The organism is Patescibacteria group bacterium (assembly GCA_028707495.1).
Lineage (GTDB): Bacteria > Patescibacteriota > Patescibacteriia > UBA2591 > JAQWAS01 > JAQWAS01.
In genome coordinates, this window is sequence record JAQWAS010000005.1 from 1 (window position 1) to 57671 (window position 57671).

Below are 57671 nucleotides of genomic sequence, written 5' to 3' on the forward strand. Positions count from 1 at the left end.
AACTCAAGGGGACGTTGCACTTTCGCTCCCGATGGTCGCTCACCCTCGCCTAACAGCGGATATGAGGTTCGGCTCTTGCAGAGCCTCTACCCAAATTGCTTCGCAACAACTCATATCCGCAAACGTTAGCTGAAATATTCCTTTTCTTTTCTGGGCTATCGCCCAATTGTTTTAAAAAATTTTTCAAATTTCTTTTTCTTTAATTATAGAGGGGATATAAGGTGCGTTTTCTCCGCTCCACTACGAAAACGATTTATTTATAAGGGGAAATAAAATATAATAAAAATATTAAGTAACTTGGAATAAATTTATGAATCAAATTGTTTATATTTTAAAAAATGAATCAATGCCAGAGTATGTAAAAATTGGTTTTACCCATGGCGATGTTGAAGAAAGACTTAAACAATTAGACCGTACGGGTGTGCCACTTCCGTTTGAGGTTTATTATGCAGCAACAGTAACAAATGCTGAAAAAGAGGAAAAATGGCTACATTCCATTTTTGCCGATCGTCGAGCACGAGACAGTCGTGAGTTTTTTAAGATGAACCCGGAATATGCGGCGCTTGCATTAAAACGAGTAGAAATTAGAGAAACCAAAATTGATAGCGGATTAACCCCAGAGCAAGAAAAAGAAGTTGATGAAGTAAAAGAAAGACGCTCAAGATTTCATTTTGCAAAATATAAAATACCTGTCGGATCAAAGCTAACTTTCACAAGAGATTCAAATATAGTTGCCGAAGTAGTAGATAACGACAAAATAAAAATCGACGGCAAGGTGAACAGTTTGTCTGGTTTTGCTATGGAATTGTTGGGTTATCAAAGACGACCACAAGGGACTCTATATTTTGAGTTTGAAGACGAAATTTTAGATGACAGACGAAGAAGATTGGACGAGGGAGAACCAACAGAACAAGAGATTGAAGCGGCTGGAGATGCATGGATGCAACAGCAAGCTGATTTAGAAAGAGGAAAATAAAATTATGACAGCAAAATCTTTAAATAAAAATTTGCGCAATGCAAGTAAAGCCAAAAAAGACGAGTTTTATACTCAAATTGTTGATATTGAAAAAGAACTCAAGCACTACAAGAAACAATTTCGAGGCAAGATTGTTTATTGTAATTGTGATGATCCATACGAGAGCAACTTTTTTAAATACTTCGCATCCAACTTTAATGCCCTTGGATTAAAAAAGATTATCGCCACGAGTTACAGTGGTTCACCGATTATTGGAGGCCAATTACCTCTATTTCAAATGGCTGGCTCAAAGGGCAAACAACCGCTCAAAATTGAGATTAAAGAAGTGCCAGACATAGATAAAGATGGGGCAATAAACCTTGACGATGTTAAGTATTTGCTCAAACATGATAAAAACACCGCCACCCCATTAAAAAGTAGCGGCGATTTTCGAAGTGATGAGTGTATAAAACTACTAAAGCAAGCCGATATAGTCGTAACCAATCCGCCGTTTTCTTTGTTCCGTGAATACTTGGCTCAACTGATGGAATACAATAAGAAATTTTTAATTCTCGGCGATCAAAATAACATAACTAAAAAAGACATTTTTAAATTTATAAAGGAAAATAAAGTATGGCTTGGTTACGATAATGGTGGCACAAAGTGGTTCCAGGTGCCAGATGATTATGATATTGCAACCGAGTCAAGAAAAAAAATTGTAAATGGAATCAAGTACTTCAGTATGGGGAGAATTTTGTGGTTTACTAATCTTGAAACTACCAAGCGGCACGAGAATATTGTGTTGTATAAAAAATATGTACCTGAAGAATTTCCTAAGTATGACAACTACAATGCCATTAACATTGACAAGGTTTCCGACATTCCAAAGAATTATAATAGAGTAATGGGTGTTCCGATAACATTTATTGATAAATATAATCCCGAACAGTTTGAACTATTGGGAATTATGAATACAGGCGAAAAAAATATAGGCATAAGATACAAAGGGACACCACACGGAAGACCGCTTGTGAACGGGGTTGAAAAGTATCTTCGTATTTTAATAAAAATAAAAAAACTAAAAAAATAATATGAAAATCGATCTACATAAAATCACAATTCGTAAAGTTATAGCTGGCTATAAAGATAGCGCCGAAGAAGGCGTAACGGCGTACGATGACAAATTAAATATTCGTCCAAAATATCAACGTGAGTTTGTATACAAGGAAAAACAACGCAATGCAGTAATAGAAACTATCAAAAATAGCTTTCCGCTAAATGTGATGTATTGGATGATTAGAGAAGATGGCGGTTACGAAGTATTGGACGGACAACAGCGCACAATCAGTATTGGGCAGTATGTTACTGGCGATTTTTCACTGAACGACCGCTTTTTTCATAATTTAACCAAAGAGGAGCAGGAGAAAATTTTAGATTATGAATTGATGATTTATTTTTGCGAAGGCACGGACAAAGAACGACTGGATTGGTTTAGGATTATCAATATTGCCGGTGAAAAACTGACTGATCAGGAGATCCGCAATGCGGTTTATACTGGCCCATGGCTCTCGGACGCCAAATTAAAATTCAGCAAATCAAATTGTGTGGCGTACTTATTGGCAAATGACGGTGGCTCGCTTGTTAGTGGCTCACCAATACGACAAGAATATTTAGAAACAGCACTTTCTTGGATAAATGATGGCAAAATCGAAGATTACATGGCTAAACACCAGCACGATAAAAGTGCCGATGAGCTATGGGATTATTTTCAAAATGTAATTGCGTGGGCACGAGAGGCTTTTACTAATTATCGCCGAGAAATGAGCAATGTGCCTTGGGGCGTGCTATACAACCAATTCAATAGTAAAAAAATTGATTCAAAGAAACTGGAAAAGGAAATAGCAAAGTTGATGCAGGACGAAGATGTGACTAAAAAATCCGGCATTTATGAATATGTTTTAACTAGAAATGAAAAGTTTTTGAATATACGAGCTTTCACCGAAAAAATGAAGCGTGAAGCATATGAGAGACAAAAAGGAATTTGTCCGCATTGTAAAGGCAAGAATAAAAAAAAGAAATGGGAAATTGAAGAAATGGAAGCCGACCATATAAAGCCTTGGCACGAAGGCGGAAAAACAACTGCAGTAAATTGCCAAATGTTATGCAAACAAGACAATAGAACTAAATCAGGAAAATAAAGACAATATATTACACCGAATGGAAGAATAAGGTATTTTATCATCCTACTTAAAAAAATTATTATTAAAAACAATGTCAATAATAGCAGACATAATAGATTGGTCTGGTGGTAAACCAATATTTCTCCAGGAGGCCATTGGACGAATTATCCAAAAAAACGTCTTATCAGATGATGATATTTTAGAATTAACATTAATTTGCAAATCGGAGCAAGGACTAACAAAATATCAAGGAAATTTAATAGATCTAAAAAAAGTAAAAGAATCTTTAAAAGAGTCCGATGTATCTAACGCTGTTTCTGTGATAAAAATTTTTTCGACGGAAAATATAAATGCTTTACAAAACAATTCTGAAATAGATATTGAAGAAAAAGGATTAACGGTTATATATGGTGACAATGGATCGGGAAAATCTAGTTATGTCAGTATATTGAAACAAGTTTGCAACACGAGAGGAAGTATTCCCACAATTAATAAAAACCTTTTTATTGGATCTGCCGCGCAACAAAATCAAAAAGCCAAAATACAGTACAAAACAGGAGAAAATGTGGCTTCGGTTACTTGGGAAAACAACAATTCAGACAGTAACATATTGAAGGCAGTGCACATATACGACACAAAAAGTGCAAGTTCTTATATTGAAGATGAAGATGAAATCGCTTTTATCCCTTCGGGTTTATTAATCGTAGAACAACTCGCCAATGTATGTAATAGGATTGAAGAAAATCTCAGAAAAGAAATAGGACAAATAGAATCAAGAAAACTTGATTATTCATTTTTAATTAATGAAGAAGGTAATGGAATTCAAACTTTTTTAAAAAACCTTAGTGCAAGAAGTGATCTAAAAACATTAGACAATATCTCAAATTTTACGACTGACGATGAAAAGTTGCTAAAAGCAACAGAACAAGAAATCGCAAAATTAAAAACACTAGATCCTGCTCAAAAAATATCTGAAAATAATAAAATTATATCTCGTTTTAACTCTCTAAAAGCAAGGTACGAGCAGATACTATCTAAATTATCTATTGAAAAAATTGAAGAAATAAAAAAAGACGTTCTAAAGAGCACTGAACTTCAAAGCGCAAGCAAAGCTCTCACCGAACAAACCTTTTCGGATTTACCACTGAAAAGTATTGGGTCTCAACCATGGAAAGTATTATGGGAAAGCGCAAAGAGATTTTATCAATATTCTGAATCAAAAAATTTTCCTGACCACGACGAAAGCTCAGTGTGCCCTCTTTGTTTACAAAATTTAAGTGATGAGGCAAAAGAAAGATTTAAAAATCTCGAGGCATTCGTACAGTCAGATATACAAAATCAAATAAACGCCATTGGGATTAAATTGCGTCAGTCAAGTCAAGAAATTTCGAGTATTAATTTGAATTTTTCGGAAATTGAAACCACCCTTAATGAACTCGATGAAATATCTAGTAATTTTAAGCAACGGCACGCAAATCAAATAGATACAATTAATAAGTACGTAATTTCTGTAATGAACTTACTTGCAGGACGAGAAAGCCCTGGGTCATTTAATGCGCAAGAGCTATCTATAGATCTGATTGAAGTAATAAAGAAAATTGTAGAAAAAATTGAGGAAGAAAATAAGACGCTGTTACAAAAATCATATCAAAAAGACCTTGAAGCACAAGCAAAGACTCTTTCATTGCTAAAATCTAAAAAAGATTTATCTGAAAATAAAGAAAAAATAAAAGACGAGATAAAAAGACAACGTTTTGTAGATGGTCTATTTTTATGTATACGAACTTGCAACACGAGACATATTTCAATTTTAAGCAACACATTATCAGAACAGTACATCACAGAAACGCTCAAAAATAACTTTACAGATGAACTAAAAAGACTTGGTTTTACTGGAGTAGAAATAGTTACATCAACTCGAAGTAGAAGCGGAAAACAATATCATTTTCTTGAATTAGATTCATCATATGGAAGTAACGCGAACTTGAAGGAAATACTAAGCGAGGGAGAACACAGATGTATTTCTTTGGCTACGTTTTTGTCGGAACTTTCCATTTCAGGACATAAATCTTCAATTATATTTGATGATCCGGTCTCTTCTCTAGATCATAAATGGCGAAAAAAAATTGCTAAAAGAATTGTAGAAGAATCACAGGAAAGACAGGTTATTGTTTTTACACATGACATTACTTTTTTAATGAACCTTCAAGAGTTTGATGACGAAATAAAAATCCAAAGCTTGACTAGAAAAAAATTTGAAACTGGCATATCCTCAAAAAATCCACCATGGGATGCATTATCTACAAAAAATAGAATCAAAATATTAAAGGAATACTTACAGCAATTAGAAGAGGCCAAAAATACTGAAACAGAAGAAATTTATAAAGAAAAATCTAAAGTATTTTATGGACAACTTCGTGAAGCATGGGAAAGATGTATTGAGGAGGTTGTTTTGAATGAATCTGTACAAAGATTTGGTCGTTCTATACAAACTAAACGACTAGAAAAAGTTGTTGATTTAACGGAGGAAGACTATAAAATTATTGAAGATAATATGGAAGAATGTTCAACTTATCTTACGGGCCATGATAGTGCAGGAGAATTAATTGAAGAGGCGCCCACAATTGAAGAAACAAAAAATGACTTAGCCGCTTTAGAAATTTTTACAAAAACCATACACAAGAGAAGACAATAAGGAGTTTTGGGCTACGGGCATTCACCCCTTTAATTCCCCTCTGCCCTTCGCCCAAAACGGAAAAAGAAATTTTAAAATTTTTTAAAACAATTCCGACTGCTGTCGGATAAAAGAAAAGGAATACATCAGCTAACACGGCATATCTGGTTACGGTTCGCCTCCGGCGAGCCTCCACCCATATTTTACTTCGCTTCGCTCTGTAAAACATCAGATATGCCGAAACGTTATACGAAATTCACTCCGCCCCACCTCAAAGACAAACTTTTATAAAATAGCTTAAATCTATCTAAAATATGGATCAAAAATTTCAAAAAATCAAAGAAGCTGTAGAAAAGGAACTTTCCTGTTCTGCTCACAATATGGATCATGTAATGAGAGTTTATAATCTTTCTTTGCATCTTGCTGAAAATAAAGATATTGATTTAGATGTTCTCAAAGCATCTGCTTTATTACATGATATCGCAAGAGTCAAAGAAGATAATGATCATACTGGAAAAACCGATCATGCAATCTTAAGCTCTGAAATGGCAGTGCCAATTTTAAAAGAACTTGATTTTTCAGAAGAACAAATTAAGCACATTCAAGATTGCATAATCTCACACAGATACAGAACAGGAAATGAAGCTAAAACCAAAGAAGCTCAAATTCTATTTGACGCAGATAAATTAGACACTCTTGGTGCAATCGGAATTGCAAGAAGTTTTGTCTGGGTTGGAAGAAATAACGCCAAAATTTATACAGATACCAATATTGAAAAATATATAGATGAAAATTTAGGCGGAAAAATAAACGGAAGAATCCAAGACAAAACTAAACATAGTCCGCAAATAGAATTTGAAACGAAATTGAAATTTTTGATCACTAAGTTGCATACTGATAAAGCTAAAGAAGTATGCAAAGAAAGAATTGAATTTTATAAAAGTTTTTTAGATAGATTAAAAAGCGAAATTAATGGTGAACTATAAAACGGTGGGGCTCCGTGAACTCAAGGGGACGCTGCGCTTTCACTCCACTTCGTTTCGTTCACCCTCGTATAACAAGGGATAAAAGGAAAATTGCTCGGCTCGCAATTTTCCCAAATTTTTCTTTCACTCCGTTCCAGAAAAACTTCTTTTATCCCCGATGTTATACGAAATAATTAAATTCTTTTGGCTATCGCCAAAAATTATTGGGGCAAATTTTTATTTTATTTTTTAGAACATGAACAAAAACCAAATCATAACATTATCAGGATATAGTATCATCCATGGGATTATAGACCTATGCTGTGCAGTGGTTGTTTTTAGTACATTACTATATCATGGTTATGATGCAAAAGATGTCTTTATTTTTGTCGTGGCTTACAATGTAATAGCTTTTGGACTACAAGCACCTTTTGGATTTTTAGTGGATAGATATCAAGTCCCCAAAGAAAGCGCTTTAATTGGTTGTATTTTAGTTTTATCTTCTTTTTTTATATTTAGTATACCTGCTTTGGTTATAATATTATCAGGATTAGGAAATGCTTTTTTTCATGTTGGCGGAGGAAGTATCAGTTTAAATTTTAATCCAACCAAAGCAACTGCACCGGGGATTTTTGTTGCGCCGGGCGCGCTAGGGCTAACAATCGGAATCATGGTTGGTAAAAGCGGATCATTTATTTCTTGGCCTTTTGTTTTATTGCTTATTGCTTCATGTCTATTTATTATCTCTAGAAAAATCCCAGAAATTAACTATCAAAAAATATCGGCCAAACCAAAAATTAAGTACTTTGAATTAATTATCATATTGCTTTTACTTTCTGTCGCAATAAGGGCTCTTTATGGCTTAGCCGCCGCTTGGAAAACTGACTTTAACTTATTATTGATTTTGACCTTTGCAATAGTCGCTGGCAAGGCATTAGGTGGAATTTTTGCTGATAAGTTTGGATGGATAAAAACCGCAATTTTTGCGTTGGTAGTTTCAGCTCCCTTGCTTGCTTTTTTCCAAAGTTCACCAATACTAGCTATAACTGGTGCATTTTTATTTCAAATGACCATGCCAATAACATTAACTGCTCTATCGAACATGCTTCCAGGCAGATCAGCCACTGCTTTTGGTTTAACGGTTTTAGCTTTGATTATAGGCGTTATTCCTACTTACATTGGAGCCAAGCCATTTTTAAACAATCAATGGATAACTCTTGCAATTGTAGCCATATCTGCAAGTTCGCTACTAATTAGTTTCAAATTTTTGTATAATTATTTCAAAGGTCAACTTAAAATTAATTTATAATTTAATCAAAATAGCTTATGAAAAAAATCAAAACAGTCTTAATAACCCTTTCCTTCTTCGCAGTTTCATCGCTAATGTTTGCACAAAATGCGCTAGCGGATTTACTGCCTCCTCCTGATGGCGGATGGGACACTCCAAGCAGACCAAACATCAATCCAGAACCAAAAACTTTTATTGATTTAATTGAACCACAACATATTGTTATTGGCGGAGCAGTTTTGGCTGTAGTAATAATATCTTTTGTAGTGCTCTTTAAAATGAGAAAAAAATGAGATTAGAATACTATTTTCTAGCTCTAATTTTAACTCTAATAATTGAGCTATCCATAGCTTATGTTTTTGGATTTAGGAGTAAAAAAAACATTGTTACGATTATTTTTGCTAATTTCATAACACACCCCTTGCTTTGTTATTTTTTATGGATGAATTCAGTTATCTTTGTTATTCCAATTAATTACATTTCAATTATTGTTTTAGAGGTATTGGTTGCATTATTAGAATCAGCTCTATTATTTTTAGCACTAAAACAAAAATACTTAGATATGTTAAAATTATCATTTGGTATAAACATAGTATCTTTTCTTGTTGGTTTATTAATATTCAAAAATAATTTTTAAATAAGGAAAAATAAAATAAAAATTTGCCCCAATAATAACTCGCTATCGCTCGTTGAATTTAATTACATCATATAACAGCGTGTATGAGGCTACGGCTTTTTACAAAAGCCTTCGCCCAAATTGCTTCGCAACTTCTCATACGCGCGAACGTTATACGTCGTAATAAAAATCCTCCTTATATTTTTTAATAATTTTGGTAACTTATAAAATTATGAAAACACTAGAACAAAGAGAACCGCAATCAACACCAAATCAAGAATTAGACAATCTTAAAAAAGAATTGGAAGAAAAAGGATATGTCGTGACAGAAACATCCCAACGTGGACAAAAGACTGATGTTACTATAAAAAATGATCTTGGTCAGGAAGGTAGTGGTGAAGGATATACATACGAAACAGCGCTTAAAAAAGCAATAACAGCTTTAGATTACATTATAAAAAATAAACTATAAAAAAAGGAATCGACTTTTTATTACGACGTATAACACCGCATATCCAACATACTTTTTCACTCCATTCAAAAGTACGTCGGATCATGCAGAAACGTTGTGCGACATACATTTTTTATCTCTTCTACAATTGAAAGTCAGAATTGAAATCAGGAAACAAAACAAGATTTTTGATTTTTAAGGAGGGGAATAAGGAACTTTTTTATCTAAATTAATGAAAAAAATTAATGAAAAAAAATTTAGGAGTTATAAAAAACGGTTTATTCACAGGGTTTGTAATTCAATTGGCAATTGGACCAATCTTCTTTTTTGTGATTAATCTTACTCTTCAGAAAACCATTCTTGATGGGCTAATGGGAGTTTTTGCGGCGACAATTGTTGGATACATTTACATTGCTCTTTCTGCTTTTGGTATCGGAAAATTGCTCGAAAATAAAAAAACAAGTAAAATATTTGCAGCAATTAGTTCAATTGTTCTAATAATTTTTGGAGGAATAATTATAAAAGGAGCTTTAAGTAGCGGAGTTTCTGATAGTGTGATCAATACATCAAGTCTTTTTTCTAGCTTTACATCCGTTTTTTTACTTGCGATTTCTAATCCATTGAGCATTGTCTTTTTTACAAGTCTGTTTTCAACAAAAGCAATTGAATATAATTATACGAAAAAAGAACTGTATTTTTTTGGTCTAGGGACTGGATTATCAACTTTGATATTTATGGGTGGTGCTGTTTTGATTTTTTCTTTACTCAAAGGCACAATACCAACAATTGTTATGCAAATACTGAACATAATTGTAGGAATTCTAATAATCGGATATGGTACAATGAGATTGGTAAAACTTTTGAAAGAAAATAGGTTGGCTCGCAAAATTCACCCCTAACCCCTCTTTTGCTCGCCAAATGGAAAAAATCTTGTTTTGTTTGGCTTGAAAAATAAGGTCTAGATTGTAATTCACGAGATAAAAAATGTACTAAACCCTACGGGGTCGCACAACTGCCACTATCCGACATCCTCCGCTATCGCTACGGACGATCGGATCAGTGGCATACGTTATTAAATTTTTATCTATCAATATAATTCTTAAAATCCGCACTATTTTTCCATTGCTGGTAGGAAAGACTTGGATGCACTGTTTTACCACCAAAACGCACAGCCTGTTCAATGGCTTTAATTGGATAACCACGATTCTGGTAGGCATCAGTTAACGTCTGAAAATTAGCATTATTCAAATTCACGCTCCCAAATTTGCGTTGTAAAATATCTCTTAATTCAGCTTCTGATGAACGGTTCATCACAGTTTGATAATCTAAACTATGTTGCCAAGTTTGCCAGCTAATGGCTGGATGTACAGTCTTACCACCAAAACGCAGAGCTTTAACTATCGCTTCGATAGGATAACCACCATACATATAAGCACGTAGCAAAACTTGATAATTATTGTCTGTTAAATTATATTCACCTATATTTTGATTTAATAAATATTCCAATTCATCTTTTTTATTATCAATCGTAGCCTGAGCGTAGGTTGGTTTAAAATAATTTTGCGCTTGAAGTTTGTCTGGACCTTTGGGACTATAGCCATATTTAATTTCATGACCGTCTGGATAGCCATCTCTATCTGTATCTGCGTTGTTGGGATCGGTACCAATTTCAATTTCATAACTATCAATTAAACCATCGCCATCTGTATCAACTAATTGACTAGTTGGCTGAGCCGTGACTGGATTAACTGGTGTCGGCTTGGTGGTAAATGACATTTCGTCGGTAGTTAATTTACGACCGTATAAAGCATCATAAATGTTGATTTTATAATAATATTTAGTGTCCGGCTCTAAATCAATCAAAGTAATAGCATGTTCTAATTCTTGACTATCCTTGACCACATCCAAAGTCTGACCATTCTTACCCGGCTGTGTCCCATAAGAAATTTTACTTTTACTAATTAAATTGGTTCGCCAATCCAACGTGGCTTTAGTGTTAGTAATTTTAGTCCCATCGGGATCTAGGGGTGTTAAATCTTTAATTTGTAAAATAGAATAGTCCACTGTACTAATTTGTGTTCGACAGCGTAAAACATGAAAACTTTTATTGCCCGCTTCATCAAGCGCTTCAATTTTAACTCGATAGGCCTGATTGCGTCCAAGTTTATAAATAAATAAAACGTGCTCTTGATGGTATTTATTATAACCAGTTTTTTTATAGTTGATTTCAGTCGCTAAACTATCAACATTATCAATGCCATAATAAATTGTAGCTTTGGTTGGTTCATTGGTTTTCCAATATAAAGCGATGGCATCGTTGGTTGTTTGTAAAACTTCGGCTTTTTCAATTTTAGGATCAATCGTGTCAATCATATCTTTAGTTGAAAAAGCTTGAATAAAAGATTCGGTTTGTTCTTGCAAACGATTGAAAGCTAAAATTTTAAAATAATAAGTCTGATTTTTTTCTAAACCAGTCATCACTGATTCGTGTCGTATTTCATACAAACTATAGCCAACCCATTTATCTAAGTGCTCACGATTTAAACCATAATAAACAATCCCACGCGTCGGATTGCTTAAAGTTGACCACTTGATTCTAGCCGTGCCGTCTTTTAAATCATAAATTTCAATCTGGCTAATATCAACCTCTTGCGCTTGAACAATTCTGAGTGGCGCAATTAAACTTAAAACTATAATTAAAATTAAACTTATTTTGAATCTATTTCGCATATATTTAATTAATTTTAGACTACTTATATCTTAGCATAAATTTAATTTCTTGTCAAGAAAAATAAATAACCGCCGAGACGGTTATTAATTTTAAGGTTTTATTTACTTTTAAATCTCTTGTGCTTTTTCGACCCGAATTTTACCTCCGGGTTCTAAAATAGCTAAATCGCGCCGTTGTAATTTTCCCTCTAAAATATATTTAGCTAAATTATTTTGAACTTTTTCTTGAATAACTCGACGAAGTGGGCGAGCGCCGAATTTTGGATCAAAACCTTCTCGAGCCAATTCTTCTAAAGTTGCTTGTGTAATTTTTAAATTAATGCCTTTTTCGGCTAATTGTTTTTCAACGCCTTTTAACATTAATTTGGCGATTTGCTGAATTTCTTCCTGTTTTAAAGTTCGAAAAAGAATAATATCGTCAAAACGATTTAAAAATTCTGGACGGAAAGATGATCTTAATTCTTCAGCAATTAGCTTTTCTTTAACTTGATTTAAATCGATATTTTGTTTAACAGCATCTTGAATATAAAAAGCACCAGCATTGGAAGTGGCAATTAAAATAACATTGGTAAAATCAATTGTCTGACCGGTAGTGTCAGTCAAACGCCCGTCTTCCATAACTTGTAAAAATAAATTTAAAATGTCTGGATGAGCCTTTTCAATTTCATCTAACAAAAGCAAAGAAAAAGGATTATTTTTGATGGCTTCGGTTAAAACCCCACCCTGACCTGAGGCCGGCGCACCTATCATGCGTTTAACTGAATCTTTTTCTTGATATTCTGACATATCCAAGCGCACCATGTTTTTTTCTGAGTTAAAATAAATTTCAGCTACAATTTTAGCTAATTCAGTTTTACCAACACCAGTTGGACCCAAGAAGAGGAGATTGGCGACCGTTCTTTTTTGATCTCGCAACTCTGCCCTCGCCCGACGCAAAGCATTGGCAACTGCTTCGACCGCTTGAGTTTGGTTGATTAAACGTTGATGAATCTGTTTTTCTAAATTTAATAATTTTTGCGTTTCCTGTTGACTAATATCAGTTAAAGGAATCTTAGTTTTTTGCGAAACTAGTTGCGCAATATCTTCACCAGTCACCAAAGCTTTTTTGCCTTTAATATTTCTAACATACAAAGCGGCTTCTTCTAAAAGTAAAACTCCCTTTTCTGGCAAAAAGCGGTCATGAATATACCGACTCGATAAAGCTACGGCTTGATCAATAGCATCATAAGAAAAGAAAACATTATAACGTGCTTCCAAGAAGCTAGCTTCGGCTTCTAAAATTTGGATAGCCTTATCACCCTGCGGTTCGTCAATAGAAATTTTTTCTAACACATTTGCTAAGGCCTTATTTTCCATATAGCGTTGAAAATTAACTGGATCGGTATCAGCAATTAAAATAAATTTTTTCTGAGCTAATTCTTCGGCTAGCATTTCTGAAATATCTAATTCGCCGCTAGTACTACTCACGCCAATCGCATTATGAATATCACTAATAAAAACAACAATATTGCCAGCGCGTTCAATCTCATAAATTATCCGTCGCAAACGTTCTTCGACTGCGCCGACACCAGCGCCACCCGAAATTAAAGCTGATAAACTTAGACTTACTAATCTTTTATCTTGTAAAATTGGAGGCACATCTTCAGTCACCATTAAGCGCGCGATGCCTTCAATAATGGTTGTTTTGCCCGTACCCGGATTACCAACCAAAACCACGCTGTCACCGCCACTTTGAATGGCTTGAAAAATTCTATTTAATTCATCGTTTCTCCCAACACAATATCCCAACAAATCTGCTCGTGCTAAAGCAGTTAAATCCTGACTAAACTGGTCTAAGTAAGGCGTGATAACTGCCGTCATAGCCTTATTCATGCCCTTTTTGGATTTTAATTTTTTGCGAGCCTGAAAACGTTGGCTTCGATTTTTTAAATTATTTTTAACTTCTATCCAAACACCAACATTTTTAATTTTGTGTTTATCAACCTCTAGATCGGTTAAAATTTCATGAGCCAAACTTGGCACATCTAAAAGACCAATCATTAAATCAATTAATTCAATTTGTGGAGCTCGTCTTTCAGCTGCTAAAAAATAACTTTTTAATAACGCCACTTTTAAATTTAAATGCATTGATAATGGCTCTTTATCGCGTTCGCTTAAACGACCCAAATTATAAACTACCTGATCTTTAACTTTTTTAGGATTAATGCCGAGATGAGTAAAAATGCTTTGAATGTCGTCAAAAGTTAATAAGCTCGCCAATAAATGTAAAGGCAAAATCTGTTGATGATCTAATTTAAAAGCCATGTCTCGAGCTTTTAAAACTGCTTTAAAAGCTGTAATTGACAAAGAGTCTGAAATTTCAATTTGATTTTTTTCATCGATTTTTAAATAATCCTCCCAAATGGGCAGAGTAGCGGTTTCTTTAAAATCTATTTTTTTAACTTTATTTTTTAAAATTAATTCTTGTCTGTGTTGGCGATGATAAAAAAAATATAAACACACTAAAAAAGCTAGCCAAACCGCTACAGGTAAATTATTGTTTAATTCTGTTTGCGTTTGTTGTTGAAAAAATTCTTGACCAGTCATAGCCATATCTGTCTGGCCCAATAATCTTAAAATTAAAATCAACCCACCCCAAGCGACTATTAAAATTAAAATAATTTTAACGAGATTTTTTAAAATATTTAAAAATTTATCTACAAAAATTTGATCACCGGAAATCTTGCGTTGCCAATAAAAAAGGTATGGTGCAATTAAAACATGAACTCCCTTGCCTTGACAAAAGGGACAAGTACCACCTTTAACTTTACCACTGCCCTGACACTGTGGACAAAAAATAAATCTATTTTCTGGTACAGCTAAACTCATATTAATAAATTATTTTATAAATAATTAAGATCGGCAAACCTAACCATACTCCTAATAAAGCTATGATTAAGCCAACCCACAATAAAAAAATCAGCAAAAAAATTGCTAATTTAATTAATCTCACAAAAAAACTAATTAAGCGACCACTTTTAGAATAATCGCCATACATGGGTTTAAATAAATATCTAAATTGAATTGTAATACCGAGACCTCTTTGGCCTAAAATAATTTGTTGACAAACCCAATGCCACATTTTTTTTAAACCACCACTATACCACCAAATTGGAAAATAAATAAAATCTAAAATAATCTCTCCTACCCCTTTTAAAATTTGAGTAAAAAAATTGTCTGACATATTAATAAATTAAGCTTCAATGGCTGGAATAGCCACCTCTGACTTAAGTGTTTCACCTAATTTAAGAGTGCTATCTTCGACTATAACTTTGTCTTTAGAAATTGAAACTATCTGCGAAGCATGAATTAATAAATATTTTTCTGCTCGCAAAATTTTATCTAATAATTTTTGGTCACCGACATACAGCTGTTCAATTTTTCCACTTAAAATATCTATTTCTAAATCTAAAACATGACCTAAAAATTGATCGCTTTGTGTAAAAACTGGCAGATTAATTATGCGTGTTGCCTTCATCTTTTATTATAACTGATTTTTCTTTTTTATTAAAAGAATAATACTGTTGAGCCACCATTAATAAAGTACTCAACATCCAATATAAAGTTAAACCACCGGGCAAGCTTAAACCAATAATCACCGTAACGGCCGGCATCATATATTGCATTTGTTTATTCATAATAGCGGCCACGTTTTCATCTTTAGCTCCGGTTTTATCTGCTATTCCGACTGGCGGTTGCTGGGTAGATAACATTTTAGTTTGCCAAAATTGAGCCAAACCGGCGACTACCGCAAACAACCAAATGGGATTGGCTAAATTTAAAAATTCTAAACCAAACATTCTGGTTTCAATCGTGCCTGGATTTTGCACAAAAGGATAGAGCAGTGAAAAATCCGCCGAATTTAAACCCGCCCGAAAAACCTGATACACCGCAATTAAAAAAGGTAATTGTAATAACAATGGCAAACAACCCGACATGGGACTGACCTTTTCCTGTTTATATAGTTCCATCGTCTTGCGTGCCAATTCTTCTTTTTTATCTTTATATTTTTTTTGCAATTCCTGAATCTTGGGTTGTAACTCTTTCATCGCCTTTTGAGCTTTGATTGATTTTAAAGACAGGGGATAAAGAATCAATTTAATGACAATAGTTAATAATATAATCGCCACACCAATATCATGACCTGGCACAATATTATAAAAAAAGATTAATAAATTGTAGATCGGTTGGTATAAAACTGTGTTAAAAATTTGTCCTAGCATAATTTGTTTTTATTTAATAATTTTTTAATTTTAATCAATTATAAATCGTAAATTTTAAGTTATAATTTATTTAAGCGGATCATAACCACCCTTAGAAAAAGGATTACAACGCAACAAACGCCAACTAGCTTTTAACCAACCCTTCAAAAACCCATATTTATCAATAGCTTGATAGGCATATTCTGAACAAGTTGGTTTAAATTTACAACGACCCAGGGGATGCAAAGGTGAGAACCAACCATGATCTGGTGAAAAGGTTTGCTGATAAATACGAATTAATTGCAAGCTTACAATTTTAGGAAGATGTCGAACCACTTCATACATTATATTAATTTTAACTTTTTTAATAAATCTATTAAAGTTTGGTCTAGCTCTTGATAGGTTAATTTTAAGATGCCGGGTCGAGTATTAATAATAATATCATAACCAGGTTTAATTTTATCTAAATTCAATCTAATAATTTCGCGCAACTGGCGCTTAACCTTATTACGTTGGACTGCTTTTTTAGAAATCTTTAAAGACACAATGAAAGCAAATCTTGAATTTTCTAAATCGTTAGCTAAAAATTTAATACCTAAAAATTGGTCAAGTCTTCCCTTGCCCTTTTGCCAAATGTTTTCAAAATCCTTGCGCTTGGTTAAACGAAAAGGCTTGGCCAACATAATTAATTTATTTTTTTTCGTCTGAAACGGTTAATTTTTTTCTACCTTTAGCTCGTCTTCTTTTTAAAATGTCTTTACCTTCTTTAGTTGAATTGCGTTGCATGAAGCCATGTTTTTTGGCTCGTTTTCTTTTTTTAGGTTGATAAGTTTGTTTTGGCATATCTTTATATAAATTATAAGTTAAATTAATTAAACTAAGGTTACTGAAGCCACACGATCGCCTTTCTCTTTAAAGCGCATCAAACACACACCTTGAGTAGCTCGACCCAACGTGCTTACGGATTTTAAAGGTAAGCGGATAACTTGACCCTTTTCTGAAACTAAAATTAAATCACCCTTCGCGCCTTCAGGCAAATTACGTTCATCTGTTAAACTTGCTGAAACTAACGGTCCAATTTTATCAGTAACTTGAACGGTTTTAATACCTACGCCACCACGACCCTGAATCTTGTATTGATTTAAATCTGTTTTTTTACCATAACCATGTTGGCTCACAACTAAAACTTGGCAAGTTTTACTTTTAGTCTCGGCATCAATAACATCCATGCTAATGACTTGATCGCCTTTTCTTAATTTAATTCCTCTAACACCTGCTGCTGTTCTACCCATCGATCTTACATCTTTTTCTTTAAAGCGAATCGCCTGACCTAAACGGCTGACTAACATAATTTCGTCTTGACCATCTGAAGTTTTAACCCATTCCAAAATGTCATCGGGTTTTAATTTCAAAGCAATCAAACCTGAGCGACGTAAATTTTTAAAAGCTTCAATCTCAACTTTTTTAATTAAACCTTGTTGCGTCGCCATGACTAAGTATTTTTTCTCTTTTTTCTCTTCACTAATTGGCATAATAGCTGAAACTTTTTCCTCAGAAGAAGTCTGTAAAAAATTTACCAAAGCTTGACCACGAGCCGTGCGTGAAGCCACTGGAACGTTATAAGCTTTAAGTTGAAAAACCTTACCAGAGGTGGTGAAAAATAATAGATCTGAATGAGTATTGGTTGTAAACATCAAATCCACAGCATCTTCTTCTTTGGGTGTCAGACCAATGACGCCTTTACCACCGCGAATTTGTTTTTTGAATGTCTGTGGTGGCAAACGTTTAATATAACCATCTTTGGTAGTTAAAATTACACATAACTCTTTAGGCACCACATCTTCTTGTTTAAATTCACCTATTTTATAAGGTGCCACAAATGTTCGCCGCTCATCGCCATATTTTTGAATTAACTCTTCTAATTCGGTTTTAATGACTGCTAAAATCTTTTTCTGGCTCTTTAAAATCTCTTCTAATTTTTTAATTAATTCTTTCTTTTCTTTAAGCTCATTTAAAATAGCTATGCGTTCCAAATTAACTAACTGATGTAAACGCATTTCTAAAATTGCATCAACCTGTTTAATGCTAAATTTAAATTGATGACGTAAATTCTTTTTGGCTTCGTCTTTATTTTTAGACTTCTTAATAATTTTAACTATAGCATCAATATTATCTAAGGCAATTTTTAAACCTTCTAAAAGATGAGCCCGATCTTTAGCTTGTTTTAAATCAAATTTAATCCGACGTTCAACCATCAACACGCGATGTTTAATGTATTCTTCTAGAATGCCTTTTAAATTTAAAAGTTTAGGCTGAATACCGTCAATTAAGGCAATCATATTGACATAAAAAGTATCCTGTAGCTGGGTCATTCTAAAAAGTTGGTTAAGAATTTTTTGCGGAAAAGAATTGCGTTTTAATTTAACAACAATTCTTAAACCTTGGCGATCTGATTCGTCTCGTAAATCCTGAATACCTTCAATTTTTTTATCTTTAACTAGTTCGGCAATTTTTTCTAACAAACTAGATTTGTTAACTTGATAAGGAATTTCCGAAACGATAATTGAAAAATCTTTACCATCTTCAATAATCTCTGTTTTGGCCCGTGTTATAATGCCACCCTTGCCAGTCGCATAAACATGTTTAATTTGCTCTGGATCAAAAATAATACCACCAGTTGGAAAATCTGGCCCTTTAACGTATTGCATTAAATCGTTTAATTCTGCCTGTGGTTGATCAATTAAATAAATTAAAGCCTGACAAATTTCAGTTAAATTGTGTGGCGGAATATTAGTCGCCATACCTACGGCAATCCCCATACTCCCGTTTAAAAGTAAATTCGGTAATTCACCCGGCAAAACCTGTGGTTCTTCTTGTGAACCATCATAATTAGGAATAAAATTAATCGTTTCTTTATTTAAATCTAATAATAATTCTTCACTAATCGCATTTAATTTCGCTTCAGTATAACGCATCGCGGCCGCAGAGTCACCATCAATCGAACCGAAGTTACCCTGACCATTAATTAAAGGATAGCGCATCGAAAATTCTTGTGCCATACGCACCATAGAATCATAAACTGCCATATCGCCATGAGGATGATATTTACCTAAAACTTCACCAACAACTGTAGCTGATTTTCTAAATTTAGCTTGAGCTTTTAATCCTAATTTCCACATAGCATATAAAATTCTTCGATGAACTGGTTTTAATCCATCTCTAACGTCCGGTAAAGCTCGAGCCACAATAACCGACATAGCATAATCAATATAAGAAGAGGCCATCTCATCTTTAATTGAAGCGGATATAATTTGGTTGGTTGGTTTATCTGAATTATTTAAATTATCTTTTGGGGGTTTAGCTTCCTTTTTTTGAATTATTTTTTTATTTTTAACTGCCATATTTTTAAAATATTTTATTTTTAATTTTAATAATTTAATTTATTGCATCAATTTGAATCTCGGTTGCTTCGGTTTTAGGTTCAGCCTGAATTGCTTCATCTGCCTCGTCTAAAGTTTCGTCTCCTATTTCTTCAAGGGTTTTAAAAAAAACTTCAAATTCAGCATCTAATTTGCTTTTACTTTCCTCATAAATCGCCTTCTCCTCGTCTGATAATAAACCAGAAGCGCTATGTTTAAAGGAAAAAATCCAAATAAAAATTATTAACAGCATCACCAAGCCAACACCTACCCACATTAAAACTTTTTTATCTTCTTGGCTCTGCATATTTAAATTAATTTTTATCTAAAATTATAACTTGAGATTCTTCGCCTTCAAAATCTTTACTTTTGGGAGTAAAACTAATTTCTTTGTGTGAACTATAACCAGATTCTTTTAAAAATTTATCAATCGACTCAAACTTAGATTTTTTATCGTCATCTGTTTTATAATAACAGGGGATAATTACAGTCGCATCAATTTGACTAGCTAAATTAGCTGCTCTTTTGGGTTCTAAAACGCTATCTCCACCAACCGGTAAAATTAAAATATTAACCCCATCAAACTCTTCTAAAATTTCCTCACTTAGCTTTTCATTTAAATTTCCCAAATAAACTAAATTTAAATCTTCCATTTCTATACGATAAATCATTTGATAATTTTTATCATTATAAACCGGCAAACCATAAATAAAAATACCAGCCTTTTCATATTCTCCCGGCTGATCAATAAAGAGAATCTCTTGATCGTTAAAAGATTTTTTAAACTCATCTACCTTAACCAAAGTAGACAAAACAATATTGTCTTTTAAACTGGCTGACCGAAAACTTCTTTCAGTTGGATTAATATAAATAGAGGCTCTTTTACCTTTGATAATAAAACATCCTCCACCATACCACTGTATATTCATAGATTTTAAATTTATTTAACTAAAATTAATAATTCACCCTAAGGGCTTGATTTATATATCTATTTATGATATCATACAGAAAACTATTAGTAAAGGTAAAAATATATTTAATTATTAATTTTTAATTAGTTAACTTATGACAATTCAAGATCAGACAACTCAAGATCAAACAACCGAGCAAAACCAATCTTCCATGGAAGAGCTGCTCAAGCAAAACAAAAATAGCTTTCAACTTTACAAGAAAGGAGATGTTGTTGAGGGTAAGATTATTGATATTTCGCCTAATGCTGTTTATGTCGATTTGGATGGTCGTGCCACCGGAATTATTCGCGGTCGTGAATTAATTGACGAAGGCAATGTTTATAAAAATTTAGAACCCGGCGTTATTATTAAAGCCACGATTGTTGATTTAGAAAACGAAAATGGTGAAGTTGAATTATCTATCCGCGAAACTAGTCATCAAAAAACTTGGCAAGAATTAGAAAAGCTCCGCCAAGAAGACAACACCGTTGAAGTTAAAATTCTTGATGCCAACAAGGGCGGTTTAATTATTTCTTTAAATCATATTCAAGGCTTTTTACCAACCTCGCAATTATCAGCTGAAAATTATCCTCGCGTTGATGGTGGCAATAAAGATAAAATTTTAGAAAAACTCAAGTCAATGGTTGGCCAAAAAATTAAAACTAAAATTATTGGCTTAGACGAAGTTGAAAATAAATTGATCGTTTCTGAAAAAGCCACCACCAAACAAAAACTACAAGAAAAAATGGCCAATTATAAAATTGGCGATATTGTTGAGGGTAAAATTAGCGGTATCGTTGATTTTGGTGTTTTTGTTAAATTTGAAGATAATTTGGAAGGTTTAGTTCATTTATCAGAACTAGCCTGGCAACGCATTGGCCACCCGAAAGATTTATTTAAAGTTGGCGATAAAGTTAAAGCCGAAATTATTAGTATTGATGATGCTAAAATTTCACTTTCCATTAAAAATCTAATCGAGGATCCATGGAAAAAAGTAGCTGAAAAATATAAAATCGGCAATAAAGTAAAAGGCAAAGTCTTAAAATTAGAACCCTTTGGTTTATTTGTCGAACTTGATCCAGACATCCACGGTTTATGCCATATTTCTGAAACAAACAATCAATCAACTCATGAAATGAAAAATGACATTCAACTTGGCGATGAATTAGATTTTGAAATTGTCTCTCTAGAACCTCAAGAACATCGTTTAGGCTTAAGTTTAAAACAAAAAAGTGGTAAAATAAAAGCTGGGGATAAAAAAGCAAAAAATCCATCAACTGAAACAACTGACGAAGAATCACCAAGAGAAGAAGAGAGTGGTGAAGAAAATTTAGAATCAAACGAAGAGACTAAAAAATAATTGCCCTTAAATTTTTAATACGGCATGGCCAAAACAAAAAAAAATAACAGAAAACCCAATTCTGCGATTATAAAACAAATAATTATTTTTGTAATAGTTTTTTTGGTTTTAGCTGTTATTTTTAGTTTAGCTAATTTAAATCAAACCACCAACGACCAAATTAGTCTTTCTGATTTTATCCAATTAGTTGAACAAGACCAAATTAATAAAATCGACATTCAAGAAAATGTTTTAACCTTAACCCTCCAAGATGAAAGTCAGAGAATTTTATATAAAGAAACCGATGAATCTTTGGGTGATGTTTTTAAAAATTATCAGGTTGCTCCAGAAAAAATTAGAAGTATTCAAATTGAAGTCAAAGAAAAAACTGGTTTAGAGTTTTGGCTCGTTGCTTTATTACCATTTTTATTACCTTTAATTTTAATTTTTGCGATTCTATATTTTATGTCACGCCAAGTTCGCAAAAACAATGTTCAAGCAATGATGTTTGGTAAAAGCAAAACTGAACGTTTTGAATTCAAGGGTCAAAAAATAACCTTTGAAGATGTCGCTGGTATTAAAGAGGCTAAAGAAGAATTAGAAGAAATTGTATCTTTTCTTAAAACACCTAAAAAATTTACTGATTTAGGCGCCCGTATTCCCAAGGGCGTTCTTTTGCTTGGTCATCCTGGTTGTGGAAAAACTTTATTGGCTCGAGCTGTGGCTGGTGAAGCTGGTGTGCCATTTTTTAATATCTCTGGTTCCGAATTTGTAGAAATGTTTGTTGGTGTTGGTGCTTCTCGGGTTCGAGATTTATTTAACAAGGCTAAAAAAAATGCCCCGGCAATTGTTTTTGTCGATGAGTTAGATGCTGTTGGTCGCCATCGCGGGGCTGGACTGGGTGGCTCACATGATGAGCGCGAACAAACCTTAAATCAAATTCTTGTTGAAATGGATGGCTTTGAAAAAGACACGAATGTTATTGTGATGGCAGCGACTAACCGACCAGACGTTTTAGATCCGGCACTTTTAAGGCCAGGTCGTTTTGATCGCCGTGTAGTTTTAAATTTACCCGACATTAAAGACCGTATTGATATTTTAGCCATTCATGCTAAAAACAAACCCCTAGCCGAAGAGGTTGATTTAAAAGAAGTTGCCGAGCGTACTCCAGGTTTTTCTGGAGCTGATTTGGCTAATTTATTAAATGAAGCGGCTATTTTAACCGCTAAAGCTGGTCGCAAAAAAATTCTCAAACAAGATATTTTTGATAGTATTGAAAAAGTTATGTTAGGTCCAGAACGCAAAAGTCACATTTTATTACCCGAAGAAAAAAAGATTACAGCTTATCACGAGGCCGGTCACGCTTTAGTTTCCCATCTTTTACCTCATGCTGATCCGGTCCAAAAAGTTTCAATTGTTTCCCGTGGCATGGCCGCTGGCTATACTTTAACTATGCCAGAAACAGATAAATCATTAAAAACTCGTTCTGAATTTGTTGAAGAATTGTCAGTTTTATTAGCTGGTTATGCGACTGAAAAAGAAATTTTACACGAACTCACCACTGGCGCCACCAATGATTTAAGTCGGGCAACTCAACTTGCTCGCAATTTAGTTACCCAATACGGCATGAGTGAAAATCTCGGACCACAAACTTTTGGTAAAAAAGAAGAAATGATTTTCTTGGGTAAAGAAATTCACGAACAACGCGATTACAGTGAAAAAATCGCTGAAAAAATTGATCAAGAAGTTAGTCAGTTAATTCAGACTTCATATCAAACTGCCAAAGATTTAATTTTAAAAAATAAAAATATTTTAGAAGCTATCGTTAAACAACTTTTAATTAAAGAAACTTTAGAAAAAAAAGAATTCGCTCAATTCTTTCTTTCTTAAAAAAATAAATAAAAAATTATGTCTATTTATCGCCCCATTTTCAAACAGTCTTGGCAAATTATCAAAAAATATAAATTTTTATGGTGGTTTGGTATATTGATTACTCTACTTTCATCCACCGCCAATGAATTAACTATTATTATAAATAATTTGGGCAATTTGATTAATGGTAATTTGCCAATGATGTTTTATAATTTATATCATTTACGTTTTTTAAATATGCCCGGTAGCTTTTTAGCTTTATTGTGGCAAATGCCAACTATAAATTTAATTTTTTATTTAGGAGGTTTGGGATTAATTACGGTTTTTTTAATTTGGCTAGGCATAATTGCTCGCGCAGCTGTAATTAATTTTGTTTTAAATCAACCCAACCAAACTAATTTTAAAAATCAGTTTCAGCAAGGCAAACAAAATTTCTGGCCATTATTTAAATTCACCCTAAGCGCTCGTTTAATTGCTTATGGTTTTTTATTAATTATTTTATCGCCCTTAATTTTGTTTAAAAATATACATAATTTTTGGATTTATTTAAGTTTTGCTATTTTTATTTTGGTAAGTATTTTTTTAATGTTTATTTTACGTTATGGCTCTATTTATGTAATTAAAAAACATTCTAATGTTTTAGAAAACTTAAAAAATAGTTTTAAATTGTTTAAAAATAATTTTGTAATTAGTTTAGAAATGATAATTCTAATTGCTTTAATTACTTTATTGATGGGTATTATAAGTATTGTTATTACTATTATTGCTTTAATTCCTTTAATTTTAATTTTTTATATTTTTACTAGCTTAAATTTAGTTTGGGGAATTAATGTTATTTTAACGCTGATAATAGTTTCCGTTATTTTTCTCTTTTTATTATCCAGCGCCATTATTCAACTCTATCAACAAACTGCTTGGGTTTTATTATTTGAAAAATTAGTTAGTCAAAGTATTAATAGTAAAATTAAACGCCTAATATCACGTTCTTAAAAAATTAATTTAATTTTGTTGGTTAATAAGGTGTTTATAATTTGTTATTTTAAAATAGAATAAGTTGAGGATTAAAAATCTTATTTTGGCAAATTTTATAAAAACCCAACTTTATCCACTTTTTATATTAATTTTATTAGACCTGATTTCCCAAACTTATACACACCCAATTTGTTTTTAAATCTAGTCTGATTTAATTTATTAACACAATTCACACCCTTATTACTATTATTATTTATTATATATATTTATCAATTAATACTAATACATTCTATGAAACTCACTTGTTTACAAAAAAATTTATTAAAAGGTTTAAATACAGTCAATCATATTAATCCTGGTTCTGTAAGTTTACCAATCTTAAATAACGTTTTATTAAAAGCTGAAGATGGAGTTTTACATTTAGCAACTACCGATTTGGAAACAGGAATTAAAACTAATGTTCGAGGTAAAATTGAAAAAGAAGGTCAAATTACCGTGCCGATTCAACTTTTAACAAATTATATTTCACTATTACCAAACGAACAAATTCAAATTGAATTAGATAAGGATATATTAAAATTAAAATGTGGAAATAATCAAACTAAAATTAAAGGAATCGATTCTAGTGATTTTCCTTTAATTCCACAAATAGAAAAAGAAAATTGTTTTATTTGTTCAACTCAAGAATTTAAAGAAGCAATTCAAAGAGTAGCTTTTACAATTAATCCCAGTGAAGTGAGATCAGAAATTAGTGGTGCTTTGTTTAATTTTAATAATCCCGAAGAAAAAAAATTAACCTTAGTTGGCACTGATTCTTATCGCTTAGCAGAAAAAACAATTAAATTAGAAAATGATTCTAGTTCACAAGCACAACAAGTGATTGTGCCTTACAAGGTTTTACAAGAAATGATAAAAATTGTAGATTTGGAAGAAGATAAAATAAATATTTACGTAACTGAAAATCAAATTTTATTTACTCAAGAAAACACAGAAGTAATTTGTCGAGTTGTATCTGGTCAATATCCAGATTATAAAACTATTATTCCAACAGAATTTAAAACTCAGGTTTTGGTAGATAATAATAACTTAACTAAAGCCATCAAAACTGCCGCTTTATTTTCTCGTTCAGGAATTAATGATATTAATTTAAAATTAGACAATACTAAAAATAAAATCATTGTTTCTTCAATTAATAGTCAGGTGGGTGAAAATATAACCGAAGTCGAGGCTGATATTAAGGGTGAGGCTAATAATATCGTTTTTAATTTTCAATATCTTTTAAACGGTTTATCAAATTTAAATAGTAACGAAATTAGTTTGCAAGTTGTTGATGAAAATAACCCTGGTTTGTTTAAGGTGGCCGACAAAAACGATTATTTGTATATTATTATGCCGATTAGACAATAGAATAGGTTGTAATAAATAAATAATAAATATTCAATCAGATAATTAAAATTCGAAAGCCCGAGTTACGCTAACTCGGGCTTTGTTTTTGTGTTAAAGATTTGCCGGGTTTTTAAAACACACGGTGTTTATCTATTGAAAATAGATACGCCCGGTGCCTAGGTGAAAGAGGATTGTTTGACCATCTTTTTTAAGAGACAAAACTCTTTCGTTTTTTCCCATGCCGTCATTCCATGGACCTTGGTTTTCCCAACCTGTCGCCCCTAATTTTTCCAGGGTGGTTCTGTCACCATCTTTAAGATTTTCGGGACACATTTTTCCTCCTTATTTTTTGTTTTTAAAAAAGTACAACGTTGCTATTTTAGGGGATATGAAAATAAAAGTCAAGTTTAAAAGTAAATAACAATTTATAATTAATAAATTATTTAATTCATTAAAAAATTAATTATTTAATTAACTAAACTGTGGATGAAGGGTGGATGAATTGGGTTTGATTGAAAAGAGTGAGGGAGGTATAATGGAGGAATAAAGAAATTGGTGTTTGATATCATGTTTTATATTTTTTTAAAATTAGTTACAAGATAAAAACACAATAACATTACTAAAAAAAGATACTATGTTTGAACAATCATTTAAAAATATCGATAATATACTTCACACCGATTCTGGCTGTGGAACCGAGCTTGATTATGTGGAGCAAACTTCATGGATTTTGTTTTTGAAATATCTTGATGATTTGGAAGAAGACAAGAAAAAGTCAGCCACTTTGTCTGGCAAAAGTTATGAATATATTTTATCCCCGGAATATCGCTGGAACAATTGGGCTTGTCCTAAAAATGTAGGTGGAAAGTTAGACCATAACAAAGCGCTAGATGGCGATGATCTGAAAGAATTTGTAAATAACAAACTTTTCCCATATCTCAAAAAATTTAAAGCGGAAGACCCGAATACGATTGAATACAAAATCGGCGAAATCTTTTCTGAACTAAAAAATAAAATCCAGAGCGGTTACAAGCTACGAGAAATTTTGAATGTTGTGGACAGCATGCATTTTCGGCTTTATGAAGAAAAGCATGAACTTTCTCATCTCTATGAAGCGAAAATTAAAAATATGGGCAACGCCGGCCGAAATGGCGGTGAATATTATACGCCTCGTCCGTTGATTGCCACTATCGTGAAAGTAGTAGTACCAAAAATTGGCGATACGATTTATGACGGTGCTTGCGGAAGCGCGGGTTTTTTGGTGGAGGCTTATAAGTATCTTACAGAAAATCAATCAAAATTGTCTTCCGGTCAAATGGCGACTTTGCAGAATAAAACTTTTTACGGCAAAGAAATCAAATCTCTTGCCTACATCATCGGCATTATGAATATGATCTTGCATGGCATTGAAGCGCCGAATATTCGCCACACGAATACTCTAGCAGAAAACATTAATGATATTCAGGAGAAAGATCGTTTTGACATTATTCTCGCCAATCCTCCTTTTGGTGCAAAAATAGGAACTGAACTTCAACAGAATTTTCCAATTAAATCCAGCTCATCTGATAATTTATTTTTACAACATTTTATCAAGATTTTGAAAGCTGGCGGAAGAGCTGGCATTGTTATTAAAAATACTTTTCTTTCCAATACTGACAACGCAAGTGTTTCGCTTCGCAAACTCCTATTAGAAAATTGCAATCTGCATACGGTTTTGGATTTGCCGGGTGGCGCTTTTCAGGGTGCAGGCGTAAAAACTGTGGTTTTGTTTTTTGAAAAGGGCAAGCCAACAAAAAGGGTTTGGTTTTATCAGCTTAATCTGGCGCGTAATCTGGGCAAGGGTCAACCTTTGAGTGAAGCAGATTTGGCAGAGTTTGTGGAATTGCAAAAAAACAAGGCGGACAGCGCGAATTCATGGTCAATAGATGTGAAAAATGTTGATCAAGGCACTTTTGATTTATCGGTAAAAAATCCGAATAAAAATGACGAGGTGATTTTAAGAGAGCCAAAAGAGATTTTGGAGGAGATGAAGAAATTGGATGAAGAGAGCGGAGAAATATTTAAAAATATCAAACACATAATTCATGACTAATACTGCTATTAAAATTTATTTTTCGGACTATTTTGAAATAGACCATAGCAAGATAGAAAGTTATGGCGCTCTTGATATTTCCTTATTATCTGATAATCCCGCTTTCGTTGATCCATTCTTAATTTTTTATAGCAAAAATAAAGACTATCAAAAACTGCATCAATTTATCGTCAATTATTTAATCTTTTTAAAAAAGCAAAGCGATGATGGAAACTTCTCTCAACTATTCTACGCCTTTCCAGAAGTAAATGAGGTTTGGCTTGGCTTTTCAAAAAGTGGAAACAGGGGGCTTGGCTTAGGTAAATATTTTGCAAATGAACTAAATGAAAATCTGGTTAGTATTTTCAAGGGAAGTAAAAACAAAATCACAAAAAGTACGCATATTGAAAAACTTTGCATTATCGGAGAGCGAGTTGGCGCGGATAAAGTAAGCGATTTTACATTAAATCTGATAAAACACTATTTAGTAAAGTATACTGAAAAATTTGCCACTGAAAATTTAGATAAAAAATATATTTCAAAATTTAGGGTATCAAAATTATACTTTGATTTTGAAAAAAATAACTGGGTAGACGGTGAAGCCACTCTTCCAATAAGTCCACATAATAAATCGGATTTTGTTTTGTTAACTCCTAAAGATATTTTGGTAAAAGAAGAGGGCTGGATATCTGTAAATGATTTTTTGAACAATGACGGGTTGATTATAAACAATATTCCAAATGACGATTTACGTTATAAAATCAATCAGTATTTTCTTTCTTTAATTCCAGATAAGCGCAATAAACGAGGCAAACCGGAAAAAGATTTTTCAAAGAAAAACACTAGAACTGCCTTAAAAGAAACGGCAAAAAAATATCCTGAATTAATCGATTATTTCATAAAGTACAAGGAAGAAAATGGGCAGGGTGCAGTTGAAGCAAGTTTAATTGATAACGATTTTTTAAAGCAAGTTTTTTATCTTGGTGTTAAAACGATTACAGAAAAATTAAAAACAGAGGGATTTTACTCGATAGATAAAAAGGATAATTCATTTTTAGAAACAGTAGATAAAATCAAAAAATTTAAATATGTATTGGAAAAAAGAGATGGTTGCGATGTATTTTGGGACAAAAATAAGTTAAGAAAATTTAAAGAGCCAGATGTAGACAAAATGATTGATTTAGTTTTCGCATCTTCTGATTTTTCCGTAGACAAGCAGGTTAATAACGGAAGAGGGCCATCTGATATTAAAGTTTCAAAAGGATCTGCTGATTGTACTATCATAGAAACGAAACTTGCTAAAAACACACAGCTAGAAAAAAATTTACAAAAACAGCTAAACATCTACAAGGAAGCAAATAATACAGCTAATGGTGTTTATGTGATTTTATATTTTAATGATTCTGAACTTAAAAAAGTGGATAGCATATTGAAAGGATTAAAAATGACTGAATTTGTTGATGAATGGATATTTTTAATTGATTGCAGAAAGAAAATATCTGCTTCAAAGGCTTCATAATTTATATGAAAATGAGTATTACTAAAAAAACTAACTGGCAAACAAAAAAACTTAGCGAAATTTGTGATTTTTTTACTGATGGTAATTGGATTGAAAGCAAAGACCAATCGTCTGATGGTATACGACTGATTCAAACTGGAAATATCGGTCAGGGTTTTTTTAAAGATCGTGGAGAAAAAGCACGTTATATTTCTGAGAAAACTTTTAAGCGATTAAAATGCACGGAAATTTATAAAGGAGATATTTTGATTTCACGATTGCCCGACCCTGTCGGAAGGGCTTGCATCTTGCCTGAAATAGGTGAAAAAATGATCACCGCTGTTGACTGCAGTATTTTAAGATTAAATAAAAACACTTCCCCCAAATTTTTAAATTATTACACCCAATCAAATAGTTATTTAAGTGAAGTTGAGCAAAAGACGACAGGCACCACTCGAAAAAGAATTAGTAGAAAAAATTTAGGTTTAGTAAAAATTCCTCTCCCGCCCCTCCCCGAACAACACCGCATCGTAAAAATTTTGGATGAGGTTTTTGCGGATGTGGCGATGGCGGAAGAAAATGCGGAAAAAAATCTTCAAAACGCCAAAGAGCTTTTTGAATCGTATTTGCAGAGTGTTTTTGCGAATCAGGGAGAAAATTGGGAAGAAAAAAGGCTTGAGGAACTTGGTAAAATAACATCGAGTAAACGAATATTCAAAAAAGAATATGTAAAAAACGGCGTTCCTTTTTATAGAATTAAAGAAATTAAAGAGCTTGCACACAACAAAAATATTACACTTGAGTTATATATTTCCCCAAAAAGATACAAAGAAATAAAAGACGTTTTTGGAGTACCACTGGTCGGAGATATCCTAATGACTGCAGTAGGAACGATTGGTGAAATATGCGTAGTAAAAAATGAAGAGGAATTTTATTTTAAAGATGGAAATATACTCTGGTTCAAAAACTTTAATTCAGTTGATCCCCATTATTTAAAATTTGTTTTGATGTCATTTGTTGAGCAAATAAATAAATTATCTAAAGGTTCAGCATATAATGCTTTGACGATTGAAAAAATAGAAAAACACAGAATATTTCTTCCGTTATCAATTACCGAACAAAAATCCATCGTCGCTAAACTAGACGCGCTTTCTGCTGAAACCAGAAAACTGGAAACGATTTACCAACAGAAATTAGCTGATTTGGAGGAGTTGAAAAAGTCGGTTTTAAAGAGGGCGTTTAGTGGGGAATTGTAGTTTTGTTAATCCTTGTTAACCCTGCTTGACATATAAGTTAACATCTGTTAACCTTATAGTATATTAAGGTTAACAAACATTTATGACAAAAAAAACAAAAAAAACTTATGTTTCAGTAGCTGAATTAGCTAAAATCATAGGGATAAGCCGAATTGCCGTTTTTAAACGAATCAAAAAAGAACAAATTCCCGCTGAAAAAATTGGACATTCTTATGTGATTTCTATGGATTATATTGACGAAATTACCAAAGGAAATCACGCAAGAGCTTTAACAGAAAAAGAAAAAAGAGAAATTCAAGAAGCTGTCGAAAGGGTTATAAATGAATATAGCAAAACGCTTCAATTGTTAGGTAAAGAATAATCCTATGAGAATAGAACGACTAACTATAAAAGATATTGAATATGTTGCCTATAGGTTGGCTCAAGAGACCATGGGGTGGTCTGAACCTATTCCTGATTTTAGTACACGTTTTACAAATGCTCTAGAACGATCTATTGAAACACCTTTTCAGTCTTTTGATGGCAAACAATTATATCCTGGGCTTATAAAAAAGACCTCAATACTTTTTTATTTAATGATAAAAAATCATCCCTTTCAAAACGGTAATAAACGAATTGCGATGACGACTTTATTTTATTTTTTGCATGTTAATAAAAAATGGCTAAGAGTTGATAATCAAGAACTTTATAACTTTGCTAAATGGGTAGCTGAAAGCAATGCAAGGCTAAAAGATAACACCTTGGGTTCAATCGAAACCTTTCTTAAATTATATATAATTGATAGATAAATAATATGAACGAAGCAGAAACAAGAGCCGAATATATTGACCCGAAGCTCAAAGCGAGCGGTTGGGGCGAGGTCGAAGGATCAAAAGTCCTACGCGAATTTCGTATTACTGACGGCAAAATTCAAACAGGGGGAACCAGAAGCAAACCGGAGATTGCCGACTATATTTTGGTATATAAAAATCAAAAGATTAGTGTAATAGAAGCTAAAGCCGAGAATTTACCTGCTACCGAAGGAGTGGCACAAGCCAAAGCGTATGCCGAAAAGCTGCATATTGATTACACCTACGCCACCAACGGCAAAGAGATTTACGCCATTTCCATGAAAACCGGCGAGGAAGGCGAAATTGCCGATTTCCCAACCCCTGACGAACTTTGGAATAATACTTTTGCAGATTGGAGCGAATGGAAAGAAAAATTTGTGAGCGTCCCCAACGAAGGTGAATATGGCAAAAGATATTATCAGGAAATTGCTATCAATAATGTTTTAAATGCGGTGGCAGAAGAAAAAGACCGAATACTTTTGACCATGGCGACCGGAACAGGAAAAACCGCTGTGGCTTTTCAAATCGCTTGGAAACTTTTTCAAACTCGCTGGAATCTAAAAAGAGACGGCGCGCGAAGACCGCGCATTTTATTTTTGGCGGATAGAAACATTTTAGCCGATCAAGCGTTCAATGCTTTCTCCGCTTTTGATAAAGATGCGCTGGTACGAATCAATCCTTTGGATATTCGCAAAAAAGGCGGAGTGCCGATGAGCGGAAGCGTTTATTTTACAATCTTTCAAACTTTTATGAGTGGTCCGGATGGAACGTCGTATTTTGGCGATTATCCGGCAGACTTTTTTGATTTTATTATTATTGACGAGTGTCATCGAGGCGGTGCGAATGATGAAAGCAACTGGCGCGGAATTTTAGATTATTTTTCTCCTGCCGTTCAACTTGGTCTAACCGCTACACCAAGACGACAAGATAATGCGGACACTTACCGCTATTTTGGCGAACCGGTTTATACTTATTCACTCAAAGAGGGCGTGAATGATGGATTTTTGACACCTTTTAAAGTCAAAAGAATCAAAACTACGCTGGACGATTATATTTATACTTCGGATGACCAGATTATTGAGGGTGAAGTGGAAGAAGGTAAAATCTATGAAGAGCCGGATTTTAACAAAATTATTGTTATTAAAGAACGCGAAGCCAAAAGAGTACGGGTTGTTTTGGATGAAATAAACCAGAATGAGAAGACAATCGTTTTTTGCGCTACGCAAGATCATGCTTTAGCTGTTCGTGATTTGGTAAATCAGATGAAAGAAAGCAAAGATCCAAATTATTGCGTCCGAGTAACCGCCAATGACGGCGCGCGCGGAGAACAATTTTTGCGTGAATTTCAAGATAACGAAAAAACAATTCCTACGATTCTGACGACTTCACAAAAACTTTCTACCGGCGTGGACGCGCGAAATATCCGCAATATTGTTTTGATGAGACCAATTAATTCAATGATTGAGTTTAAACAGATTATCGGTCGTGGAACTAGGCTTTTTGACGGCAAAGAATATTTTACAATTTATGATTTTGTTGATGCTTATAAGCATTTTTCCGATCCGGAATGGGATGGCGATCCGATAGAAGAAGTCTGCTCAAAATGTGGTCAAAATCCTTGTATTTGCGAATTAAAACCACCGCGCGTTTGTAATGTTTGCGGACAGAGCCCTTGTGTATGCGAAAAACCGCCCAAAATATGCCCTGTGTGCGGAAAAGAACCTTGCGAGTGTGAGAATCCACCAAAGAAAAAACTGAAAATAAAGTTGCGTGATGGAAAAGAGCGTGAAATTCAACACATGATTTCGACTTCGTTTTATAGTGCGGACGGAAAACCAATTTCTATTCAAGAGTTTATGGATAATATGTTTGGCGCTATGCCGGAATTTTTCAAGAGTGAAGAAGAACTCCGAAAGATTTGGTCAAATCCAACGACCAGAAAAGCATTTTTAGGTAGTATTGCGGAAAAAGGTTTTGGCAAAGACGAATTAGGAACACTGCAAAAGATGATTGATGCCGAGCAGAGTGATCTTTTTGATGTTTTGACCTATATATCATTTTTAACACAACCAATTTCTAGAACTCAAAGAGTAAAACAATCAAAAGACAAAATCTTTAAAGGACTAGATGAAAAACAAAAAGAGTTTTTAGATTTTGTATTGTCTAAATACGAAGAAAAAGGAGTTGAAGAACTGGACGAAGAAAAATTACCGGTACTGCTTAATTTAAAATATCACGCAATCGCAAATGCAGAACAATCGCTTGGAAGTGTGGATAGTATTCGTTCAATATTCTTTGCTTTTCAGAAAAATCTGTATGCCAAGATAAATAAAATTAATACATAAAGATAACTAAATTTCAATCAGATTAATCTAAAAACTAAAAATAAATTTTTTAAAGAGGTATTAGGAAAAAAGTTTTAAAATATTTTTTTATCTCACAAAAAGCAACCTCTTATAGTGTCGTAATAAAATAAATTTAACGAATTAACATAAATTAATTGATTATTAAAATCTTGATATTAATAATTTATTAAATTAAAAATTAACCACATGAACCCAGAAATTAAAAGTGAATCAAAATTTAAAATAACTAAAGACAAATTAATAGCTAAGCATTTACCCACCTTGTCAAAAATCTTTCGTTTGCGTTTTATTAAAAAAATATTTAAATTTGCCTTTTTCTTTTTGATAATTATAGCAGCCCTTTTCGTTGTTGATGATTATTTATATCAATATTATGATTGTTCTTTGTTTGATGGTTGTTATTATGATGATTATTATAGCAACAGCGATAGTTCAGATTGTAATGTCTTGGGTATAGAATTATTTGGTGATTTGGTAACCTATGCCGAGGATTCTGAATTTAAACAAACAGCTTCTGAGGATATAGTTTTTACTCTAGCTGAGGCTGAAAACGACAAGGCCACCAAAGCTGTGCTTTTGGAAATTGATTCTTACGGTGGTTATCCGGTTGCGGCTGAAGAGGTTGCCTTGGCTTTAAAGAGGCTGAATAAGCCGAGCGTGGCCTTGATTAGGGAAGGTGGAGTTTCGGCTGCATATTGGGCAGCGACAGGAGCGGATGTTATTTTTGCTTCAAAAAATTCTGATGTGGGTGGAATCGGAGCGACCATGTCTTATTTGGATTATAGTTTACAGAATCAACGCGATGGTTTAACTTACAACTCTTTAAGCTCAGGTAAATTTAAGGATACCGGCAATCAAGATAAGCCGTTGTCTTTAGAAGAAAAAAATCTTTTAATGCGTGATGTAAATATTTTACATCAAAATTTTATTGAAACAATTGTTGAAAATAGAAATTTAGATCTTCAACAAGTCGAAAAGATAGCTGATGGTTCAACTATGTTAGGCCAAATGGCTCTAGAAAACAATTTAATTGATTATATTGGGGGAATAAATGAAGTAGAGGAATATTTTAAAGATTTGATTGGTGAGGATGTTTCTATCTGTTGGTAGGTTTTAAATTAAACATATTTATCATATAAAAAAGCAACCTCGCACGAGGTCGCTTTTTTATTGTTAGGTTAAAAAACTCTTAAGCTTTTTTAACTTGAACAGCGGAATCTCCTTTGGGAGTGTTTTCAATTTCAAATGTGACTAAATCACCTTCGTGTAATTCTTCAAAGTCAACGCCTTCTAGGCTGTTAGCATGAAAAAAAACATCTTTGTCATTGTCTTCACGTGAAATAAAGCCAAAGTTTTTGTCCGTTATTTTTTTTATAGTACCTTGCATGTGAATGTAAAATAAGATTAATTAGAATAAACATTAACGTAGAAATTCGACTTTATATCCACTTTTTAATATTTGTCTTCCTTGTTGTCCAAGGAGAAGTTTTTAAGCTTATGTTTATTATATAGCTAAAAGATATTTTTGTCAAGGGGTGATGTTTTTTAAAATTATTTTTTGTTACATTTTTTATTTTAAAACGTATAATATTATATAACCATTTTAATTAGTCATGACTTTAGAATTAAGTTATAATAAAGAAAAGATGTTTAAATTTATACAAAAAGTTTGGTGGAAATTTAATCGACCATCAGATTCAAGATTAATTTTAAAATACGGTTTAACATGGAAAAATTATCAATCATACAATTAGTTAAAAAATGTCAGCAAGGCGAAGTGGATTATTTTACACAGCTTTATGATGAATATGTAGATAAAATTTATAAATTTATCTATTATAAAACTTGGCACCAGGAAACGGCAGAGGATTTAACTTCGGAAGTTTTTTTAAAAGCTTTAAAAAATATTCAAAATTATAATGTTAATAAAGCACATTTTTCAACCTGGTTATATCAAATTGCTCGTTATAGTGTAATTGATTATTATCGACGATATAAAACAGAGATTAATATTGAAGATATTTGGGATTTAGATGATGGTATTGATCTTGAACAAGACATTGTTAATCGCGAGTTATTAAATAAAATTAGAAACCTTTTAAAGACGCTTAAGCCACAACAACGGGAAATAATTATTTTACGCGTGTGGCAGGGCTTAAACTATCAAGAGATTAGTCAAATTACGGGACAGACTTCAGCTAGTTTAAGAATGATGGTGGGGCGGGTTTTAAAATTAATTCGTCAGCAAGACTTTAATCTATTAGTTTTAATATGTTTAATTAAATTAATTAAAATATAATTATATGGAAAATAATGTACAACAAATTTTAAACGAAATATATCAATTAGATTCAAGTTTAAAAAAGCGCGAAACTGAATTAATTAAAATTATTCAAACCATGTTAGCACAACAGCCTCAATTTGAATTAGATCAAACTTTTGTTGCTAACTTGAGACAACAATTAGCATCTAAAACAGCGGCAACTTTAGCTAATGAAGTTAAAAAAAATACCTGGTTTGAGTGGTTAAAACCGGTGGCTGTCGTTGGGGCGAGTTTAGTGGTTTTATTAATAGTCGCTTGGCCGTGGTTGAAATTTAATAAACCACAAGCTGATTCTAATTTAGCTTTAAATTTAAAAGTAGAAATTAATCAACTTCAACCAGGCGCTTTTGGTAATTTAGCTTCAAGTTTATTAAGTTCACAAGCTGATGATCAAGCCTTAAATGTTAGAGAAGTTAAGGGCTTGGGTGGTGGCGGAAATGTTACGACACCAGCCATGCCAGTTATTGATTCACAAGGAACAAAAGAGATGTCAATGATTTATCAACCAACAATTTTTGAATTTAATTATCTTGGTCAGGAATTAGAACAAACTCTTCAAAGTCTAGATGTTTTAAAAAGAGTTAAGGGTGGCCAAGCTGGTCAGCAATTGGGTCGAATTTTGCAGGGGTTAAATTTTGAGATGTTAAATTTAAAAGCTTTTACTAATTTAGAGATTACTAATTTAAGTGCGGTAGAAAAAAAAGACAAAGGTTATAGTTTGGCGGTTAGCACAGAAGAAGGACGCATTTCACTTTATCAAAATTGGCAGACCTGGCCAACTTTAGAAATTGATTGTCGCGGAGATGATTGTAATCGAGAAATAAAAAATTTAGTCAAAAACTATTTAATTCAACCACAAGAATTAATTCATCTTAGCGATCAATTTTTACAAGAACATGGTGTTGATTTAAGTTCTTATGGTCCGGGAGAAATACAACCTTTACCCTATTGGATTGAAACCGTTGATTATGTGAGTGATTATTTGTCAGTGATTTACCCCCTACAAATCAATGGTTTAAATGTTTATGATCAACGTGGTTTTAAACAGGGCATTGAGGTAAGTTTAAATTTACGTCAACAAGCCGTTAGTAGTGTTAATAATTTAGAAACCCAAATTTATCAAAGCTCAAGTTATAATTTAGAAACAGACATACAACAAATTTTAAAATATGCCCAACAAGGTGGTGCTAATCCGATGTATAAAAATGAAGATTCGCAGATTGTTCAAATAAATATTGATACGCCGGAATTAGCTTATATAAAAATTTGGCGTTATGAAAATAATCAATCCGACGAATTATTGGTGCCAGCCTGGGTTTTTCCAATCATTAACAAGCCCCAAAATGAGTATTTTTATCAGGAGAAAGTGGTGGTGCCCTTAGCTAAAGATTTTTGGCAACAAGAAGAGATTTATGGTCCAATTCGTTTAATGCAGGAGGGAGTAGAAATTGATGCTCCAGTGCCAGCTATTGATAAAAGTGAAGAGATTGGTTTGTAAAAATTAAATAATTAAAATAAAAAAAGTAGCTTGGAAAAACAGGCTACTTTTTTGTTTGAAAAATGGCTAGAACAAATTTATTGAGTTATAATATTTTATGATGATAAAATTTTTATCTAAAATTAAAATAAGTTTTTTAGTTTATGGATTAATTATATTTTTAATTAGTTTGTCTTTGTTTTGGTGGTGGCAATTAATTTTTATTGTTCTGAGTTTATTATTAGGCTATTGGTTTTTTTATGGTCAGCCAAAAAATAAAATAAAATTTAAAAATATTTCTATAACTTGGTTGATTTTGCCGTTAATGCTAATTTTAATTAGTCATTTTTTACCCTTTATTTTATATGGTCAACACCCGTTAGGCTATGATACTGGATTTTATAATTATAATATTAATAAAGAGAGACAATTTCTATCGCAAAATCAAACCACGCCAATGATAATTAAGATAGATCAAAGTCAGTTAGTTAAGGATCATCAGGTTGGTTGGTTATCAAGATTAAAAAATTTAAGTTTCGATTTAACTTTAATTGAATCTTTGGGTTCTCGATGGTTAACTAGAGGTTTAATAAGGTTAGGCTGGACCAATTGGATGATTTTATATTTGTTTCCAATTTTAATGTCAATTTTATTGGGTTGGTTGATTTATATTTTAGCCAAAAAACACTTTAATCAATCAACTGCTTGGTGGTCGATTTTATTTTATAGCTTATCCTTAACGCAATTTTTAATTTACTGGCATGTTTTTTGGAAAAATATTCTGGGCTTAGTGATTATTTTTGCTATTTTAAATTTATTGTCTTTAAAAAATAAAACAGGTTTGGGCTTAGCTTTGTTTTTAATTTTGTTTTTATTATTTAGCCATAGAACTTCTTTCTTTTTAATTATTTTAGTTTTAATTATTTATTTAATAGTTAGTGATTATAAATTTAAATATTATTTATTGGTTGGTTTAATTTTATTAAGTTTATTTTTTAGTTGGTTTAATAGAGGTTTAATAATTTATTTATGGCAACAAATTGCAAGCAATTTTGAGGCTTATTATGATTTTTTTGCTATTCGTCAAGGGAGCTTTATTGAATGGTCACAGTATTTAATTTATAGTTGTTTTTATCTGCCCTTAGCTGTTTTGGGTTTAATAGATTTAATTAAAAAGAAAAAAATTAATATAATTGTGATTTATACTTTAATTTTGGGGGCTTTAGTTTTGGGTAAGTTTATTTTTTATACTCGGCTAATTGGTTTTTTAGATTTAGGTATAATTATTTTAGCCGGTTATGGTTTTAGTAATTTATTAATTAAAACAGATTATTTTAAAAAATTTGAATGGCTAGCTGGAGGCGTTTATTTTTTAATAGCAGTTTATTTTTTTACTTTAGTTACAGCTCAACAATCTTTAATTAGTCAGACAGAGTTGAAAAATATTCAACAAATGAGAAATTATTATCCCCAAGTTAAGATTTTTGTTCCTGATTCATATTATGCAAGTTGGTTATATGGGTTTTCCGACCATGAAATTATTGCCCCAGGGTTACAAGATAGGTGGAGTTTAGAAAAGTGGCAGATTTTTTGGCTGGCAGATATAAATAAGCAAGTAGAAATGTTAAGTCAATATAAACAATTCCTCTTGATTTATAAAAGTCAAACATCTTTTATTGATCCAACCCTAGATAACCAGTGTTTTAAAAAAATAAACGAATATTTTTATTTATTTATTTGTTATTAGTTGAATAATTAATATAAAAAAAGAAGTTTTTTAAAAAACTTCTTTTTTTGATGGTAAAATTAGCGGATAAGTTTTTTGACTAGTTGAGCGTCTTTCACAGTAATAAAATGGTCAGAATTCATATCATTTGCTTTAATAAAACATTCAGCTACGCAAGATTTTTTAGCATTCACTTCCTTCTTTTTGGCAGAAGTCTGGTTTTTAATAAAAGTCTGAATAAGATTAAAATCTTCTTTGTCATATTTACCATTGCAATTAGCATCCCCTTTTAAGGGTGGTAAATTTATACAACTATAAGGTAAAGTATAACCATAAGAATAACCATAAAGACGATCTACTCTGGTATTTTTTATTTTATTAGCCAAAAGAAGGCCAGCAGCGACAGAGCCAATAACCGCTAGGCTAACTAGGGCAACTGTTACTAATTTAGTTTTATTAGCATTTTTGATTTTGATTAATGTTTCGTTCATGTGTTTAATTTTTTAAAGTTTTTTAATATTAATTTATATTAAGCTTTTTTATTTTTAATGTCAATTTTTTTATTTTAGAGTAATATTTATTTTAGGACTAACATAAGTATTTTGGCGATTGTCAACCACCTCTAAATAGAGCTGATAATTGCCAGTCGAAGGGGCCTCTGGCCAGGTTAAATATAAATGTGACAAAGATTCGGGATTCGTTAAGGTGCCAATTAAATTAGTTTGATCGCCGGTTTGATAATAGAATTTAATTTGATAGATTGGTCGATTAAAACTAACTGAGGCCGAAATATTTATGGGGAAGTCAGTTGAATTTAAAGTTTGATTAGCTTGAGGGTTAAACCAAAAAACTGTAGGTTGATTAATATTATAACTATTATTAGTATAATTAAAATTAACTTCTTGGCTAGCGCTGTTGTCAAATTGATCATAAGCAACGGCTTTTAAGATATGTTGCCCGGATGATAAATTAAAAGCGTTGGTATTTAACATGTAGTAAGGTTGGGACTTAGAAGCGCCAATAAATTGATTATCAACATAATATTCAACCCGGGAAATGGTTCCTTGTTTGGCATTGGCTGTTGCTTGACATTGAATGGTTTCATTAAACGTGTTATTGGCTTGGGGTGAGATAATTTGAATTTCAGGTTGACTACCAGGTATGTGGACATCATCATATTCGGTGGGTGGTTGTTCTTGGTTATAATTATTCTCTTCAGCCCAATGGCGAATAGTCTCTTCCCATTTTTCAAATTGAGAATCTTTTTCGGGTTTATCCGGAGCAGGACCGAGTGGATCGTTTTTATCTACATAATACAGAATGCTATGGACATCAAAATAGGTTTTTTCTTCAATCATACTGACAGGGGTAAAATCCGTTGCCAATTTGCCAGAAATTTTATCAATTTTAACTATTTGCTCATTACCAATTTGACCGTTTAACATCGGCTTATCTATTTCTGGTAAGTCTGGCATATCAGAAAATTTTTCAATTGGTTGTTTCTCTAAAGCTTGTTGCATAAAGTTGTGCCAAATTGGTCCAGCCATGACGCTACCACTAGCCCCTCGTTTCATTTCAGAGTTGTCATTATTACCCACCCAAACGCCAGTCACCAACGAGGGAGTGTAACCAATTGTCCAAGCATCGCGATAATCATTGGTGGTACCGGTTTTAGCTGCAACCGGGCGATCGCCAAGTTGTAAAGAAGAGTTTAAACCAAAAACATAAGCGCGGGCTTGATTATCAGATAATACATTATTAATAATTTGAGCTGTTTTTTTATTTAAAACACGTTTGGATTTAGCTTCTTCGGGTTTAAATTCAAACAAAATTTCATCTTTATCATCTACAATTTTTAAAATAGCCTGAGTGTCATATTTTAATCCTTCTTGACTTAAAACACCATAAGCAGCGGTGTGTTCAAGAAGTTTAACTTCGCCACCACCGAGGACTAAACTTAAACCATAGTGCTCAGCTGATTTTAAAGTAGAATAACCGAAGTCTTTTAATAAATCTAAAACATCTTCTGGGCCAACCAAATATAACAATTTAACTGCTGGAATATTTAATGAGCCAGCTAAAGCTTGACGTAAGGAAACTGGACCATGACTTTCAGTGTCGTAATTGTGGGGGATATAATTACCACCATCACCACTGGAGCCAAAATTAGTTTCTAAATCAAAAAGAATTGATTCAGGTTGATAACCATTATCAAAGGCTAGAGTATAAACAAAGGGTTTTAAGGACGAACCTGGTTGACGAGGGCGTAAAGTTACATTAACTTGGCCATCAATTTCTTCATTAAAAAAATCTTTAGAGCCAACCATGGTTAAAATTTCACCAGTTTTAGGATTGAGTGAAACCATGGCAGCATTACTGGCATTATATTGCTCGCCACGTTTTTCCATTTCTTGTTGAATAATTTCTTCAGCCATTTTTTGTTTATCAAAGTCTAAAGTTGTATAAACCTTAAAACCACCATTTTCAATAGTACGTTCGCCATAGCGTTTAGTTAAAAGTTCTTTAATATACATGACAAAGTGCGGTGCATCAATATTTTCTCGTGGCGTTTTAATTTCCATAATTTCATCTTGAGCCTGCTTGGCTTCATCTTTGGTTATGTAATCTTCTTTAGCCATTAAGTTTAAAATATGATTACGCCGACCAAGTAAAACATCTTGATTATTAAAATAATAAGTTGGAGATTGAGGCATGGCAGCTAGGGTAGCGGCCTCAGCCAGGGTTAATTCGGTTGTGGATTTATGTAAAAAAGTTTGAGCCGCCGATTCAACACCATAAGCCGTTGAGCCATAAGGGATTTCGTTTAAATACATTTTTAAAATTTCATCCTTGGAGAATTTTTTTTCAATTTGATAAGATAAAATTAATTCTTTGATTTTGCGACTGTAAGTTTTTTCTTTGGATAAAATAGCATTTTTAACAAATTGTTGGGTTAAAGTTGAGCCGCCAGCTGTTTGACCTTTTAAAACATTAGTAATGGCGGTACGAAAAATAGCCCACAAGCTGAAACCTTTGTGATGATAAAAATCTTTATCCTCGGCGGCAATCGTGGCCCATTTTACATAATCGGGGATTTGGTCTAGTTCTAACAATGTTCTTTTTTGATCACCATGAACTTCATACAAAACATGTTCACCGGTGCGGTCATAGATTTTAGTACTTTGAGCAACTGAGCGATCTAATAGATGGTTGGGGTCGGGTAAATCGCGGCTATACCAAGCAAAAGCACCGAGTAAAAAAATTGTGGCAATGAGAAATAAAATTAAACCAACAGGAATTAGACGTTTAATTAATTGAGGGCTAATTTTAAAATTAGATCGGCAACTGCCTGGTCGGCGATATTTATAATTAAAAGTTTTAGGCGCGTTGGGTCTTTTTTTATGAGGAATAAAACTTGAACGCTGGTTGATTTGACGTTTACTCCAGTCGCGCGGTGATTTAGATGATGATAATTGAGGTATGGGCATATAAAAATTTAATTATAATATTATAGCAGAAAATAGCTTAGTTGAAAATATTTAATCTTGACATGTTTTTTAAAATATGATAACTTGGTTTTAAATAAAAAATATTTTTTGATCTTTCAAATAAAAAAACTAGGAGTTAACGTGAAAATATTATTAGTGCCAAGTGGCAAAATTAATCCAGTTGATTGTTTAGAGGGGACTGATACACTCTTGAGATGTAAAAAGGCTTTAGAACTTTGGCAAACAGGGGTCTATAGTAAAGTTTTAGTGACTGGTGGAATTTGTTCTAAACCCAAAATACAAACTCAGCCAGCCGGAACTTTAATGGCTCAATGGTTTGAGGAAAATGGCGTTTCTGCCTCTGATATTATAATTGAAGATCAATCTTTAGACACTTTTGAAAACATAAGATTAAGTCTTCAAAAAATTTTAGATCTAGAGTCAGACTATGAAATTACAGTTGTAACTCAACAGCAACACGCTATGCGAATGTGGATTACTTTCTTGTATGGTTATGGCTTGCTAGTTGGGATTTGTCCGGTTAAATATAAAAATTCTTTCAAAAATTGGTTGAGAGAATGGGGTTACTTGCTCTATCATTTGTATGACAGAAAAGGCACGAAGTTTTTAGCCAAGAAAAATCGTGATTCACGTCGACAAAAACAGGATTAACAGGGTCTCGCTTCTAGCGAGACCTTTTAAATTGGCTTGTTTTTAAAGCCAATTATTGATATAATTAAAATATATGATATCAACAAACAATCAAAAAATCAAAAATTTATTAACCCGAGGCGTGGAAAATATCTATCCATCAGCCGATTTTTTAGAATCTAAATTAAAATCAGGCCAAAAATTAAAACTATATCTAGGTATTGATCCAACGGGACCAGACTTACACTTAGGTCATGCTATTCCATTGATGAAAATGAGAGAATTTCAGGAACTAGGACACCAAGTAATTGTTTTAATTGGTGATTTTACTGGACAAATTGGTGATCCGACCGGCAAACAAGAAGCGCGTCAAATATTAACTTACCAACAAGTTAAAAATAATGCTAAAAATTATAAAAAACAAATTAGCAAAATTTTAAATTTAAGACAGACTAAGTTTGAATATAATTCGAGGTGGTGGAATAAAATGAAATTAGTTGATTTTTTAAAATTATCAACACACTTTACGGTTCAACAAACTTTAAATCGTGATATGTTTAAAAAAAGGATGGAAAAAGAAAAAGATTTATATTTAAACGAATTATATTATCCATTAATGCAAGCTTACGATTCAGTCGCCATGGGAGTTGATGGTGAAATTGGTGGCAATGATCAGATGTTTAATATGCTAGCTGGTCGAACTTTAATGAAAAAATTGAAAGACAAAGAAAAATTTGTTTTAACTACCAAATTGTTAGAAGATCCAACTGGCAAGAAAATGGGTAAAACTGAGGGCAATATGATTACTTTAAAAGATAGTCCCCAAGAGATGTTTGGTAAAATAATGAGCTGGCCAGATGAGATGATTTTGCCGGGTTTTGAATTGTGCACGCGGTTAGATCTGGCAGAAATTACCAAATTCAAACAAGCCATGGATGGTGGGGTTAATCCACGCGATTACAAAATTAAACTAGCCTTAGAGGTGGTAGCCTTTTATCACGGAGTTGATAAAGCCAAACAAGCCGAAGTAGAATTTGCTAAAATTTTTAAAAATAAAGATTTGCCCGATGAGATGTCTGAATTTAAAGTTCAACACAGCTCAATGGACATTTTAGATTTATTAGTTGCAACGGGTTTAGTTAAAAGCAAAGGGCAAGCCAGACGCTTAATTGAACAAAAAGGGGTTAAGATTGATCAACAAGTTGTGAATGGGATTGATGAAATTGAAATTAAAAATAATATGGTTTTACAGGTTGGTAAAAGACAGTTTGTTAGGTTAGTCCTTGACTAAATTTTTTAAATACGCTAAAATAAATTTATTCAGGTTAACTGGATTTTTTATTAACTAAAAAAAGATATTTATGTTAAAAATTCGTTTAATGCGTTTTGGCAAGAAAAAACAACCAACTTATCGTTTGGTAGTTTCTGAACAGCATCGAGACATGAAAGGAAGCTTTATTGAAAGCTTGGGTTTTTATAATCCACGTCAAAATCCTAGTCAAAAAGAATTAAAAGCTGATAGAATTAAATATTGGTTATCAAATGGCGCACAAGCTTCACCGACAGTTCATAATTTATTAGTCGATGAAAAAGTAATTGATGGTCCTAAAGTAAAAGCTACGCGAGGCAAAAAACAAGCAGAGGCCGAGACGACTACAGAAGAAAAAACCACAAAGACGGAAACTCCAAGCATTACGAATACGCCAGATGAGAATAAGGATCAAATTGCAGAAAAAATAACCGAGGAGATACCAGCCGAAACAACTGCTGAAATTTCAGCTGAGAATTTAGAAAATGCAGAGCCAGTAGTTGAATCTAATTTAACTCAAGAAGCTCCAGTTGAAACAGCTGAAAAAAATGAAACACCGGTCACCGATCAAAAAGATCAATCAGCACCAGCAGAAACATCAGAAAATAATTAACATTTTCTCCACAGGTTTCAATTGACAGGTATTTGATATTTTGCTAGTATATATGTATGATAGCTGTTAAGAAGTATCGCTGACTTTCAGCGAGAATCTTAGGTCGACAGTTTGATCATTTAATTATTTCCGTAAGTTAAGAAAAATGACTCAAGTACAAGATAAAGAATTTGTTGAATATATAGTTAAAGCTATTGTCAACAATCCTAAAGATGTAGTTGTTGATAGAACCGTCGATGAAATGGGAGTTTTACTTTCACTCAAGGTTAATCCTGAGGATATGGGTCAAGTTATTGGTCGTTCAGGCCAAGTAGCCAGATCATTGAGAACTCTTATTCGCATTATCGGAGCTAAAAACAATGCTCGTGTCAACTTGAAAATTGAAGAACCAGAAGGTTCACAAAGAGCTGTTAAACCAGCTACTGAAGAAAAAGTTGACAGTGTTGACGATTTAAAGTTATAAACGTCCATTTAAATATAAAACAAAAATCGTAATGCTTAGCGTTACGGTTTTTGTTTAACTGAAAAATGCAATTCGATATTTTAACAATTTTTCCACAGGCCTTTGAATCGTATTTTAATTCAAGTATTTTAAAAAAAGCTCAGGCCAATAAAAAAATTAAAATTAATTTACACGACATCCGTCAATTTACAACAGATAAACATCATACGGTTGATGACAAACCTTACGGCGGTGGGGTCGGTATGGTTTTAAAATTCGAACCGGTTTATCGGACATTAAGCCGAATTAAACGTAAGTCTAAAAGTAAAGTTATTTTGTTTGAAGCAGGCGGAAAAGAATTTACTCAACGGCAAGCTCAGGGTTTAAGTAAATTAGATCAATTGATTATGATTTGCGGTCATTATGAGGGTTTAGATGCGCGGATAAACAAGTTGGTAGATTTAAAAATTTCTGTCGGTAATTACGTCTTGACAGGCGGAGAAATACCAGCTATGATAGTAGTCGACACAATTAGCCGTTTAATTCCAGGAGTTTTAGGAAAAGCGGAATCATTTAAGCGCGATACATTTTATCGGCCGGGTTATAAAAAATATCCACAATATACTCGACCAGGAAAAATTATTTTTAAAAATAAAAAAGGTTTTAAAAAAGAATTAAAAGTTCCTCAAGTGTTATTATCTGGTAATCACCAAGCTATTCAACTTTGGCAAGAAAAACACAGCCAAAACACTTGACATGATTTTAAATAAACATTAATATATATTGGTAAGAACTTTAACAACTGAAAAATGACAAGAAATAGTTCAAATTAAATCAAACAATATTCTATTCTATGAGAGTTTGATCCTAGCTTAGGATTAACGCTGGCGGCGTACCTAAGGCATGCAAGTCGTTCGTATTTATACGAGGCAGACGGGTGAGTAACACATTAGTAATCTACCCCTAAGACAGGCATAACCCGGAGAAATCTGGGATAATACCTGATAGTCTCTTTAAGCCCTGGTTTAAAGAGTAAAGTTTCGGCGCTTAGGGAGGAGCTTATGTCCTATCAGCTTGTTGGTAAGGTAAAAGCTTACCAAGGCTACGACGGGTAGCGGGATTGAGAGATCGACCCGCCTCAATGGCATTGAGACACTGGCCATACTCCTACGGGAGGCTGCAGTCAGGAATCTTCCGCAATGGCCGCAAGGCTGACGGAGTGACGCCGCGTGTGTGAAGAAGCCCTTCGGGGCGTAAAACACTTTTCTAAGGGAACAAGTTCCTTTTTGGAATTGAGGGTACCTTAGGAATAAGCTACTGCTAACTACGTGCCAGCAGCAGCGGTAAGACGTAGGTGGCAAGCGTTATCCGGATTTATTGGGCGTAAAGCGTACGCAGGTGGTTTAAAAAGTTCTTGGTTAAAGCCTGGTGCTTAACACCAGATCAGCTGAGAAAACTTTTAGGCTAGAGAACAAAAGAAGCAAGCGGAATTGCTGGTGTAGGGGTTAAATCCGTTGATATCAGCAAGAACACCAAAGGCGAAGGCAGCTTGCTAGTTTGTTTCTGACACTCAAGTACGAAAGCGTGGGGAGCGAATGGGATTAGATACCCCAGTAGTCCACGCCGTAAACGATGGATACTAGACATTGGTAGTATCGACCCTATCAGTGTCGTTTTAAAAAAGCTAACGCGTTAAGTATCCCGCCTGTGGAGTACGGCCGCAAGGCTAAAACACAAAGGAATAGACGGGGACCCGCACAAGCGGTGGAGCATGTGGTTTAATTCGACGATAAGCGAGGAACCTCACCAGGACTTGACATCTATCCTATGTCTTTTCTGAAAGGAAAAGTCTTAGTGGTTAGACAGGTACTGCATGGTTGTCGTCAGCTCGTGTCGTGAGATGTACCGTTAAGTCGGGTAACGAGCGAAACCCTTGTCCTATGTTTCATGTACCATAGGAGACTGCCCTGAACAACAGGGAGGAAGGAGAGGATGACGTCAAATCAGCATGGTCCTTATGTCCTGGGCTACACACATGCTACAATGGCCAGTACAGTGGGCAGCCAAATCGTAAGATGGAGCCAATCCCATCAAAACTGGTCTCAGTTCGGATTGAGGGCTGAAATTCGCCCTCATGAAGCTGGAATCGCTAGTAAACGCGTATCAGCCACGGCGCGTTGAATACGTTCTCGGGTCTTGTACTCACCGCCCGTCACGTCAAGGGAGTCGGTAATACCCGAAAGCTGACATTAGTCGGATGAAGGTAGGATCGATAACAGGGACGAAGTCGTAACAAGGCATCCGTAGCGGAAGCTGTGGATGGATCACCTCCTTTCTAAGGAGACAAATCGATCACAATTAGTGGTTATGTATTACGGTCGATCTGTTTCTTGTCATTTTCTAGTTGTTAAAGCAAAAACAAAAAAATCGAGTTTTAAGACTTGATTTTTTTAATAAATAAGTTTAAAATATAAAAAGCATAAAAAAAATTAATTATTTGCTTATTTAAAGCGATTGAATTTTTTACAAAATTAAAAGTAGGAATTTGGGCGCGTAGCTCAGTTGGTTAGAGCGCGTCACTGATAATGACGAGGTCCGAGGTTCAACTCCTCGCGCGCCCACCAAATAAAAAAAATGAGTCTAAGCTCATTTTTTTGTTTTTTTTAAACAAAATTTTATTTAGTATTTTTATTATAATAATGTCTTCTTAATTGCCCACATCCCGCTTTAACATCAGTGCCAGTTGAAATAAATTCGCAAGTTTTTATTCCCTCTGTATTAAGTATTTTTTTAAAGAGATTAAAAGTTTTTTGGCTAGAAGATTTTAAGTTATTAAAATCGTTTAAATTGCTTAATTTAATTATAAATGGATATGGTTTGAGTAAATTAGCTAATTCAAAAGCGTGTTTTGGTGAATCATTAAGACCGGCAATTAAAACATAGTTAACTTTTGAGGATATGTTTTTGACAGATGAAAAATATTTTAATGCCCTTAGAGCTGGTTGTATTTTTTGTGCTTTTGGTAATATTTTTTTGCGTAACGCATCTGTTGGTGCGTGTAACGATAGATGAAGATTTAGAACGGTATTTATTTTTTCGTGTGCGAGTTTTCTCATTAACGTCGGATTAATCCCTAAGGTGGATATTGTTGTTCTGGAATTGGGGAATTTTTCAATAAGTTTTTTAATACTATTTATCGTGTTTGTATAATTGAGAAATGGCTCACCCATTCCCATGTATGAAAATAATATTTTTTTTGCATCAAATTTTTTCAGATTTTTTAAAGGTAAGAGAATATTATCCACTTGTTGTATTATTTCATTTGAACTTAAATTACGTATAAAACTTTTATTGTTGGATGAGTCGTCTGGATTTGTTGTGGCACAAAAAAGACAACCCATGGCACAGCCAATTTGCGAAGAAATACAAACAATATGTTCGTCTATATCATAGTACCCGGTTTCAATAATGTGATTATCGTTTGTTAGTTGTAGGTATTTAATTGTTTTTCCGTCTTTAGATCGGAATGATTTTAATAATTTCACTTCAAACAAATAAAAAATTAAATTAGGTAATATATTTTTTAACAATTGTTAATCGTATTTTCCAAAAGTTTAGCCACGGTGATAGGACCAACACCGCCAGGGGTGGGGGTAATTAATTTAGCTTTGTGTTTAATTTTGTCACAATTAACATCGCCACAACATTTATGATGAACAAAAGACGAGCCAGCATCAATAACAACGGCACCTTTTTTAATATAATCTTGGCTAATTATTTTAGCTTTACCCACGCCAGTGATTAAAATATCAGCTTGTTGAGTGATTTTTTTTAAATTTTTAGTTTTGGCATTACAGACACTTACTGTCGCCTTGGAATTCAAAAGCATATTAATCAAAGGTTTGCCGACTAAACGACCAGCACCAACAACAACGATATGTTGACTTTCTAATTTAATTTTATATCTTTTAAAAATTTCTAAAATAGCTCCAATCGTGGGCGGAATAAAATTATAATTGCCAGTAATTAATTTTCCTAAGTTGATTTCAGTTAAACAATCGACATCAATATTAGGTTGAATAGCATTTAAAACTTCATCGGTTGATATTTTTGATGGTAATGGTAATTGAACAATTAAACCTTGTAACTTATTTTTTTGCTGTAAATTTTGAATAGCTACAATTAATTTATTTTGAGAAATAGTGGCCGGTAATTTTTCTAAAATAAATTTTATACCAATTGATTCAGCGACTTTAGCTTTTCGATTAACATAAAGTTTAGAGGCCGGATCATTGCCGACTAAAACCACAGCTAAATGGGGTTTAATTTTTAAACCAATCACTTGTTTTTTAAGTCTGGTTAAAATTTGTTGACTTATTTTTTTTCCATCTACGACTTGAGCCATAAAATTAAAATAAATTATTTTGTTGTATTTTATTAATAGAATCGGTCACATTAATTATACCATAAATTCCATCATAGCCCTCTTGAATTTTAACTTTACCTTGGCGCATATTTAAAATGCCTTGGGTAATTTCCGGAGTGGTTATATTTTTTAGCTGAGCTTCATTTAAATCTAATAAAATATTAAATTCATTTTGGCCGTGTTTAATTAAGTTATCATATTCTTGAGCAACTTTTTTGGTTTTAGTACCGCAGTTAAAAACTTGAGCAATAATTTCTTTAAGCGGGATTAAATTTTTAAAGGGAATAGAATTGGTGGGTTTAAAACCTGGTTGGCGGTCGCTTAATTCGGTGATGCGATATGAGACTCCTACGGTCAACGGTTTTTTACAAACTGGGCAGATACCTTTATTTTTTAAAGTTTCTTGAGGAGAAAAGCAGACATTGCATTTACGATGGCCGTCGTAGTGGTATTTGCCTTCTTGAGGATAAAATTCTAGAGTATGTAAAAATTTATTTTTATCTTTATTTTTTAAAGTTTGATAAATATTATCATAGCTAGGTTGATCAAAATTAAAAACATTGGCTTCACGACCTAAATTTTCTGGCGAGTGAGCGTCGGAATTAGAAACTAAACTTAAACGATTTAAATGTGACCATTGCCAGTTCATGGCTGGGTCTGATGATAAGCCGGTTTCAGCTGCAAAAATATACGGAGTTAAATCTTCAAAACATTCCTCGATTGAATTAAAGCCTGATTTAGAACCAAAAAGTGAAAACCATGGTGTCCAAATATGAGCTGGAATAATTAAAGCTTGATCATTAATTTCCAAGGCGATTTGGGCCAAAACTTTAGCGTCTAAACCTAGAATGGGGCGGCCGTCAGATTTAATATTACCAATTTTATCTAATTTAACATTAAATTTTTTAACACTTTTTAAATCAGGAAATAAAATTAAAACATGGATGCGACGGCATTGATCGTTTTTTTTATAAATACAACTAATCTCAGTTGATAAAATAAAATAGAGTTTTTTGTCAGGTTGGGCGATGGGCTTTTTTAAAATAAATAAACCATTATCTAAGGGTTGAAGTTTGGTTTTAATCTCATTAAACCAAGCTGGAAAAGTATAATCGCCAGTAGCTAAAATATCAATGCCCTTAATTTTTGCCCATTGGTCTAGATTTTTTAAATCAGAATTTTTTGAAGTTGCTCTAGAGTATTTTGAATGAATATGGAGGTCGGCAATAAATTGCATATATGATTTTTAAAAAAGATTTTGATTTAAAATTTGTTCAGCTAGCTTCAAATGTTCTTGAGTATTAATACCTATACCCTGTTCGGGCGGAATTTGAACAGTTGGAATTTGATGTCCTTGTTGAATTGCTAAGCCAACCAAATCGGTAATATAATATTCGTTGGAATTATTTTGGTTATTTAATTGATCAATATTTTTCCATAGCCAGTCGGTTTGAAACATAAATAAACTGGGATTAATTTCGGTAATTTGTTTTTCGTCATCGGTGGCATCTTTAAATTCTCTAATGCCAATAATTTGGTTTTGATTATTACGCAAAATGCGTCCACCTTTTTCAAAGGTTTGCCATTGATTTTCAAAATTAGGCACTTTAACAGTTAACATGCTTAAAACACTTTGATGTTCTTGATGAATTTGATGTAATTTTTGCAGAGTAGTTGTTTTAACAAGTGGACCATCGCCATTTAAAACTGCCACATTATCGATAGATTGTTGAATTAACAAATCTTTAGCACAAGCCAAAGCATGGCCGGTGCCAAGCTGTTGAGACTGGATAGCATAATAACATTTATCACTTAGATGTTGTTGAATTAAGTCGCTTTCAGGATTAATAATTAAAATTGGTTTAGAAGTTAAACCAGAATTAATTACGCTTTGAATTAAATAATCAATCATCGGCTGGCCATTTAAAGTGTGCATGACTTTAGGTAAATCAGATTGCATGCGCTTGCCTTTGCCAGCCGCTAAAATAACAACTTGAGTCATAAAATTTAAGTTAATTATAATATTATAACTTGGATTAAGATTAATTTCAAATAAAAAATAGGCTAAATAAGCCTGATGATGACCCGTGAGTAGCGTTAAAAAACGTTATTAACGGGTCTTTTTATTTTCTCTTAAATTTTTCAGTGCACAATACCCGGCACCGACCTACTTTCCCCATAAAGAGTATCATCGGCGCTGAAGAGCTTAACTGCTGTGTTCGGGATGGGAACAGGTGTAACCCCTTCGCTAGAGGTACCGGAAATTCTGCACTGAAATAAATAATATTATAGAGACATAATCAATTCATCAGGTTTATTTAACCTATTTTTATCAAATCTTCTAAATAAAAAGCCGAAATTAAAAATGATATATTAGTACTCCTCAGCTAAATGTGTTGCCACACTTACACTTAGAGCCTATCAACCTAGTCATCTTCTAGGTATCTAAGAAATCTAATCTTGAAACTGGCTTCGCGCTTATATGCTTTCAGCACTTATCCATGCCGAACGTAGCTACCCAGCAATGCCCCTGGTGGAACAACTGGTACACTAGAGGTTCGTCCTTCCCGGTCCTCTCGTACTAGGGAAGGGTTTCCTCAGATTTCAACGCTCGTGGCGGATAGGAGACCGAACTGTCTCACGACGTTCTGAACCCAGCTCGCGTATCGCTTTAATCGGCGAACAGCCGAACCCTTGGGACCTTCTTCAGCCCCAGGATGCGATGAGCCGACATCGAGGTGCCAAACCTCCCCGTCGCTGTGGACGCTCGGGAGAGATAAGCCTGTTATCCCCGGAGTAGCTTTTATCCGTTGGTCTTCCGCGCTCCTATGAGCCACGGTCGGTTCACTAAGTTCTACTTTCGTAACTGCTCGACTTGTAGGTCTTGCAGTAAAGCTGGCTTATGCCTTTACACTATCGTTCCGATTTCCATCCGGAACTAGCCAACCTTTGTAAACGCCTCCGTTACTTTTTGGGAGGCAACCGCCCCAGTTAAACTACCCGCCAGATACTGTCTTCCGATTAATCGGAATTAGAATTAATACAGCACAAGGGTGGTGTCTCATTGTCGCCTACCGAAACGGCAGGCTCCCACCTACACTGAACATGTGAAATATCAACCCAATATCAAGTTGTAGTAAAGCTTCACGGGGTCTTCTCGTCCAGCCACGAGTAGCCAGCATCTTCACTGGCATTGCAATTTCGCCGAGTCCTTCGTTGAGACAGCGCTCAAATCGTTACGCCATTCGTGCAGGTCGGAACTTACCCGACAAGGAATTTCGCTACCATAGGACGGTTATAGTTACCGCCGGCGTTCATCAGCGCTTCAGTTCAAAGCTCACTTATCCGAAGATAAGATCACTCATCCCCTTAACGTTCTGACACTGGCCAGGCGTCAGCCCCTATACATCAGCTTACGCTTTAAGCAGGGACCTGTGTTTTTGCTAAACAGTCGCTTGAGCTCGTTAGTTGCACCCATCACGAAGATGGGAGGCCTTATCCCAAGGTTACGGCCACTGAATTGCCGAGTTCCTAAACGAAGGTTCTCTCGTCCACCTTGGCACATTTATGCCCGTCTACCTGTGTCGGTTTGCGGTACGAATACCTTATACTTAGCTTAAATTACCTTTTCTTGGCACCTCATCACGAAAATTCGATCTGCTCGAAAGCTTCACTAATATCCCGCCGAAGCGGGAAACGTACATAGCCATAGCACGCTTTCTCACTGAAATGCGTCAGTAATTTAAAAATATAAGGTAGGGCAGGAATATTAACCTGCTGGTCCATCGGCTACCCCTATTGTTTAGGGTTTACCTTAGGATCGCCTAACCCAGGGCTGATAATCATTGCCCGGGAAACCTTAGACTTACGGTGGTCTGGATTCTCGCCAAACTTTTTGCTACTCATGCCAACATTCTCTCTTCTTAAGCCTCCATTCCGCCTCACGGCTGAAACTTCAACGACTTAAAAATGCTCCTCTACCATGCCTCGATAAATCGAGACATCCCCATCTTCGGTATTGAACTTAAACCCCGATAATTTTCGGCGCAAGACAACTTGACTAGTGAGCTATTACGCTTTCTTTAAAGGGTGGCTGCTTCTAAGCCAACCTCCTAGTTGTATGTGTCATTTCACCGCCTTTGATGTACTTAGTTCAAATTTAGGGACCTTAGATTGAGGTCTGGGCTGTTTCCCTTTTGACTGATGGAGCTTAGCCCCCATAGTCTGACTCTTTTGCTTAAACCTTAGTATTCGGAGTTTGATTGGAAATGGTAGGAAAAAATCCACCCAGCTCCATTCAGTGCTCTACCCCTAAGGTTATACAAAAGGCTAGCCCTAAAGCTATTTCGAGGAGAACCAGCTATTACCAGGTTCGATTGGCATTTCACCTCTAACCACAGCTCATCCCCGTGTGTTGCACGGCACGTGGGTTCGGACCTTCCCCTGATTTTACTCAGGGTTCATCCTGGCCATGGTTAGCTCACCTGGCTTCGGGTCTTATACATGCTGCTTATTAATTCTTGAGTGATCTTTACAGATCACTAAAAAATTAATTTCGCCGGTTAGGACTCGGTTTCCCTTTGCCTAGGCCCAAACAATGGGCTTAAACCAGCAACATACATAAACTCGTTGGCTCATTCTTCAATAGGCACGCCATCACCCCGATAAATCGGAGCTCTGACTCCTAGAAAGCATATGGTTTCAAAGACTATTTCATCGGCCTTATCGGCCTACTTTTCACCTTTCCCTCACGGTACTAGTTCACTATCGATCATCAGAGAGTATTTAGCCTTACCAGATAGTCCTGGCGGTTTCCCACAGAATTTCACGAGTTCCGTGGTACTCGAGAAAAATAACTGTAGAGAAATAACCCCTTTCGCTTTACAGGGCTATCACCTTCTATGGCTCCGTTTTCCAACGGATTCAACTAGGGAAGTCATTTAGTGCTCTACTTGTTCTTTGAGGAGAACAGAACGTTATTTACTCACAACGCTCTAGAAACATATGGACCTCAATCCTTAATGATTATTAAAAATAATCGAAGTCTCTAAAGTTTAGGCTGATCCCGTTTCGCTCGCCACTACTCAGGGAATCTCAATTGATTTCTTTTCCACCGGGTACTAAGATGTTTCAGTTCCCCGGGTTTGCTTCCTAACTAAAAGTTAGGATAACAAGGGTTGACCTTGCTGGGTTTCCCCATTCGGAAATCTCCGGGTCAAAGGTTGCTTATCACCTCACCGAAGCTTATCGCAGATTGCTACGTCCTTCATCGCCTTCTGATGTCTAGGTATCCACCACATGCCGTAGTTATAATTCCGGCTTTATATCCAGAAGATTTAATAATTAATTTTTTGACTGGTATAAAATGTTAATGTCCTATCTGAGATTATCTTTATTTACAACTCAAATTAGATTTAAGTAGTAAATAAAAATAACCGCGATCAGCGGTTACCAAAAATATCAACTTTAAAAATTAACCGCTGGGTATTTTGAGTTTAAATTGTGAAACCTGATACATTTATTTAATTTGAATAAAATTAATAAATTAGCTTAATTTAGTTCCTCTTTATGTTAAACAAAAATTTGATCCGTGTCAATATAGAGTGTGATTTAATTGTGGATAACTTTTAGTTTTAAAAAGTTAAAATGCCGGAGAGAGGACTTGAACCTCCACGGGATTGCTCCCACTAGCTCCTAAGGCTAGCGTGTCTGCCAGTTTCACCACTCCGGCATATAATTAATCTTAAATAAAAATAAGATCTAAGTCAATATTGTGATTTAATTAAAATTGATTTATAATTTTTATATATAAGATTTTTTAAAAAAATAATTCTATGAAAAATGGTAAAAAGTTTTTAATTTTTTCGGCCATAGCCGCAGCCGTAGTAGGTTTGGGATCTAAACTTTTATCTAATGATAAAACACGTAAAGATTTAATAAAAATTAAAGATGATGTTGGTCGCCTAAGTTGCGATATTAACAAAATGGTTGAGAAAGAAATTAAAAAGGTTGGCCGAGTAATTAACAAAGAAAAATATGATCAAATTGTAGCCAAGGTAATAAGCGAGTATGGAGAAAAAAAAGTTTTGGCAGAAGAGCTAAAAGAAAAAGTTGAAACCGAAGTAAAATCTAAATGGCAAGAAATTAAATCTAAGTTTGATTCTAAGGACGTTGAGGATATTGAAAAAAAATAATCTAAATTTAAAGCCCGGAATTTTAAAAACGGGCTTTAGTTTTTTTGAATAAATATTTTAAATTTTAATTTTATGTTTGGTAAAAGTTTTAAAATGTTTTTTATCGCCACCTTAATTTTGGGTGGTTTCTGCTTTAGTTTTAAATTTGTTTCGGCGGCCAGTCCAGGAGAGGTGGTTATTAATGAAATTTATGGAGGGGGAGGAAATAGTGGTGCAATTTATAAAAATGATTTTATTGAACTTTATAACCCAACGGAGACGGCCGTATCATTATCTGGCTGGTCAATTCAATATGCAAGCGCAACTGGATCTAATTGGCAAATAACACCACTAACAGATTTTGTTTTATTGCCGGGGCAGTTTTATCTTATTCAGCAAGACCAAGGATCTGGGGGAAACTTGGATCTTCCTTTACCCGATGTTATAGGAACCATATCTATGTCGGCAACAGCTGGTAAAGTTGTTTTAGTAAATAACACAATTAAGCTTTCAGAAACTTGTCCAATTGATTTGGGAATTATTGATTTAGTTGGTTTTGGTGCTAACGCAAATTGCTTTAAGGGTTCGGCTCCAGCCAAAATTCCAAGCAATACAAAAAGTATTGAACGTGAAATGGCTGGTTATAATACAAACGATAACAATATAGATTTTATTATTAAAGATCCATCACCACAAAATTCGGGAGGAGAAATTTCGTTGCCAGACGACGACAATGATGATTTAGGCGATGATAATAATGAAGATTCAGACGATGATGATGATGACGACGATGATGATGATGATGGTGGTGGTGGTGGTGATGATGATGATGATGAAATTTTTTTACCTGAAATATTAATTCCTAGTCAAAATTATCGCGCTGGTGACGTGGTTATTAATGAATTAGTGGCTGACCCTGCCGACGAGGAAGTCGAATGGATAGAATTATATAATAAAACTAATTTAACTATTGATTTGACTGAC

At 33.8% G+C, this 57671-nt stretch carries 51 protein-coding genes, 2 tRNA genes and 3 rRNA genes (1 of these 56 running past the window's edge); 34 read left to right on the forward strand and 22 right to left on the reverse strand.

What is annotated here, in order from left to right:
- Positions 1–310 precede the first annotated feature (310 nt).
- From PHS07_02395 to PHS07_02440, 10 genes are all read left to right on the forward strand, one after another.
- A complete protein-coding gene (locus PHS07_02395) occupies positions 311–976 on the forward strand; it encodes a GIY-YIG nuclease family protein (GenBank protein MDD4607164.1) in 666 nt (221 codons plus the stop codon).
- 4 nt (positions 977–980) lie between these two features.
- Positions 981–2045 carry an adenine-specific methyltransferase EcoRI family protein gene (locus tag PHS07_02400; GenBank protein MDD4607165.1) on the forward strand — a complete coding sequence of 355 codons (1065 nt, stop codon included), beginning with the start codon at positions 981–983 and terminating at the stop codon, positions 2043–2045.
- A 1-nt stretch (position 2046) separates the two neighbouring features.
- The gene (locus tag PHS07_02405) at positions 2047–3153 is read left to right on the forward strand and encodes a DUF262 domain-containing protein (GenBank protein ID MDD4607166.1); all 1107 of its coding nucleotides are present in this window, start codon (positions 2047–2049) and stop codon (positions 3151–3153) included.
- 73 nt (positions 3154–3226) lie between these two features.
- The gene (locus tag PHS07_02410; GenBank protein ID MDD4607167.1) at positions 3227–5830 is read left to right on the forward strand and encodes an AAA family ATPase; all 2604 of its coding nucleotides are present in this window, start codon (positions 3227–3229) and stop codon (positions 5828–5830) included.
- 293 nt (positions 5831–6123) lie between these two features.
- Complete coding sequence (locus PHS07_02415) at positions 6124–6795, forward strand: HD domain-containing protein (protein ID MDD4607168.1); 672 nt, start codon at positions 6124–6126, stop codon at positions 6793–6795.
- A 235-nt stretch (positions 6796–7030) separates the two neighbouring features.
- Positions 7031–8083 (forward strand): hypothetical protein, encoded by a 1053-nt coding sequence (locus PHS07_02420; protein ID MDD4607169.1) that lies wholly within the window; start codon positions 7031–7033, stop codon positions 8081–8083.
- 17 nt (positions 8084–8100) lie between these two features.
- Positions 8101–8355, forward strand: a complete 255-nt coding sequence (locus tag PHS07_02425; protein ID MDD4607170.1) for a hypothetical protein — start codon at positions 8101–8103, stop codon at positions 8353–8355.
- 149 nt (positions 8356–8504) lie between these two features.
- Complete coding sequence (locus PHS07_02430; GenBank protein MDD4607171.1) at positions 8505–8699, forward strand: hypothetical protein; 195 nt, start codon at positions 8505–8507, stop codon at positions 8697–8699.
- 211 nt (positions 8700–8910) lie between these two features.
- Positions 8911–9150 (forward strand): hypothetical protein, encoded by a 240-nt coding sequence (locus PHS07_02435; GenBank protein MDD4607172.1) that lies wholly within the window; start codon positions 8911–8913, stop codon positions 9148–9150.
- A gap of 224 nt (positions 9151–9374) precedes the next feature.
- Entirely contained in the window at positions 9375–10028 is a 654-nt protein-coding gene (locus PHS07_02440; protein ID MDD4607173.1) for a LysE family transporter, read from the forward strand.
- A 181-nt stretch (positions 10029–10209) separates the two neighbouring features.
- Here PHS07_02440 and PHS07_02445 read toward each other — a convergent pair whose 3' ends face one another.
- The 11 genes from PHS07_02445 to PHS07_02495 form a co-directional block, all read right to left on the reverse strand.
- Positions 10210–11859 carry a hypothetical protein gene (locus tag PHS07_02445; GenBank protein ID MDD4607174.1) on the reverse strand — a complete coding sequence of 550 codons (1650 nt, stop codon included), beginning with the start codon at positions 11857–11859 and terminating at the stop codon, positions 10210–10212.
- Between the two features lie 108 nt (positions 11860–11967).
- A complete protein-coding gene (locus PHS07_02450) occupies positions 11968–14727 on the reverse strand; it encodes an AAA family ATPase (GenBank protein MDD4607175.1) in 2760 nt (919 codons plus the stop codon).
- 1 nt (position 14728) lies between these two features.
- The gene (locus tag PHS07_02455; GenBank protein MDD4607176.1) at positions 14729–15082 is read right to left on the reverse strand and encodes a hypothetical protein; all 354 of its coding nucleotides are present in this window, start codon (positions 15080–15082) and stop codon (positions 14729–14731) included.
- Between the two features lie 9 nt (positions 15083–15091).
- Positions 15092–15376: a PRC-barrel domain-containing protein gene (locus PHS07_02460; protein ID MDD4607177.1), complete on the reverse strand. Its 285-nt coding sequence runs from the start codon at positions 15374–15376 to the stop codon at positions 15092–15094.
- On the reverse strand, positions 15354–16121 hold the full coding sequence (locus tag PHS07_02465) for a YidC/Oxa1 family membrane protein insertase (GenBank protein MDD4607178.1): 768 nt from the start codon (positions 16119–16121) through the stop codon (positions 15354–15356). The genes PHS07_02460 and PHS07_02465 overlap by 23 nt, the downstream gene beginning before the upstream one ends.
- A 66-nt stretch (positions 16122–16187) precedes the next feature.
- Complete coding sequence (gene yidD, locus PHS07_02470; GenBank protein MDD4607179.1) at positions 16188–16445, reverse strand: membrane protein insertion efficiency factor YidD; 258 nt, start codon at positions 16443–16445, stop codon at positions 16188–16190.
- The gene (gene rnpA, locus PHS07_02475; protein ID MDD4607180.1) at positions 16445–16783 is read right to left on the reverse strand and encodes a ribonuclease P protein component; all 339 of its coding nucleotides are present in this window, start codon (positions 16781–16783) and stop codon (positions 16445–16447) included. Before rnpA ends, yidD begins: the two co-directional genes overlap by 1 nt.
- A 7-nt stretch (positions 16784–16790) precedes the next feature.
- A complete protein-coding gene (rpmH, locus tag PHS07_02480) occupies positions 16791–16943 on the reverse strand; it encodes a 50S ribosomal protein L34 (GenBank protein ID MDD4607181.1) in 153 nt (50 codons plus the stop codon).
- Between the two features lie 29 nt (positions 16944–16972).
- A complete protein-coding gene (gene gyrA, locus PHS07_02485; GenBank protein MDD4607182.1) occupies positions 16973–19501 on the reverse strand; it encodes a DNA gyrase subunit A in 2529 nt (842 codons plus the stop codon).
- A 34-nt stretch (positions 19502–19535) separates the two neighbouring features.
- Entirely contained in the window at positions 19536–19826 is a 291-nt protein-coding gene (locus tag PHS07_02490; protein ID MDD4607183.1) for a hypothetical protein, read from the reverse strand.
- 7 nt (positions 19827–19833) lie between these two features.
- The gene (locus PHS07_02495; protein ID MDD4607184.1) at positions 19834–20448 is read right to left on the reverse strand and encodes an MBL fold metallo-hydrolase; all 615 of its coding nucleotides are present in this window, start codon (positions 20446–20448) and stop codon (positions 19834–19836) included.
- A gap of 136 nt (positions 20449–20584) precedes the next feature.
- On the opposite strand from PHS07_02495, the gene PHS07_02500 reads away from it, so the two are divergent.
- The 4 genes from PHS07_02500 (at position 20585) to dnaN (ending at position 26059) form a co-directional block, all read left to right on the forward strand.
- Positions 20585–21829 (forward strand): S1 RNA-binding domain-containing protein, encoded by a 1245-nt coding sequence (locus PHS07_02500; GenBank protein MDD4607185.1) that lies wholly within the window; start codon positions 20585–20587, stop codon positions 21827–21829.
- A 24-nt stretch (positions 21830–21853) separates the two neighbouring features.
- Entirely contained in the window at positions 21854–23698 is a 1845-nt protein-coding gene (gene ftsH / locus PHS07_02505; protein MDD4607186.1) for an ATP-dependent zinc metalloprotease FtsH, read from the forward strand.
- Between the two features lie 18 nt (positions 23699–23716).
- A complete protein-coding gene (locus tag PHS07_02510) occupies positions 23717–24670 on the forward strand; it encodes a hypothetical protein (protein MDD4607187.1) in 954 nt (317 codons plus the stop codon).
- A 273-nt stretch (positions 24671–24943) separates the two neighbouring features.
- Positions 24944–26059, forward strand: a complete 1116-nt coding sequence (gene dnaN / locus PHS07_02515; protein MDD4607188.1) for a DNA polymerase III subunit beta — start codon at positions 24944–24946, stop codon at positions 26057–26059.
- Positions 26060–26188: 129 nt separating this feature from the next.
- Here dnaN and PHS07_02520 read toward each other — a convergent pair whose 3' ends face one another.
- Entirely contained in the window at positions 26189–26371 is a 183-nt protein-coding gene (locus PHS07_02520) for a hypothetical protein (protein MDD4607189.1), read from the reverse strand.
- Positions 26372–26672: 301 nt separating this feature from the next.
- Here PHS07_02520 and PHS07_02525 point away from each other — a divergent pair, with 301 nt between their 5' ends.
- The 7 genes from PHS07_02525 to PHS07_02555 all read left to right on the forward strand — a co-directional run bounded on the left by PHS07_02525 (position 26673) and on the right by PHS07_02555 (position 35169).
- A complete protein-coding gene (locus PHS07_02525; protein ID MDD4607190.1) occupies positions 26673–28130 on the forward strand; it encodes a class I SAM-dependent DNA methyltransferase in 1458 nt (485 codons plus the stop codon).
- Complete coding sequence (locus PHS07_02530; GenBank protein MDD4607191.1) at positions 28123–29628, forward strand: hypothetical protein; 1506 nt, start codon at positions 28123–28125, stop codon at positions 29626–29628. The genes PHS07_02525 and PHS07_02530 overlap by 8 nt, the downstream gene beginning before the upstream one ends.
- 5 nt (positions 29629–29633) lie before the next feature.
- Positions 29634–30863, forward strand: coding sequence for a restriction endonuclease subunit S (locus PHS07_02535; protein ID MDD4607192.1), 1230 nt, complete (start codon positions 29634–29636; stop codon positions 30861–30863).
- Positions 30864–30945: 82 nt separating this feature from the next.
- On the forward strand, positions 30946–31224 hold the full coding sequence (locus PHS07_02540; GenBank protein ID MDD4607193.1) for a hypothetical protein: 279 nt from the start codon (positions 30946–30948) through the stop codon (positions 31222–31224).
- 4 nt (positions 31225–31228) lie between these two features.
- Positions 31229–31651: a type II toxin-antitoxin system death-on-curing family toxin gene (locus PHS07_02545; protein ID MDD4607194.1), complete on the forward strand. Its 423-nt coding sequence runs from the start codon at positions 31229–31231 to the stop codon at positions 31649–31651.
- Positions 31652–31656: 5 nt separating this feature from the next.
- Complete coding sequence (locus tag PHS07_02550; GenBank protein MDD4607195.1) at positions 31657–34038, forward strand: DEAD/DEAH box helicase family protein; 2382 nt, start codon at positions 31657–31659, stop codon at positions 34036–34038.
- Between the two features lie 207 nt (positions 34039–34245).
- Positions 34246–35169, forward strand: coding sequence for a S49 family peptidase (locus PHS07_02555; GenBank protein MDD4607196.1), 924 nt, complete (start codon positions 34246–34248; stop codon positions 35167–35169).
- 79 nt (positions 35170–35248) lie between these two features.
- On the opposite strand, the gene PHS07_02560 is transcribed toward PHS07_02555, so the two are convergent.
- Positions 35249–35446, reverse strand: coding sequence for a cold shock domain-containing protein (locus tag PHS07_02560; protein MDD4607197.1), 198 nt, complete (start codon positions 35444–35446; stop codon positions 35249–35251).
- Between the two features lie 226 nt (positions 35447–35672).
- On the opposite strand from PHS07_02560, the gene PHS07_02565 reads away from it, so the two are divergent.
- From PHS07_02565 to PHS07_02580, 4 genes are all read left to right on the forward strand, one after another.
- A complete protein-coding gene (locus PHS07_02565; protein MDD4607198.1) occupies positions 35673–35813 on the forward strand; it encodes a hypothetical protein in 141 nt (46 codons plus the stop codon).
- Positions 35786–36358: a sigma-70 family RNA polymerase sigma factor gene (locus PHS07_02570; protein ID MDD4607199.1), complete on the forward strand. Its 573-nt coding sequence runs from the start codon at positions 35786–35788 to the stop codon at positions 36356–36358. The genes PHS07_02565 and PHS07_02570 overlap by 28 nt, the downstream gene beginning before the upstream one ends.
- A gap of 4 nt (positions 36359–36362) precedes the next feature.
- Positions 36363–37880, forward strand: a complete 1518-nt coding sequence (locus PHS07_02575; protein MDD4607200.1) for a hypothetical protein — start codon at positions 36363–36365, stop codon at positions 37878–37880.
- Positions 37881–37977: 97 nt separating this feature from the next.
- On the forward strand, positions 37978–39606 hold the full coding sequence (locus PHS07_02580) for a hypothetical protein (GenBank protein ID MDD4607201.1): 1629 nt from the start codon (positions 37978–37980) through the stop codon (positions 39604–39606).
- Between the two features lie 59 nt (positions 39607–39665).
- Here PHS07_02580 and PHS07_02585 read toward each other — a convergent pair whose 3' ends face one another.
- Both PHS07_02585 and PHS07_02590 read right to left on the reverse strand, forming a co-directional pair.
- Positions 39666–40076, reverse strand: coding sequence for a hypothetical protein (locus PHS07_02585; GenBank protein MDD4607202.1), 411 nt, complete (start codon positions 40074–40076; stop codon positions 39666–39668).
- A 69-nt stretch (positions 40077–40145) separates the two neighbouring features.
- Complete coding sequence (locus PHS07_02590) at positions 40146–43073, reverse strand: PBP1A family penicillin-binding protein (protein ID MDD4607203.1); 2928 nt, start codon at positions 43071–43073, stop codon at positions 40146–40148.
- Between the two features lie 141 nt (positions 43074–43214).
- Between PHS07_02590 and PHS07_02595 the strand changes: the two genes are divergently transcribed.
- The 7 genes from PHS07_02595 (at position 43215) to PHS07_02625 (ending at position 48712) form a co-directional block, all read left to right on the forward strand.
- Positions 43215–43745: a YdcF family protein gene (locus PHS07_02595; GenBank protein MDD4607204.1), complete on the forward strand. Its 531-nt coding sequence runs from the start codon at positions 43215–43217 to the stop codon at positions 43743–43745.
- Between the two features lie 73 nt (positions 43746–43818).
- Positions 43819–45015 carry a tyrosine--tRNA ligase gene (tyrS, locus tag PHS07_02600; GenBank protein MDD4607205.1) on the forward strand — a complete coding sequence of 399 codons (1197 nt, stop codon included), beginning with the start codon at positions 43819–43821 and terminating at the stop codon, positions 45013–45015.
- 70 nt (positions 45016–45085) lie between these two features.
- Positions 45086–45646, forward strand: a complete 561-nt coding sequence (gene rpsP, locus PHS07_02605) for a 30S ribosomal protein S16 (protein ID MDD4607206.1) — start codon at positions 45086–45088, stop codon at positions 45644–45646.
- 145 nt (positions 45647–45791) lie between these two features.
- Positions 45792–46109, forward strand: a complete 318-nt coding sequence (locus tag PHS07_02610) for a KH domain-containing protein (GenBank protein ID MDD4607207.1) — start codon at positions 45792–45794, stop codon at positions 46107–46109.
- Positions 46110–46174: 65 nt separating this feature from the next.
- Positions 46175–46843: a tRNA (guanosine(37)-N1)-methyltransferase TrmD gene (trmD, locus tag PHS07_02615; protein MDD4607208.1), complete on the forward strand. Its 669-nt coding sequence runs from the start codon at positions 46175–46177 to the stop codon at positions 46841–46843.
- Positions 46844–46937: 94 nt separating this feature from the next.
- Positions 46938–48423, forward strand: a 16S ribosomal RNA gene (locus tag PHS07_02620).
- Between the two features lie 212 nt (positions 48424–48635).
- A tRNA-Ile gene (locus PHS07_02625) sits at positions 48636–48712 on the forward strand.
- A gap of 51 nt (positions 48713–48763) precedes the next feature.
- Here PHS07_02625 and PHS07_02630 read toward each other — a convergent pair.
- From PHS07_02630 to PHS07_02660, 7 genes are all read right to left on the reverse strand, one after another.
- Positions 48764–49633 (reverse strand): radical SAM protein, encoded by an 870-nt coding sequence (locus tag PHS07_02630; protein ID MDD4607209.1) that lies wholly within the window; start codon positions 49631–49633, stop codon positions 48764–48766.
- Positions 49634–49671: 38 nt separating this feature from the next.
- A complete protein-coding gene (locus PHS07_02635; protein MDD4607210.1) occupies positions 49672–50493 on the reverse strand; it encodes a tetrahydrofolate dehydrogenase/cyclohydrolase catalytic domain-containing protein in 822 nt (273 codons plus the stop codon).
- Between the two features lie 4 nt (positions 50494–50497).
- Positions 50498–51751, reverse strand: coding sequence for an endonuclease Q family protein (locus PHS07_02640; GenBank protein ID MDD4607211.1), 1254 nt, complete (start codon positions 51749–51751; stop codon positions 50498–50500).
- A gap of 9 nt (positions 51752–51760) precedes the next feature.
- The gene (locus PHS07_02645) at positions 51761–52516 is read right to left on the reverse strand and encodes an NTP transferase domain-containing protein (protein MDD4607212.1); all 756 of its coding nucleotides are present in this window, start codon (positions 52514–52516) and stop codon (positions 51761–51763) included.
- A 152-nt stretch (positions 52517–52668) separates the two neighbouring features.
- Positions 52669–52776: ribosomal RNA gene (rrf, locus tag PHS07_02650) — 5S ribosomal RNA — on the reverse strand.
- 90 nt (positions 52777–52866) lie between these two features.
- Positions 52867–55832 (reverse strand): 23S ribosomal RNA (locus PHS07_02655).
- Between the two features lie 329 nt (positions 55833–56161).
- Positions 56162–56245, reverse strand: a tRNA-Leu gene (locus PHS07_02660).
- Positions 56246–56348: 103 nt separating this feature from the next.
- Here PHS07_02660 and PHS07_02665 point away from each other — a divergent pair.
- Together PHS07_02665 and PHS07_02670 are read left to right on the forward strand one after the other, a co-directional pair.
- Positions 56349–56708, forward strand: coding sequence for a hypothetical protein (locus PHS07_02665; protein MDD4607213.1), 360 nt, complete (start codon positions 56349–56351; stop codon positions 56706–56708).
- 72 nt (positions 56709–56780) lie between these two features.
- Positions 56781–57671: the start of a lamin tail domain-containing protein gene (locus tag PHS07_02670; GenBank protein ID MDD4607214.1), read on the forward strand. The gene runs 2238 nt beyond the window's last position; only the first 891 of its 3129 coding nucleotides appear in the window; it begins with the start codon at positions 56781–56783; its stop codon lies off the right edge, out of view.

What these genes read in the sequence shown, in the direction of transcription:
- PHS07_02395 (MDD4607164.1), top strand. Translation starts at nt 311, where the DNA reads ATGAATCAAATTGTTTATATTTTAAAAAATGAATCAATGCCAGAGTAT.
- PHS07_02400 (MDD4607165.1), top strand. Translation starts at nt 981, where the DNA reads ATGACAGCAAAATCTTTAAATAAAAATTTGCGCAATGCAAGTAAAGCC.
- PHS07_02405 (MDD4607166.1), top strand. Translation starts at nt 2,047, where the DNA reads ATGAAAATCGATCTACATAAAATCACAATTCGTAAAGTTATAGCTGGC.
- PHS07_02410 (MDD4607167.1), top strand. Translation starts at nt 3,227, where the DNA reads ATGTCAATAATAGCAGACATAATAGATTGGTCTGGTGGTAAACCAATA.
- PHS07_02415 (MDD4607168.1), top strand. Translation starts at nt 6,124, where the DNA reads ATGGATCAAAAATTTCAAAAAATCAAAGAAGCTGTAGAAAAGGAACTT.
- PHS07_02420 (MDD4607169.1), top strand. Translation starts at nt 7,031, where the DNA reads ATGAACAAAAACCAAATCATAACATTATCAGGATATAGTATCATCCAT.
- PHS07_02425 (MDD4607170.1), top strand. Translation starts at nt 8,101, where the DNA reads ATGAAAAAAATCAAAACAGTCTTAATAACCCTTTCCTTCTTCGCAGTT.
- PHS07_02430 (MDD4607171.1), top strand. Translation starts at nt 8,505, where the DNA reads ATGAATTCAGTTATCTTTGTTATTCCAATTAATTACATTTCAATTATT.
- PHS07_02435 (MDD4607172.1), top strand. Translation starts at nt 8,911, where the DNA reads ATGAAAACACTAGAACAAAGAGAACCGCAATCAACACCAAATCAAGAA.
- PHS07_02440 (MDD4607173.1), top strand. Translation starts at nt 9,375, where the DNA reads ATGAAAAAAAATTTAGGAGTTATAAAAAACGGTTTATTCACAGGGTTT.
- PHS07_02445 (MDD4607174.1), bottom strand. Translation starts at nt 11,859, where the DNA reads ATGCGAAATAGATTCAAAATAAGTTTAATTTTAATTATAGTTTTAAGT.
- PHS07_02450 (MDD4607175.1), bottom strand. Translation starts at nt 14,727, where the DNA reads ATGAGTTTAGCTGTACCAGAAAATAGATTTATTTTTTGTCCACAGTGT.
- PHS07_02455 (MDD4607176.1), bottom strand. Translation starts at nt 15,082, where the DNA reads ATGTCAGACAATTTTTTTACTCAAATTTTAAAAGGGGTAGGAGAGATT.
- PHS07_02460 (MDD4607177.1), bottom strand. Translation starts at nt 15,376, where the DNA reads ATGAAGGCAACACGCATAATTAATCTGCCAGTTTTTACACAAAGCGAT.
- PHS07_02465 (MDD4607178.1), bottom strand. Translation starts at nt 16,121, where the DNA reads ATGCTAGGACAAATTTTTAACACAGTTTTATACCAACCGATCTACAAT.
- yidD (MDD4607179.1), bottom strand. Translation starts at nt 16,445, where the DNA reads ATGTATGAAGTGGTTCGACATCTTCCTAAAATTGTAAGCTTGCAATTA.
- rnpA (MDD4607180.1), bottom strand. Translation starts at nt 16,783, where the DNA reads ATGTTGGCCAAGCCTTTTCGTTTAACCAAGCGCAAGGATTTTGAAAAC.
- rpmH (MDD4607181.1), bottom strand. Translation starts at nt 16,943, where the DNA reads ATGCCAAAACAAACTTATCAACCTAAAAAAAGAAAACGAGCCAAAAAA.
- gyrA (MDD4607182.1), bottom strand. Translation starts at nt 19,501, where the DNA reads ATGGCAGTTAAAAATAAAAAAATAATTCAAAAAAAGGAAGCTAAACCC.
- PHS07_02490 (MDD4607183.1), bottom strand. Translation starts at nt 19,826, where the DNA reads ATGCAGAGCCAAGAAGATAAAAAAGTTTTAATGTGGGTAGGTGTTGGC.
- PHS07_02495 (MDD4607184.1), bottom strand. Translation starts at nt 20,448, where the DNA reads ATGAATATACAGTGGTATGGTGGAGGATGTTTTATTATCAAAGGTAAA.
- PHS07_02500 (MDD4607185.1), top strand. Translation starts at nt 20,585, where the DNA reads ATGACAATTCAAGATCAGACAACTCAAGATCAAACAACCGAGCAAAAC.
- ftsH (MDD4607186.1), top strand. Translation starts at nt 21,854, where the DNA reads ATGGCCAAAACAAAAAAAAATAACAGAAAACCCAATTCTGCGATTATA.
- PHS07_02510 (MDD4607187.1), top strand. Translation starts at nt 23,717, where the DNA reads ATGTCTATTTATCGCCCCATTTTCAAACAGTCTTGGCAAATTATCAAA.
- dnaN (MDD4607188.1), top strand. Translation starts at nt 24,944, where the DNA reads ATGAAACTCACTTGTTTACAAAAAAATTTATTAAAAGGTTTAAATACA.
- PHS07_02520 (MDD4607189.1), bottom strand. Translation starts at nt 26,371, where the DNA reads ATGTGTCCCGAAAATCTTAAAGATGGTGACAGAACCACCCTGGAAAAA.
- PHS07_02525 (MDD4607190.1), top strand. Translation starts at nt 26,673, where the DNA reads ATGTTTGAACAATCATTTAAAAATATCGATAATATACTTCACACCGAT.
- PHS07_02530 (MDD4607191.1), top strand. Translation starts at nt 28,123, where the DNA reads ATGACTAATACTGCTATTAAAATTTATTTTTCGGACTATTTTGAAATA.
- PHS07_02535 (MDD4607192.1), top strand. Translation starts at nt 29,634, where the DNA reads ATGAAAATGAGTATTACTAAAAAAACTAACTGGCAAACAAAAAAACTT.
- PHS07_02540 (MDD4607193.1), top strand. Translation starts at nt 30,946, where the DNA reads ATGACAAAAAAAACAAAAAAAACTTATGTTTCAGTAGCTGAATTAGCT.
- PHS07_02545 (MDD4607194.1), top strand. Translation starts at nt 31,229, where the DNA reads ATGAGAATAGAACGACTAACTATAAAAGATATTGAATATGTTGCCTAT.
- PHS07_02550 (MDD4607195.1), top strand. Translation starts at nt 31,657, where the DNA reads ATGAACGAAGCAGAAACAAGAGCCGAATATATTGACCCGAAGCTCAAA.
- PHS07_02555 (MDD4607196.1), top strand. Translation starts at nt 34,246, where the DNA reads ATGAACCCAGAAATTAAAAGTGAATCAAAATTTAAAATAACTAAAGAC.
- PHS07_02560 (MDD4607197.1), bottom strand. Translation starts at nt 35,446, where the DNA reads ATGCAAGGTACTATAAAAAAAATAACGGACAAAAACTTTGGCTTTATT.
- PHS07_02565 (MDD4607198.1), top strand. Translation starts at nt 35,673, where the DNA reads ATGACTTTAGAATTAAGTTATAATAAAGAAAAGATGTTTAAATTTATA.
- PHS07_02570 (MDD4607199.1), top strand. Translation starts at nt 35,786, where the DNA reads ATGGAAAAATTATCAATCATACAATTAGTTAAAAAATGTCAGCAAGGC.
- PHS07_02575 (MDD4607200.1), top strand. Translation starts at nt 36,363, where the DNA reads ATGGAAAATAATGTACAACAAATTTTAAACGAAATATATCAATTAGAT.
- PHS07_02580 (MDD4607201.1), top strand. Translation starts at nt 37,978, where the DNA reads ATGATGATAAAATTTTTATCTAAAATTAAAATAAGTTTTTTAGTTTAT.
- PHS07_02585 (MDD4607202.1), bottom strand. Translation starts at nt 40,076, where the DNA reads ATGAACGAAACATTAATCAAAATCAAAAATGCTAATAAAACTAAATTA.
- PHS07_02590 (MDD4607203.1), bottom strand. Translation starts at nt 43,073, where the DNA reads ATGCCCATACCTCAATTATCATCATCTAAATCACCGCGCGACTGGAGT.
- tyrS (MDD4607205.1), top strand. Translation starts at nt 43,819, where the DNA reads ATGATATCAACAAACAATCAAAAAATCAAAAATTTATTAACCCGAGGC.
- rpsP (MDD4607206.1), top strand. Translation starts at nt 45,086, where the DNA reads ATGTTAAAAATTCGTTTAATGCGTTTTGGCAAGAAAAAACAACCAACT.
- PHS07_02610 (MDD4607207.1), top strand. Translation starts at nt 45,792, where the DNA reads ATGACTCAAGTACAAGATAAAGAATTTGTTGAATATATAGTTAAAGCT.
- trmD (MDD4607208.1), top strand. Translation starts at nt 46,175, where the DNA reads ATGCAATTCGATATTTTAACAATTTTTCCACAGGCCTTTGAATCGTAT.
- PHS07_02635 (MDD4607210.1), bottom strand. Translation starts at nt 50,493, where the DNA reads ATGGCTCAAGTCGTAGATGGAAAAAAAATAAGTCAACAAATTTTAACC.
- PHS07_02640 (MDD4607211.1), bottom strand. Translation starts at nt 51,751, where the DNA reads ATGCAATTTATTGCCGACCTCCATATTCATTCAAAATACTCTAGAGCA.
- PHS07_02645 (MDD4607212.1), bottom strand. Translation starts at nt 52,516, where the DNA reads ATGACTCAAGTTGTTATTTTAGCGGCTGGCAAAGGCAAGCGCATGCAA.
- PHS07_02665 (MDD4607213.1), top strand. Translation starts at nt 56,349, where the DNA reads ATGAAAAATGGTAAAAAGTTTTTAATTTTTTCGGCCATAGCCGCAGCC.